At 72.9% G+C, this 51,669-nt stretch carries 40 protein-coding genes; 17 read left to right on the top strand and 23 right to left on the bottom strand.

Annotated elements, in window-relative coordinates:
* The first annotated feature begins 264 nt into the window (after positions 1 to 264).
* Together ACFV4G_RS20835 and ACFV4G_RS20830 are read left to right on the top strand one after the other, a co-directional pair.
* Entirely contained in the window at positions 265 to 1,674 is a 1,410-nt protein-coding gene (locus tag ACFV4G_RS20835; protein WP_380442415.1) for a DUF1254 domain-containing protein, read from the top strand.
* Positions 1,675 to 1,780: 106 nt separating this feature from the next.
* Entirely contained in the window at positions 1,781 to 3,115 is a 1,335-nt protein-coding gene (locus ACFV4G_RS20830; RefSeq protein WP_380442413.1) for a DUF1254 domain-containing protein, read from the top strand.
* A gap of 94 nt (positions 3,116 to 3,209) precedes the next feature.
* Here ACFV4G_RS20830 and ACFV4G_RS20825 read toward each other — a convergent pair whose 3' ends face one another.
* Complete coding sequence (locus ACFV4G_RS20825) at positions 3,210 to 5,120, bottom strand: hypothetical protein (RefSeq protein WP_380442411.1); 1,911 nt, start codon at positions 5,118 to 5,120, stop codon at positions 3,210 to 3,212.
* A 212-nt stretch (positions 5,121 to 5,332) separates the two neighbouring features.
* Here ACFV4G_RS20825 and radA point away from each other — a divergent pair, with 212 nt between their 5' ends.
* Positions 5,333 to 6,892, top strand: coding sequence for a DNA repair protein RadA (gene radA / locus ACFV4G_RS20820; RefSeq protein ID WP_380442409.1), 1,560 nt, complete (start codon positions 5,333 to 5,335; stop codon positions 6,890 to 6,892).
* A gap of 150 nt (positions 6,893 to 7,042) precedes the next feature.
* Complete coding sequence (disA, locus tag ACFV4G_RS20815; RefSeq protein WP_380442406.1) at positions 7,043 to 8,152, top strand: DNA integrity scanning diadenylate cyclase DisA; 1,110 nt, start codon at positions 7,043 to 7,045, stop codon at positions 8,150 to 8,152.
* 179 nt (positions 8,153 to 8,331) lie between these two features.
* On the opposite strand, the gene ACFV4G_RS20810 is transcribed toward disA, so the two are convergent.
* A complete protein-coding gene (locus tag ACFV4G_RS20810) occupies positions 8,332 to 9,222 on the bottom strand; it encodes a hypothetical protein (RefSeq protein WP_380442404.1) in 891 nt (296 codons plus the stop codon).
* A gap of 212 nt (positions 9,223 to 9,434) precedes the next feature.
* Here ACFV4G_RS20810 and ACFV4G_RS20805 point away from each other — a divergent pair, with 212 nt between their 5' ends.
* Positions 9,435 to 10,379 (top strand): A/G-specific adenine glycosylase, encoded by a 945-nt coding sequence (locus ACFV4G_RS20805; RefSeq protein WP_380442402.1) that lies wholly within the window; start codon positions 9,435 to 9,437, stop codon positions 10,377 to 10,379.
* Positions 10,380 to 10,478: 99 nt separating this feature from the next.
* Here the strand turns inward: ACFV4G_RS20805 and ACFV4G_RS20800 are convergent, their stop codons facing one another.
* Complete coding sequence (locus ACFV4G_RS20800) at positions 10,479 to 12,074, bottom strand: MDR family MFS transporter (RefSeq protein ID WP_380442400.1); 1,596 nt, start codon at positions 12,072 to 12,074, stop codon at positions 10,479 to 10,481.
* A gap of 220 nt (positions 12,075 to 12,294) precedes the next feature.
* On the opposite strand from ACFV4G_RS20800, the gene ACFV4G_RS20795 reads away from it, so the two are divergent.
* The gene (locus ACFV4G_RS20795) at positions 12,295 to 12,930 is read left to right on the top strand and encodes a TetR/AcrR family transcriptional regulator (RefSeq protein WP_380442398.1); all 636 of its coding nucleotides are present in this window, start codon (positions 12,295 to 12,297) and stop codon (positions 12,928 to 12,930) included.
* A 124-nt stretch (positions 12,931 to 13,054) separates the two neighbouring features.
* Here the strand turns inward: ACFV4G_RS20795 and ACFV4G_RS20790 are convergent, their stop codons facing one another.
* The gene (locus ACFV4G_RS20790; protein WP_380442396.1) at positions 13,055 to 13,999 is read right to left on the bottom strand and encodes a M23 family metallopeptidase; all 945 of its coding nucleotides are present in this window, start codon (positions 13,997 to 13,999) and stop codon (positions 13,055 to 13,057) included.
* 365 nt (positions 14,000 to 14,364) lie between these two features.
* Here ACFV4G_RS20790 and ACFV4G_RS20785 point away from each other — a divergent pair, with 365 nt between their 5' ends.
* Positions 14,365 to 15,534 (top strand): threonine aldolase family protein, encoded by a 1,170-nt coding sequence (locus ACFV4G_RS20785; RefSeq protein ID WP_380442394.1) that lies wholly within the window; start codon positions 14,365 to 14,367, stop codon positions 15,532 to 15,534.
* 72 nt (positions 15,535 to 15,606) lie between these two features.
* On the opposite strand, the gene ACFV4G_RS20780 is transcribed toward ACFV4G_RS20785, so the two are convergent.
* The 16 genes from ACFV4G_RS20780 to ACFV4G_RS20705 all read right to left on the bottom strand — a co-directional run bounded on the left by ACFV4G_RS20780 (position 15,607) and on the right by ACFV4G_RS20705 (position 35,466).
* A complete protein-coding gene (locus ACFV4G_RS20780) occupies positions 15,607 to 17,958 on the bottom strand; it encodes an immune inhibitor A domain-containing protein (RefSeq protein WP_380442392.1) in 2,352 nt (783 codons plus the stop codon).
* Between the two features lie 273 nt (positions 17,959 to 18,231).
* On the bottom strand, positions 18,232 to 20,751 hold the full coding sequence (locus ACFV4G_RS20775) for an ATP-dependent Clp protease ATP-binding subunit (RefSeq protein WP_350574326.1): 2,520 nt from the start codon (positions 20,749 to 20,751) through the stop codon (positions 18,232 to 18,234).
* A gap of 665 nt (positions 20,752 to 21,416) precedes the next feature.
* A complete protein-coding gene (locus ACFV4G_RS20770) occupies positions 21,417 to 21,767 on the bottom strand; it encodes an Lsr2 family protein (RefSeq protein WP_380442390.1) in 351 nt (116 codons plus the stop codon).
* A gap of 91 nt (positions 21,768 to 21,858) precedes the next feature.
* Positions 21,859 to 22,395 (bottom strand): amino-acid N-acetyltransferase, encoded by a 537-nt coding sequence (locus tag ACFV4G_RS20765; RefSeq protein ID WP_329929958.1) that lies wholly within the window; start codon positions 22,393 to 22,395, stop codon positions 21,859 to 21,861.
* Between the two features lie 9 nt (positions 22,396 to 22,404).
* Complete coding sequence (locus tag ACFV4G_RS20760) at positions 22,405 to 22,842, bottom strand: BlaI/MecI/CopY family transcriptional regulator (RefSeq protein ID WP_380442387.1); 438 nt, start codon at positions 22,840 to 22,842, stop codon at positions 22,405 to 22,407.
* 286 nt (positions 22,843 to 23,128) lie between these two features.
* Complete coding sequence (gene lysX / locus ACFV4G_RS20755; protein ID WP_380442385.1) at positions 23,129 to 24,685, bottom strand: bifunctional lysylphosphatidylglycerol synthetase/lysine--tRNA ligase LysX; 1,557 nt, start codon at positions 24,683 to 24,685, stop codon at positions 23,129 to 23,131.
* A gap of 53 nt (positions 24,686 to 24,738) precedes the next feature.
* Positions 24,739 to 26,424, bottom strand: coding sequence for a hypothetical protein (locus ACFV4G_RS20750; protein ID WP_380442383.1), 1,686 nt, complete (start codon positions 26,422 to 26,424; stop codon positions 24,739 to 24,741).
* Between the two features lie 233 nt (positions 26,425 to 26,657).
* Entirely contained in the window at positions 26,658 to 27,404 is a 747-nt protein-coding gene (locus ACFV4G_RS20745) for a hypothetical protein (RefSeq protein ID WP_380442381.1), read from the bottom strand.
* A gap of 82 nt (positions 27,405 to 27,486) precedes the next feature.
* Positions 27,487 to 28,272 (bottom strand): type III pantothenate kinase, encoded by a 786-nt coding sequence (locus ACFV4G_RS20740; protein WP_380442379.1) that lies wholly within the window; start codon positions 28,270 to 28,272, stop codon positions 27,487 to 27,489.
* A gap of 48 nt (positions 28,273 to 28,320) precedes the next feature.
* Entirely contained in the window at positions 28,321 to 29,289 is a 969-nt protein-coding gene (gene nadC, locus ACFV4G_RS20735; protein WP_359965108.1) for a carboxylating nicotinate-nucleotide diphosphorylase, read from the bottom strand.
* Positions 29,290 to 29,294: 5 nt separating this feature from the next.
* Positions 29,295 to 30,992, bottom strand: a complete 1,698-nt coding sequence (locus ACFV4G_RS20730; RefSeq protein ID WP_380442376.1) for an L-aspartate oxidase — start codon at positions 30,990 to 30,992, stop codon at positions 29,295 to 29,297.
* A 15-nt stretch (positions 30,993 to 31,007) separates the two neighbouring features.
* Positions 31,008 to 31,457 carry an aspartate 1-decarboxylase gene (panD, locus tag ACFV4G_RS20725; protein ID WP_380442374.1) on the bottom strand — a complete coding sequence of 150 codons (450 nt, stop codon included), beginning with the start codon at positions 31,455 to 31,457 and terminating at the stop codon, positions 31,008 to 31,010.
* A gap of 80 nt (positions 31,458 to 31,537) precedes the next feature.
* Positions 31,538 to 32,443, bottom strand: a complete 906-nt coding sequence (gene panC, locus ACFV4G_RS20720) for a pantoate--beta-alanine ligase (RefSeq protein WP_380442372.1) — start codon at positions 32,441 to 32,443, stop codon at positions 31,538 to 31,540.
* On the bottom strand, positions 32,430 to 33,398 hold the full coding sequence (locus ACFV4G_RS20715) for a Rossmann-like and DUF2520 domain-containing protein (protein WP_380442370.1): 969 nt from the start codon (positions 33,396 to 33,398) through the stop codon (positions 32,430 to 32,432). Before ACFV4G_RS20715 ends, panC begins: the two co-directional genes overlap by 14 nt.
* Before the next feature lie 152 nt (positions 33,399 to 33,550).
* The gene (locus ACFV4G_RS20710; RefSeq protein WP_380442368.1) at positions 33,551 to 34,240 is read right to left on the bottom strand and encodes a response regulator; all 690 of its coding nucleotides are present in this window, start codon (positions 34,238 to 34,240) and stop codon (positions 33,551 to 33,553) included.
* A gap of 32 nt (positions 34,241 to 34,272) precedes the next feature.
* Positions 34,273 to 35,466, bottom strand: a complete 1,194-nt coding sequence (locus tag ACFV4G_RS20705; protein ID WP_380442453.1) for a sensor histidine kinase — start codon at positions 35,464 to 35,466, stop codon at positions 34,273 to 34,275.
* A 165-nt stretch (positions 35,467 to 35,631) separates the two neighbouring features.
* Between ACFV4G_RS20705 and ACFV4G_RS20700 the strand changes: the two genes are divergently transcribed.
* The gene (locus tag ACFV4G_RS20700) at positions 35,632 to 36,615 is read left to right on the top strand and encodes an SAM-dependent methyltransferase (RefSeq protein ID WP_380442366.1); all 984 of its coding nucleotides are present in this window, start codon (positions 35,632 to 35,634) and stop codon (positions 36,613 to 36,615) included.
* Between the two features lie 46 nt (positions 36,616 to 36,661).
* Positions 36,662 to 37,831: an NADH-quinone oxidoreductase subunit D gene (locus ACFV4G_RS20695; protein WP_380442364.1), complete on the top strand. Its 1,170-nt coding sequence runs from the start codon at positions 36,662 to 36,664 to the stop codon at positions 37,829 to 37,831.
* 83 nt (positions 37,832 to 37,914) lie between these two features.
* Here ACFV4G_RS20695 and ACFV4G_RS20690 read toward each other — a convergent pair whose 3' ends face one another.
* Entirely contained in the window at positions 37,915 to 38,799 is an 885-nt protein-coding gene (locus ACFV4G_RS20690) for a hypothetical protein (RefSeq protein WP_380442362.1), read from the bottom strand.
* Positions 38,800 to 38,938: 139 nt separating this feature from the next.
* Between ACFV4G_RS20690 and ACFV4G_RS20685 the strand changes: the two genes are divergently transcribed.
* From ACFV4G_RS20685 to ACFV4G_RS20660, 6 genes are all read left to right on the top strand, one after another.
* Positions 38,939 to 39,793 carry a glycerophosphodiester phosphodiesterase gene (locus ACFV4G_RS20685; protein ID WP_380442360.1) on the top strand — a complete coding sequence of 285 codons (855 nt, stop codon included), beginning with the start codon at positions 38,939 to 38,941 and terminating at the stop codon, positions 39,791 to 39,793.
* Positions 39,794 to 39,937: 144 nt separating this feature from the next.
* Positions 39,938 to 40,900: a Ppx/GppA family phosphatase gene (locus tag ACFV4G_RS20680; protein ID WP_380442358.1), complete on the top strand. Its 963-nt coding sequence runs from the start codon at positions 39,938 to 39,940 to the stop codon at positions 40,898 to 40,900.
* Between the two features lie 527 nt (positions 40,901 to 41,427).
* The gene (locus tag ACFV4G_RS20675) at positions 41,428 to 42,231 is read left to right on the top strand and encodes a sugar phosphate isomerase/epimerase (RefSeq protein ID WP_329930204.1); all 804 of its coding nucleotides are present in this window, start codon (positions 41,428 to 41,430) and stop codon (positions 42,229 to 42,231) included.
* 46 nt (positions 42,232 to 42,277) lie between these two features.
* Positions 42,278 to 43,048: a class I SAM-dependent methyltransferase gene (locus tag ACFV4G_RS20670; RefSeq protein ID WP_380442356.1), complete on the top strand. Its 771-nt coding sequence runs from the start codon at positions 42,278 to 42,280 to the stop codon at positions 43,046 to 43,048.
* 166 nt (positions 43,049 to 43,214) lie between these two features.
* The gene (gene ilvD / locus ACFV4G_RS20665; protein WP_380442354.1) at positions 43,215 to 45,059 is read left to right on the top strand and encodes a dihydroxy-acid dehydratase; all 1,845 of its coding nucleotides are present in this window, start codon (positions 43,215 to 43,217) and stop codon (positions 45,057 to 45,059) included.
* Between the two features lie 102 nt (positions 45,060 to 45,161).
* Entirely contained in the window at positions 45,162 to 45,734 is a 573-nt protein-coding gene (locus ACFV4G_RS20660; RefSeq protein WP_380442351.1) for an EamA/RhaT family transporter, read from the top strand.
* On the opposite strand, the gene ACFV4G_RS20655 is transcribed toward ACFV4G_RS20660, so the two are convergent.
* Both ACFV4G_RS20655 and ACFV4G_RS20650 read right to left on the bottom strand, forming a co-directional pair.
* Complete coding sequence (locus tag ACFV4G_RS20655) at positions 45,709 to 46,374, bottom strand: RICIN domain-containing protein (RefSeq protein WP_380442349.1); 666 nt, start codon at positions 46,372 to 46,374, stop codon at positions 45,709 to 45,711. The genes ACFV4G_RS20660 and ACFV4G_RS20655 overlap by 26 nt on opposite strands.
* A 167-nt stretch (positions 46,375 to 46,541) precedes the next feature.
* Entirely contained in the window at positions 46,542 to 48,485 is a 1,944-nt protein-coding gene (locus ACFV4G_RS20650) for an Ig domain-containing protein (RefSeq protein WP_380442347.1), read from the bottom strand.
* Between the two features lie 272 nt (positions 48,486 to 48,757).
* Here ACFV4G_RS20650 and ACFV4G_RS20645 point away from each other — a divergent pair, with 272 nt between their 5' ends.
* Both ACFV4G_RS20645 and ACFV4G_RS20640 read left to right on the top strand, forming a co-directional pair.
* The gene (locus ACFV4G_RS20645; RefSeq protein WP_380442345.1) at positions 48,758 to 51,079 is read left to right on the top strand and encodes a hypothetical protein; all 2,322 of its coding nucleotides are present in this window, start codon (positions 48,758 to 48,760) and stop codon (positions 51,077 to 51,079) included.
* Positions 51,080 to 51,154: 75 nt separating this feature from the next.
* Entirely contained in the window at positions 51,155 to 51,568 is a 414-nt protein-coding gene (locus tag ACFV4G_RS20640) for a hypothetical protein (RefSeq protein ID WP_380442343.1), read from the top strand.
* The last annotated feature ends 101 nt before the right edge of the window (positions 51,569 to 51,669 follow it).

Raw genomic sequence — 51,669 nt, 5'->3', positions numbered from 1 at the left:
GGGGGCCGGGCCCGCCGCGCGGGGCCGCCTTGCGGTGGTGGGGGGGGGGGGGGGGGCCCGCCCCCCCCCCCCCGCGGGGGGGGGGGGCGGGGGGGGGGCCCCCGCCCCCCCCCCCACTCCTGCTTCCCTCCCGCTTTCCCTCTCCCGGGGCGTCCCCTTCCCTTCGCTTCCCTCCGCCCGCCGCTCCAGGTGCTGACCGGCGCCTCCCCGCCTAGCATCCCCTATGTAGTGATTTGTCCTGATCCTGCTGGGGAGAGCGACACCATGGTCAGCCCGGCCCTCGTCGATCCGACCACCGTCCGTGCGACGGCTGCCGAGGCGTGGCTGCGCGGGTACCCGATCCTGCGGAACTACCGCACCTTGTACGCGCAGGCGCTGGACGACGCCGATCCGGCGTACGTCGGCGGCTTCGGCGTCTTCCGTCACCACCCGCCGCCGTCCGCCCTCGACCCGGCGACCCTCCGCACCGCGACCCCCCACACCGCGACTCTCCCCGCCTCGCCCCTCGGTGAGCGAGCCGTCGACCACGACCTCCCGTCCTCCTCCGCCTGGCTCGACCTGCGCGCCGAGCCCTGGGTCCTCTCCGTCCCCGCCGACGACCGCTACTACGTGCTGCCGGTCCACGAACTCGACGCCGTGTACGCCGGGTTCGTCGGCGCCCGCGCCACCGGCCAGGAGGCCGGCGACCACCTGGTGGCCGGCCCCGACTGGCAGGGCGAGCCGCCGCCCGGCGTCCGGAGCGTGATCCGCACCGCCACCCGTCTGGCCGGCATCGTCGCCCGCACGCACCTCGCCGGGCCGGAGCCGGCCGACGTCGCCGCGATGGAGGCCGTCCGGCAGCAGTACCGGCTGCGGCCGCTGCACGAGTACGAGGGCACCCCGGCGCCGCACCCCGCCCCGGACCCGGTCTGGCCGGTCTGGCGGGACGAGGTGACGGACACCGTCGAGTTCTTCGCCTTCCTCGACTTCCTGCTCGGCTTCTTCCCGCTCCCGTCGCCCCGCCACCCGGCCGCCGTCCCGCTCCCGCCCGCCGAGGCGGACCTGCGCGGCCGCCTCACCGACCTCGGGATCGATGGCCGCGGCGAGTTCGAGCCCGCCGCCCTCCCGCTGGACGTGCGCGCCGAGATGGCGCGCGGCATCGCCGACGCCCGGGCCCGGCTGGAGCGCGAGGCCGACGCCCGCCCCGACGCGTGCGGCCTCGCCGGCACCCGCGAGCAGACCGGCGCCGACTACCTGCGCCAGGCCCTCGGCGCCCGGCTCGGCCCGTACGACCTCCCCGCCGAGGAGGTCTGGTGCGGCGCCTGGACGGCCGACAGCGAGGGCCACCGGCCGCCCAGCGCGAGCGACCGCGACTACACGATCCGGTTCGGCCCCGGCGCGCTGCCGCCGGCCCGCTTCTCCTGGTCCGCCGCCCTGTACGAGCTCCCGGACCGCCGACCGGTCGACAACACCCTCGACCGCTATGCGATCGGCGACCGGACCCCGGGCCTGGTCCACGACCGGGACGGCGGTCTGACGCTCCACGTCCGGCACAAGCGCCCCGCCGACGCCGAGCACTCCGCCAACTGGCTCCCGGCGCCGGACGGCCCGTTCACCGTCGTCCTGCGGCTCCACGGCCCCGAGGCGCCCGCACTCGACGGCCGCTGGCGGCTCCCGCCGCTCACCCCGCGCTGACCGCCGCTCGCCCCCTGACCCCGACCGGTCACGACCACCCCCGACCGACTGCTCCCCAGGCCCGACCGCCCCCGACCACCCCCGACCGACCACGACAGGACACCCGATGACCCAGCCCGAGCTGGAGGCCCTGGCCGCCGACGCGTACGTCTACGGCTACCCGCTCGTCGCCGGCCTCACGATGGTCGAGCGCTTCACCAAGGGCGGGATGGGCACCCTGCCGGCGGCGACGTTCAACCGCTTCAGCCACGCCACCCGGCTGGCCGCCCCGGGGGACGACTTCGTCTCGGTCAACAACGACACCGTCTACTCGATCGCCCAGCTCGACCTCTCCGAGGGCCCCCAGGTGCTGCACGTCCCGGACACCGCCGGGGCTTACTACGTGCTGCAGTTCGTCGGCGCCTGGACCGACAACTTCGCCTACCTCGGCAGCCGCGCCACCGGCACCGGCGCGCAGACCTGGCTGGTCGTCCCGCCCGGCTGGCACGGCACCCCGCCCGACCCGGAGAAGGTGATCGAGGCGCCGACCACGGTCGCGACCGTCGTCGGCCGCTTCGCCTGCGCCGGCCCGGACGACCTCCCCCGGGTCAAGGCCCTGCAGAACGCGCTCACCCTCACCCCGCTGGAGCCCGGCGGCCTGGCCGCCGGCCTGCCCGAGCCCGACCAGGACGTCCCCGAGCGGCTCGCGTTCTTCGAACGGATGCGGATTTGGATGCGGGCCTTCCCGCCCGCCGGGCCCGACGTCGAGTACGAGCGGCGGCTGGCCCCGCTGGGCCTGCTGGACGAGGGCGTCTCCCCGTACCGGGCGGCGGCCTCGGACTGGACCCACACCCTGCTCAAGGGCCTGGCTGCCGGGCGCGAACGGGTCGAGGCGGCCACCCGCCCGCCCGAGGACCACCCGCTGGGGGAGTGGCGCTCGGCGCTGCACCTGTTCGACTACAACATCGACCACCTCGGCCCCGGCACCATCGACGACCCCGAGTGGCGCATCCCCGACCGCCGCGCCGGCTACCTCAGCCGGGCCGCCGCCGCCCGCGCCGGCCTGTGGGGCAACCACGCCTACGAGGCCTCGTACGCCATGACGTACGACGACTCCGACGGCCGCCCGCTCAGCGGCGCGAACCGCTACACGCTCCGCTTCGACCAGCCGCCGCCGGCCGAGGCGTTCTGGTCCGTCACGATGTACTCGCTGCCGGACTACTACCTCGTGGACAACCCGATCGAGCGCTACTCGATCGGCGACCGCACCCCCGGCCTGGTGCACGGCGCGGACGGCTCGCTCACCCTGACCCTCCAGCACGAGGAGCCCGAGGACCCGACGGAACTGGCGAACTGGCTGCCCACCCCGGCGGGCGAGTTCCGCCCGATCATCCGCTTCTACCGGCCGAAGCAGTCCGTCCTGGACGGCACGTACCAGGTGCCCCTGATCCACCGGCGCTGAACCGCTCTCGGCTCGGGCCGGGAGACGCCCCACCCGCCGTCGCGTGCACCTGACGCCGCAGCCCGCCCTCCGGTGTGAGCCGAAAGGCGCTCCCTCACCGCGGCGAAGGCTGCGGCGGGGCCGATGCGCCGCTCCGCGGGTGCGGCGTCGACGTCGCGCTCGGGGACGCCGTGGCCGTCGGGCTCGGTGAGTGCGAGTGCGAGGGCGGGGGCGGGGGCTGGGGTGTCGGCGTGCTCGTGGGCGGGGCCGTGGGGGTGGCGGTCGGTGCGGGCGTCGCGCTGGGCGAGGCCGTGGCGGTCGGGGTGGTGCCCGGGGCGGGCGTGGCCGTGGCCGTGGCCGTCGGTGCCGCGGTCGGCGTCGGCGAGGCGGACGGCGGGGCGGAGCCGCCGTGGTCCTGCGGGCCGCCCTCCAGGGTGACCACGGCCTCGGACGGCGGCAGCGCGATCCGGGCCGTCCAGTGCGTCGTGGGGGCGAGGCCGTCGTCCACCGTGACGATCACCGTGATGCGCTGGCCCGGTTCGAGCGTCCCGGAGTCGCGGCTCAGCCGGAGCCAGGCCGCGTCCACGACCGCGTGCCAACGGATCTCGCTGCCACCGGAGTTGGTGAGCGTGAGGACCGTCCGGTTGCCGTACTCGCCCGCCTCGACGGTGAGCAGCCCGACCGGTGCGGGCCGGTCGGCGCCGCCGCCCGCGGCCCAGCCGGATCCGGCGGCCGGTCCGACCGCCGTCGCGGGGGTGGCGATCAGGGCGGGGCTGCCGAGCGGCGTCGCGCCCCGGCCCGGGACGGGGACGGCGGGACCTTGGAGCACGGGCCCGCGGAAGCCGGGGAAGAACGTTTCTGCACCCGTCGCCCCGGCCCCCGCGAGCTCCACCCCGGGCACCCCCGTCCCACCGACGGAACCCGCGCCCGAGGTGGTGACCCCCACCCCGCCCGCCCCTGCCGGCCGCTGCTCCGCCTGCCGCCCGGCCTCGTCCACCCGTACCGACGACACGGCCGCCGTCGCCCCGGGCCCGCCACCACCCCGGTGGCCGGCCCACAGCGCGACCACCGGCGCCGCCAGCACGGCCGCGAGCACCCCGGTGGTCACCACCCGACGCCGGACGGCCAGTCCGCGCCCCGCGTCCGGCGCGCGGTGCCGCGGGAACCCGCTCTGGTCGAACCGCAGACCCGGTTCGACGGCCGCCTCCGCACTCGCACTGCGCCCGGCCCCGGACGCCTGCGGCAGGTACGCCACCATGCCGTCCGGCGCGGCGGGCGCCGTCAGCAACGGCAGCCCGGCCAGCCCAGCCGGACCCGCTGGACCCGCCGGACCCGCCGGCCCCGCACCGTCCGCCGCCTCGCCCGCCACCCGCTCCGCCGTCCCCCGGCAGGTCGGACAGTCGACGACGTGCTGCACGAGCTCCCGCCGCAGCGCCGGCCCGAGCACCCAGTCCCGCCAGCTCTCCGCCCCGGCCCCGCCGAGCCGGTCGAGCTCCGGGCAGCTGCCCACACCGAGCACCAGCAGCGCCGACCTGGTGCGGGCGACCTCCGCCTCCGCCGCGCCGAGCAGCGCCCGGGTCGCGTCGAACGGCAGCCCGAGCACCGCGGCCACCTCCAGCGGGGTCAGCCGGTGGCGGACCGACAGCTCCAGGGCCTCCCGCTGCTCGGGGCCGGTCCCGGCCGCCTCCGGCCAGGCGAGCGAGGCCAGCTCGCGCCGGCGCCGGGCCGCCTCGGCCTCCGTCAGCCCGGTGCCGGCCGTCCCCCCGGCGCCGTCCGCGAGTCGCCGCAGGCAGCAGTACCGGGCGAGCGAGAACAGCCAGGCCCGGACGAGCCCGGGTTCGGCCAGCCGTCCGCCGTGCCGCTGCGCCAGGTCGCGGACCTCGCGCAGGGTGTCGGCGGCGGTGTCGTGCTCGCACAGCACCGAGAGGCAGTAGGTGAACAGGCCGTCCACCTGCCGGTCGTACGCCGCGAGCACGGCCGTCGCCGGTCTTTCCGCGCGCGGCGGCCCATCAGTACGCGTTGTCACCCGTCCGACGGTAGGGACGACGGGCGGCCCGTCCGGCCGATTCCTGGCGTATGTACTTCTTTCGGGTAACAACATCGCCCACGTGTGTGGACGCCCGGCCCTGAACGGAAGCCGATCCGGACCCGGACCGGACCCGGACCGGACCCGCCCCCCGTACGGCCCCCGCACGGCCGTACCCGCCACTGTCGTACCCAGACGCTACGGTGGGCCCCATGGCTGCCCGTACCAAGACCACCGCCAAGCCGCGCCCGGCGTACCGCTGCACCGAGTGCGGCAACCAGCTGCCCAAGTGGGTCGGCCGCTGCCCGGAGTGCAACGCCTGGGGCACGGTGGAGGAGTACGGCGCGGTGCCGATCCGGACGACGGCGGCCGGCCCGGTCAGCGCGCCCGCCCGCCCGATCGCCCAGGTGGACGGCCAGGTCGCGACGGCCCGGTCGACGGGCGTTCCGGAGCTGGACCGGGTCCTCGGCGGCGGTCTCGTCCCCGGCGCCGTGGTGCTGCTGGCCGGCGAGCCCGGTGTCGGCAAGTCCACCCTGCTGCTGGACGTCGCCGCGAAGGCGGCCACCGCCCAGCACCGCACGCTGTACGTCACCGGCGAGGAGTCGGCCGGCCAGGTCCGGCTGCGTGCCGACCGGATCGACGCGCTCTCCGAACACCTCTACCTCGCCGCCGAGCAGGACCTCGGCGCGGTGCTCGGGCACATCGAGGCGGTCGGCCCCGGCCTGCTGATCCTCGACTCGGTGCAGACCATCGCCTCCGCCGAGCTGGACGGCGCCCCCGGCGGCCCGGCGCAGGTCCGCGAGGTGGCGGGCGCGCTGATCCGGGCGTCCAAGGAGCGCGGCATGGCCACGCTGCTGGTCGGTCACGTCACCAAGGACGGCCAGATCGCCGGCCCGCGCCTGCTGGAGCACCTGGTCGACGTCGTGCTGAGCTTCGAGGGGGACCGGCACGCCCGGCTGCGGCTCATCCGCGGGGTCAAGAACCGCTACGGCGCCACCGACGAGGTCGGCTGCTTCGAGCTGCACGACGAGGGCATCGTCGGCCTGGCCGATCCGTCCGGCCTCTTCCTGACCAGGCGTGACAAGCCCGTCCCCGGCACCTGCCTCACCGTCACGCTGGAGGGCAAGCGCCCGCTGGTGGCCGAGGTGCAGGCGCTGATGGTGGATTCGCAGATCCCGTCGCCGCGCCGGACGACCTCCGGCCTGGAGTCGCCGCGGATCGCGATGATCCTGGCGGTCGTCGAGCGGCACGGCGGCGTGAAGCTCGGCAAGCAGGACATCTACACCGCGACGGTCGGCGGCGTGAAGCTCAGCGAGCCCTCCGCGGACCTCGCGGTCGCGCTCGCGGTGGCCAGCTCCTCCACCGACACCCCGCTGCCGAGCAACCTGGTGGCGATCGGCGAGGTCGGCCTGGCGGGCGAGGTGCGGCGGGTGACGGGTGTGCAGCGCCGGCTCGCCGAGGCGCACCGGCTGGGCTTCACGCACGCCCTCGTCCCGCCGGACCCGGGCAAGGTGCCGCCGGGCATGAAGGTGGTCGAGGTGGCCGACATCGGCGAGGCGCTGCGCGCCATCCCGGGCCGCCGCCGGGCCGCCGCCAAGCCGCGTGGTGAGGCGCGCGGTGAGGCGCGTGGTGAGGCGCGCGGTGAGGCGCGTGGTGAGGCGCGTGGTGAGGCACCGTCGGCGCCGCCGGCCCCGCGCCAGGCCCGGGTCGCCGCCTACCCGGAGGAGCTGATGGACGGCTGGGAGCCGCTCGACTCCGACGAACTGCGCTGACCCAAGCCCTGTCCCCGCCACACGCAGTTAGACTTTCCCCTGTCTCATTGACGAGAAGGCGAGTACCGAGCGGTACTGAGCGACAGAGCAACAGACCGCAGGCCGGGCGCACGGCGCGAGGCGCGCGGCACGGGCGACCGGAGGAGTCACGTGGCAGCCAGCGACCGGGGGGCGGACAAGTCCTCCCGTGAGGAGGCCTTGCTGCGGGCCTCCCTCAGCGCGATCGCGCCCGGCACGGGGCTGCGCGACGGCCTGGAGCGGGTCCTGCGGGCCAACACCGGCGGTCTGATCGTGCTCGGCTTCGACAAGCACGTCGAGTCGATCTGCACCGGCGGCTTCGTCCTGGACGTCGAGTTCACCGCGACCCGGCTGCGCGAGCTGTGCAAGCTGGACGGCGCGGTGGTGCTGGACAAGGACATCACCAAGATCGTCCGGGCCGGCGTCCACCTGATGCCGGACTCCACGATCCCCACCGACGAGACCGGCACCCGTCACCGCACCGCCGAGCGGGTCAACCGGCAGACCGGCTACCCGGTGGTCGCGGTCTCGCACTCGATGCGGCTGATCGCGATGTACGTCAACGGCACCCGGCGGGTGCTGGAGGACTCGACCACCGTCCTCTCCCGCGCCAACCAGGCGCTCGCCACCCTGGAGCGCTACAAGCTCCGCCTGGACGAGGTGGCCGGCACGCTGTCCGCGCTGGAGATCGAGGACCTGGTGACGGTCCGGGACGTCACCGCCGTCGCCCAGCGCCTGGAGATGGTCCGGCTGATCGCCACCGAGATCGCCGGCTACGTGCTGGAGCTCGGCATCGACGGCCGCCTCCTGTCGCTCCAGCTGGACGAGCTGATCGCGGGTGTGGAGCCGGAGCGCGAGCTGGTCGCCCGGGACTACTTCCCGGAGCGGGCCGCCAAGAAGGGCCGGACGGTCACCGAGGTGCTGGCCGACCTGGAGGCGCTCACCCACGCCGAACTGCTCGACCTGCAGACGGTCGCCAAGGCGCTCGGCTACTCCGGCTCGCCGGAGTCGCTGGACGCCGCCGTCTCGCCGCGCGGCTACCGGCTGCTGGCGAAGATCCCGCGCCTGCCCAACACGGTGATAGAGCGCCTGGTCGAGCACTTCGGCGGGCTGCAGAAGCTGCTCGCGGCGAGCATCGACGACCTGCAGACGGTCGAGGGCGTCGGCGAGACCCGCGCCCGCTCGGTCCGCGAGGGCCTGTCCCGCCTTGCCGAATCGTCCATCCTGGAGCGCTACGTCTGACCCTCGGCCGGATCGCCGGATCGCCGGATCGCCGGATCGCCGGATCGCCGGATCGCCGGATCGCCGGAGCGGCCGTCAGGCATCGATCGGCCGAACAACGATCGTCCCGCACAACACCGAAGCCCCCGACCGCGGTTCGCGGATCGGGGGCTTCGGCGTACGGGCGGGGTGACGGCCGGTCAGCCGTCCAGGCGGATCGAGATGCGCGCCGAGACCTTGTCCCCGGTGAGGCCGGTGACGTCGGCGTTCACCACGTAGGTGTCGTTCGCCGGGGGCGTCGGGTCGGGGGTGGCGCACTGCGGCTTGCTGCGGCTGCGGTCCCAGGTGAACGTCTCGATCTGGCTGCCGTTGGCCGGGAGCTGCACCCAGAGGCTGCCCCGGTCGGTCGGGCAGTCGCCGGAGGACCAGACCCGGTCGCCCTTGTTGGCGGCGGTCACGGTGACCACCGAGGTCGTCCGGCCCAGGTCCACGCGGCAGTTGGCGCCGGAGGAGTTCTTCACCGTCAGGGCGAACCGCGGCTTGTCCTTGGACTGGTACGAGTTCTGGGGGCTGGCCAGCTCCAGGGCCACCTGCGAGGTGGCGCAGATCGGCAGCGCCATCACGTCGGGCGTGTTCACCGCGGGGGCGCCGCCACCGGAGCCGCCCGCACCGCCGCCGGTGCCACCGGCCGCACCACCCGCCGCACCACCCGCCGCCGCGCCGCCGGCACCGCCGGTGGCAGGGGCCGGGCCGGCCGCGCCGCCGGTGCCCGTGCCGCCGGTGCTGAGGCTGACCTCGCCGCCGCCCCCGCCCGAGCCGGGGACGGTACCGCCCGTGCCGCCGCCGGAGCCGCCGGTGCTGCCGCCGCCGGGGCGCGCCGCGGGGCCGCTCGGCGAGGCGCCGGGCGTGATGGCCTGAGCGGGTGTCTGGGACTGGGTCGGCGCGGCTTGCGCGGCCTTGCTCTGTGATCCGTCGTCACCGCCGCCGCCCTGATCGGACATCAGCCAGGCGATGAGGGCGATGACCGCGGCCACGGCGGCGAGCACGACGACACGCCGTCGCCAGTAGATCGAGGCCGGCAACGGTCCCACGGGTTGACGCAGAGAGGGCACACCCGAACTCTACGAGACAGTGTGTGGCGATTGACTCACCAACACCGCACAGTCGCCCCTTCCTTCACATGATCCGCCATTTGAGCCGTTCGAGGGAGGTCTTCCGGCGTGTCCGCCCGGAAATTCCACAGGATACGGAATTACATACTCCACTTCGGCCGGGTCCATGGGCGTGGGAGGATCGAAGGGCCATGACTTCCAACACCGCCACCGCCACCACCGCGTCTCCTTCCCCCGCAGGACCCGCCCTTCGGCTGCCCCTCCCGCTGCCGGCGCTGCACGCGACCGTCCTCGACTGGTACGAGGCCAGCAAGCGCGACCTCCCCTGGCGCACGCCCGACGCGTCGCCCTGGGCGGTCATGGTGAGCGAGTTCATGCTCCAGCAGACCCCGGTGAAGCGGGTCCTGCCCGCCTGGGAGGCGTGGCTGGAGCGCTGGCCCACCCCCGCCGACCTCGCGGCCGACGCCCCCGGCGAGGCGGTCCGGATGTGGGGCCGGCTCGGCTACCCGCGGCGCGCGCTGCGGCTGCACGCGGCGGCGGTGGCGATCACCGAGGAGCACGGCGGCGAGGTGCCGGACGACCACGCCACGCTGCTGTCGCTGCCCGGGGTGGGGGAGTACACGGCCGCGGCCGTCGCGTCCTTCGCCTTCCGCCAGCGCCACGTCGTGCTGGACACCAACGTCCGCCGGGTGTTCGCCCGCGCGGTGACGGGCGTCGAGTACCCGGCCCAGGCCACCACGGCGGCCGAGCGCCGGACGGCGACCGCGCTGCTGCCCGACGACGCCGGGACGGCCGCCACCTGGGCGGTCGGCGTGATGGAGCTGGGCGCGCTCGTCTGCACCGCCCGCGGCCCCGAGTGCGGCGACTGCCCGCTGTTCACCCACTGCGCCTGGCAGCGGGCCGGCCGCCCGCCGTACGAGGGCCCGGCCCGGCGCGGCCAGTCCTACGAGGGGACGGACCGGCAGGTGCGCGGCAAGCTGCTCGCCGTCCTGCGCGAGGCGCACGGCTCGGTCGAGCAGGCCCGGCTGGACGCGGTCTGGCCGGACGCCGTGCAGCGGGCCCGGGCCCTGGACGGCCTCGTGGCGGACGGCCTGGTCGAGCCCGTCGAGCAGGGCGTCTACCGCCTCCCGCAGTAACTCTGCCCCGATGGCAGTAGACCTGCCCCGACACACGACGACGCCCCCGGAGAACACTCCGGGGGCGTCGCGTCGATCAGCCGCGCACGGCAGGGGCCGTCAGACGGCCGCGGCCTCCAGCGAGGCCTCGGCCGCCTTCTCGTCCTTGCCGGTGCCGCGCAGCGGCACCTCGCGCATGAAGACCGAGGCGGCGATCGCGATCACGGCCACCGCCGCACCCCACAGGAAGACGGTGTGCATGCCGTTGGCCACCGCGTGGTGGTAGGCGTCCTGGACCGGGGCGGGCAGCTGCTTCAGCGCCGCCGGGCTCATCTGGCTCGGGTCGGCCTTCGACGCGCCGGCCGAGGCGTGCTCGCCCAGCCGCTCCTTCATCGTGTCGGCGACCCGGTTGTTGAACAGGGCGCCGAACAGCGCGACACCGAAGGAACCGCCGATGGTGCGGAACAGGGTGGCGGTGGAGCTGGCCACGCCCATGTCCTTGAGCTCGACGCTGTTCTGCGCGACCAGCATGGTGATCTGCATCAGGAAGCCCATGCCGGCGCCCAGCACGACCATCCAGCAGGCGGACGTGAAGCTGCTGGTCTCGGTGCCCATGGTGGAGAGCAGGACCATGCCGCCGGTCATCACGATGGTGCCGATGACCGGGAAGATCCGGTACTTGCCGGTCTTGGTGACGACCTGGCCGACCACGAGCGAGACGACCAGCATGCCGAACATCATCGGCATCAGCAGCAGGCCGGAGTTGGTCGCCGAGGCGCCCTGCACGATCTGCTGGTAGAGCGGCAGGAAGACGGTCGCGCCGAACATCACGAAGCCGACGATGAAGCCGATGATCGAGACCAGGGTGAAGTTCAGGTTCTTGAACAGGCTGAGCGGGAGCATCGGCTCCTCGACCCGCTGCTCCACGTAGCAGAAGGCGATCAGCGAGGCGGCGGCCAGCGCGGCCAGGCCGAGGATCTGCTTCGAGCCCCACGCGTACTGCTGGCCGCCCCAGGTGGTGATCAGCACGAGCGAGGTGATGCCGGTGGTGAGCAGGATCGCGCCCAGGTAGTCGATCCGGGCGTTGTTGCGGACCTTGGGCAGCTTCAGGGTGACGACGACCACGGCGAGCGCGATCACGCCGAGCGGCAGGTTGATGTAGAAGGTCCAGTGCCAGCTCAGGTGGTCGGTGATGAAACCGCCGACGAGCGGGCCGCCGATGGTGGCGAGCGCCATCACCGCGGCGAACATGCCCTGGTACTTGCCGCGGTCGCGCGGCGGCACGAGCGCGCCCATGATCGACATGACGCCGACCATCAGACCGCCGGCGCCCAGGCCCTGCAGGGCGCGGAAGCCGATCAGCTCGTTCATGTTCTGCGACAGGCCGGACAGTGCCGAGCCCACCAGGAAGATGACGATCGAGGTGAGGAAGGTGCCCTTGCGGCCGTAGAGGTCGCCGAGCTTGCCCCAGATCGGGGTCGAGGCGGCCGTGGCCAGGGTGTACGAGGTGACCACCCAGGACAGGTGCTCGGCGCCGCCGAGGTCACCGACGATCGTGGGCATCGCGGTGCCGACGATCAGGTTGTCGAGCATGGCCAGGAGCATCGTGACGACCAGGCCGACCATCACGAGGCGGATCTCGCGGGGTGACCGCGGCTGTTCCTCCTCGGCCTGCTTGTCCTCCGGCACCGGGTCGGCGGTCTTGGACTGTGACATGGGGTGGTGTCTCCCGGGACTGGGTGTGGACGATCGTCGGGCCTGGAGCGGCTACTTACTTGTCGCCCGGCTAGTTTATGGACCGTCGGCACGGTAAGTTGTCCACTAGCCGGTCGTCAAGCCAGTTTCCATCCCGGCCGCCTGGGCAGGGAGAATGTGTCCCGGGGGGCGGGCACCGCCGGCGTCCGCAGCAGTCACCGACGCAGTCATGAGGCAGGCCATGGGTACGACGCACAGCCCGCGCAGCGACACCCGGGCCCGCATCATCGCGGTCTCTCTGGAGCTCTTCGCCGAGCAGGGCTACGAGCAGACCTCGCTGCGCGAGATCGCCGACCGCCTGGGCGTCACCAAGGCCGCGCTCTACTACCACTTCAAGACCAAGGACGACATCGTCCACGGGATCGTCGAGTCCATGGCCGCGCCGATCGACGAGACCATCGAGTGGGGCCGGCAGCAGCCCTGGACGCCGGAGCTGCGCGACGAGCTGATCCGCCGCTTCGCGGCCGGGATGTCCGAGCGCGCGCCGCTGCTGCGCTTCTTCCACGAGAACCAGCCCGCCCTGCGCGAGTCGCCGGCCGGCCTGGAGTTCAAGGAGCGCATGATCGCGATGGTCCGCCTCGTGCACGGGCCGGACGCGAGCTTCCAGGACCGGCTGCGCGCCGCGATGTCGCTCTTCACCATCAACTCGGCGATGTTCCTGCTCAAGCAGGACGAGACCGGCACCGACCACGTCGACCACCTGTGGCACGAGTCGCCGCAGGCCACCGTGGAGGAGGCGATGGCCGCCGCCCGCGAGGTCGCGCTGGAGATCGGCGCCCTGATCGACCGCCCGGTTCCCGCCCCGGCCCAGGCCTGATCACACCCGGGCCCGATCACACCCGGGCCCGATCACACCCGGGCCCGATCACACCCGGGCCCGATCACGACGGAGGGGCGGCCCGGAGCGCGAGCCGCCCCGTCCCCCTCGGGACCTCCGGACCTCAGAAGTCCGTGACGCCGTGCGAGGCCAGGTACGCGACCGGGTTGATCACCGCGCCGTACCGGTTGCTGGTGCGGATCTCGAAGTGTAGGTGCGGCCCGGTCGAGTTGCCGGTGCTCCCGGAGCGCCCGATCTCCTCGGCCGCCGAGACCTGCTGGCCGGGCGACACCTCCACCGAGGACAGGTGCGCGTACTGCGCGAAGCGCCCGTCCGTCAGCCGCAGCACGACCTCCTTGCCGTACGAGCCGTCCCAGCCGGCCGACACCACGGTCGCGTTCCCGACCGCCAGCAGCGGCGTGCCCGGGTCGATCGCGAAGTCCACCCCGGTGTGGTAGCCCGCCGCGTACTCGGAGTTGGGCACCCCGTACGGATTGCTGGTCGGCGCGCCCGGGACGGGAGCGGACCAGTCGGGCGCCGCGGCGGGTGCGGGCACGGCCTCCCCGCCTTCGGGGGCCGACGCCGCCGGCGCCCCCGGGGCCGGCTCGGCGGCCGGCTCGGCGGCCGGCTCGACCGGCAGCAGGTTGGGGGCCATCGCCACGTCCGCCTGCGCCGATTCGCTGTCGTCCGGGAGCCGGTACGGGCTCGGTCCGGCCACCTGCACCATGCCGGGGACGGGCACCGTGGCCTGCGGCGCGGTGAAGGCCGAGCTGCCGGGGGTGGTCGGGAGGACCGTCTGCGCGGAGGCGCTGCCGGGCGCGGCGACGAGCAGCGCGGCGGCCAGCAGCACCGCGGTGCCCCCGGCGGCGACGACGGCCCGCTCGCGGTCGGCCCACACCCGGGCGCCGGGCAGCGGGTGCCGGGCCTCGGCGAGCGCGAGCACCGGCGCGGCGTGGGCGCCGACGGTGCGGACGGCGTGGCCGAGTCGGGGCTGCCAGGCCGCCGCCTGGGCCGCCGTGCGGGCGGCGAGCCGGCGCAGGGCCGGCCCCACGGGCGGGACAGAGGACATGGCGGGCCCAATCACGGTCGTAGAAGGGCAGCACGAAGGGCCCGGTCGGGCGCGGCGTGTGCTGAGCGGGGGACCACTCAGCTTTAACCGTCACCGAGCGGACTCCCAAACGCGGTGACGTACTACGGCGTGTAGTCGGTGTCGCGCCGGAGATTCAAGCCGACGGAGCAACGATCATGAAATCCGATGGTCGGCCCACGGTCCGCGTCGTCCGCCGCGCCCGTCGACGCCGTCTACTACCGCCGGTCGTACCGCCTCCGAGTCCTGTGACCAGCACCACGCGGCCGTGAGGTTTGCCGCCGGCCGCGCCCGCCGCTCGCGTCCGCACCGCTGACCGGGAGCCTCCGCTGGGGGACGATCGACGCATGTATGCCAACAGCAGCGACGACCTCGACGGCCCCCGCCGCCCGAGCCTCCAGGACCGCCGCTTCGCCGCCCAGCGCGGCTGCGAGCGGCTGCTCTCCGGCCACCGGCCGAAGAGCCTGCGCGAACACCTCGCCGCCCTGGCCGGGGAGGCGGACGGCGTCCACGACCTCGACGGGCGTCCGGACCAGTACGGCGACGGCGTGGTCCGCGCGCTGGAGCGCCGGGTCGCGGACCTGCTCGGCACCGAGGACGCGGCCTTCTTCCCGACCGGCACGATGGCCCAGCAGGTCGCGCTGCGGATCCACGCCGAGGCGGCCGGGCTGCCCACCGTGGCCACCCACCCGCTCGGCCACACCGACCAGCACGAGCGCCACGCGCTCGGCGTGCTGACCGGCCTGCGGAGCGTCTGGCCGACCCTCGCCCCGCGCCTGCCCACCGTCGAGGAGGTGCGCAGCTTCGACGAGCCGTACGCCGCGATGATCCTGGAACTGCCGCTGCGCGAGGCCGGCTTCGTGCTGCCCGACTGGGCGGAGCTGGTGGCCGTCGCCGAGGTCGTGCGGGCGGAGCAGGGCGCGGCGCTGCACCTGGACGGCGCGCGGCTCTGGGAGTCGGTGTTCCACCTCGGCCGCTCGCTGCCGGAGGTCGCCGCGCTGGCCGACTCGGTGTACGTCTCCTTCTACAAGACCCTCGGCGGGATCAGCGGCGCCGCACTGGCCGGTCCGGAGCGCTTCGTGCGGACGGCGAAGGCCTGGCGGCACCGGTACGGCGGCCAGCTGTTCCAGCAGTGGCCGCCCGCGCTGGCCGCGCTCGCCGGGCTGGAGCGCGAACTCCCGCGCCTGGAGGGGTACGTGGCCCACGCCCGGACGGTCGCCGGCGCGCTGGCCGAGGCCGTCGCCGCGGTGCCCGGCGCCCGGGTGCACCCGGCGCCGCCGCACACCCACCAGTTCCAGCTCTGGCTGCCGTACCCGGCCGCGGAGTTGGAGGAGGCGGGCCTGGGGCTGGCCGAGGACGCCAAGGTGGGCCTGTTCGGCAGCTGGCGCGAGCCCGGCCCGCCGGGACTGGCGATGACCGAGGTCACGGTGGCCGCCGAGGCGCTGGACTGGACGGCCGCCGGGATCGCGGAGGCGGTCGCGGCCTTCCTCGACCGCCTGCCCGAGCGCAAGGCCTGAAAAGCGTCCGACCCGCCCCCGCGCAGTGCGGGGACGGGTCGGACCGACGGATCAACTACGTCCGCTCACCGATCAGTTGTCGACCGGACGGACCCGGATCCAGGTCTCCAGGTAGTTCGAGGACTCGTTCTCGACCTCGATGCTGGTGCCCGTCTTCGGGACGTCCACACCGCTGTACTGGTCGTCCTTGGACCACCAGGACTTCAGGTCGTTGAACTCGTCGACGCCCTTGGACTTCGGGACGACCGTCTCGACGCCGGCCTTGTGCAGGGTCAGCGCCGGGACGCGGCGCGAACCGAAGGTCGAGTCGAAGCCCTGCATGCGCGGACGCATCAGGGTGCCGTCCGCCCACTTCAGCGGGGCCGGGTGCGAGTCGACCGGCAGCACGAGGCCGTGGCCCGGGTGGGCGCTGACGTTGTTGTCGGTCTGGGACTGGTCCCAGTACCAGATCAGCAGGCCGGGCTGGTACGCGTAGTGCTCGACCCAGCTCGGCTTGTCGGCGAAGCCGAAGTTGTACGGGCCGGTCTTCAGCGTCTGGTCGAACGAGACGTACTGCTTGTTCTCGGCGATGTAGTACTGCCCGTATTCCTTGGTGAACGAGCCGCCGAAGCGGGTGAAGCCGGCGGCGGTCCAGCCGTTGTCGCCCTTCTCCACGTCGTCGCTGAACACCGTGGCGCCGTCGGCGACCACCGAGATGTCGTCCACCGCGAAGCCCCGGTAGTGCAGGCCGCCGTCGGTGGTGTTGTGGTAGCGGAACTGGATCTTCTTCCCGGCGTAGGCGTCCAGGTTGAAGGACAGGTCGCCCCAGGTGGCGGCGAGGCCGCTGACGGCCGGACGGCCGTTCTCCTTGGGGAGCGCGGCGCCGTTCCAGGTGCCGTCCACGACGGTCCAGGTCTTGCCGCCGTCGACGGAGACCTCGCCGAAGGCGTAGTCGAAGTCCTGCTCCAGCTCGTACCAGGCCTTGGCGTTGATGCCGGCCTTGGTCTTGCCGGTCAGGTCGATGTCACGGGTGAGCGTGACGTTCAGGTTGTCGGCGCTGCCGCTCCACCACTCGGACTGGCCGCCGAACGGCTTGTTGATCTCCGTGGTGATCGACTTCTTCGGCAGGTCGACGATGAGCGCCTGCGGCAGGTTGGTGTTGTACTCCACCGGGCCGATGTGGTGCGTCGACTCGGTGCCCGCCTTGGCGCGGTCGGCCTTCAGCCAGCCGAGCTGGTACTTGCTCCAGGCGTCGAGGTCGTTCGGCATGTCGCCGATGCTGTCCTTGCCCTCGCCGAGCCAGGAGCCGGAGGACATCAGGGACCAGAAGCCGACCGAGTTGTCGATGCCCTTGCCCGCGGTGTCGTAGAGGTCCGGCAGACCGAGGTCGTGGCCGTACTCGTGGGCGAAGACGCCGAGGCCGCCGTTCTCCGGCTGCATCGTGTAGTCGCCGATCCAGAAGCCGGTGTCGCCGACCTGGACGCCGCCGAGCTTGTTGCCGTCGGGGCCGGCCTGGCCCGTCAGGTTGCCGTAGACGTAGGAGCGGTGGGCCCACAGGGCCTTGCTGCCCTGCTTGCCGCCGCCGGCCGACTTGTCCTCACCGGCGTGCACGATCTGGAAGTGGTCGATGTACCCGTCGGGCTGGTTGAAGTTCCCGTCGTGGTGCGAGCCGTAGCGGTCCCACTGGTCGTAGGAGGCCAGGGTCGCCTTGATCTGCTCCTGGGTCTGACCCTTCGCCACCTGGTCCTTGTACCAGATGTCGACGGCGTCCCGGATCAGGTCCTGGGCGCTGGCGCAGACGTTGGAGCCGCAGTAGTCGGAGCCGTAGCGGGCCTCGTTCCACGGCACCCGGACCCAGTCCGAGACCACGCCGTCGACCGAGTAGCGGCCCGAGGACTGCTTCTCGTAGAAGGTCTTCAGCGAGGCCTTGTCCTTGGCGAAGTACAGGTCCTGGTAGTGCTGCTGGTTGTAGTCGGCCTGCCAGGCGGTCGAGTTGTTGGTGGCGCGGTCCGGCGCGGCTATCTCGTTGTGCTTGGGACCGGCCTCGCCACCGTACTTGACCTTGCCGTCGGCGGTCTTGGTGGTGTTGTCGACCTGGTCGCCGAAGTCGACGAGGATCGTGAAGATCTTGTCCGTGCGCTCACGGGCGAGCTCGACGTACTTGTCCTTGCCGAGCTTCACGCTGGTGCTGCCGTTGTGCTGCTCGACCTGCGCGGTGCCGTCGAGCAACTGCTCGGTGGCGGCCTTGCGCTCGGCGTCGACCTTCTCGGTCAGCGGGCCCGGAATGTTGTGCTCGGTGTTGACGGACTGGACGGCGTCGGCCGGGTCCTTCGGCGTGGCAGCCGAACCGGCCGCGACGGCGCTGCTCGGGAACAGACCCGCGCCGAGCGTGACGATGACCGCCGCAGCCGTGGTGGCCGCAGCGGTTCTCCTGGTGGTCTTCAACGTTGTGACGTCCTCCCCGGCCGAGCCGACTCTTGGCCAAGGCTCGGTAAACCAATATGAAAGACAGGTGGACGTACTTTGACCGAAGTGGGGACGGAAAAGATAGACCTTGACCCTGACATGGCGACAGCGCTATGCTCGCCGACTTTCCGTCAGCTGATGGGTCGTGGGAAAACCCCAGGTCAGAGCGGTGCGAGGGGCATGCGAAACGGGCTGAGCCCCCGGCGCGAACGCCGGGGGCTCAGCCCGCTTGCTGTTGTCTGTTAAATGTTGCTACTTCGTCAGGTCCGGACCCGAGGAAGCAACGGCGGCCGGGGTGTCCGCGACGGCGGACTTCTCCTCGCCCCGGAAGGTGAACTTGGCTTCCTTGCCCTCGCCCTCGACGTCGACGACGACGATGTGGCCGGCCCGCAGCTCGCCGAAGAGGATCTTCTCGGAGAGGTGGTCCTCGATCTCGCGCTGGATCGTGCGGCGCAGCGGACGGGCACCCAGGATCGGGTCGTAGCCGCGCTTGGCCAGCAGCTTCTTGGCCTCGACGCTGAGCTCCAGGCCCATGTCCTTGTCCTTGAGCCGCTCGTCCACCTTGGCGATCATGAGGTCGACGATCTGGATGATGTCGTCCTCGGACAGCTGGTGGAACACCACGATGTCGTCGACGCGGTTCAGGAACTCGGGGCGGAAGTGCTGCTTGAGCTCCTCGCCGACCTTCGCCTTCATCCGCTCGTACCCGGTCTGGGTGTCACCCGTGGCCGCGAAGCCGAGGTTGAAGCCCTTGGAGATGTCCCGGGTGCCGAGGTTGGTCGTCATGATGATGACGGTGTTCTTGAAGTCGACCACGCGGCCCTGGGAGTCGGTCAGGCGACCGTCCTCCAGGATCTGCAGCAGCGAGTTGAAGATGTCCGGGTGGGCCTTCTCGACCTCGTCGAAGAGGACGACCGAGAACGGCTTGCGGCGGACCTTCTCGGTCAGCTGGCCGCCCTCCTCGTAGCCCACGTACCCGGGCGGGGAGCCGAAGAGCCGGGAGACGGTGTGCTTCTCCGAGAACTCGGACATGTCGAGCGCGATCAGCGCGTCCTCGTCGCCGAAGAGGAACTCCGCCAGCGTCTTGGACAGCTCGGTCTTACCGACGCCGGACGGGCCGGCGAAGATGAACGAGCCGCCGGGGCGCTTCGGGTCCTTGAGGCCCGCACGGGTGCGCCGGATGGCCTGGGAGAGCGCCTTGATGGCGTCCTTCTGGCCGATGACGCGCTTGTGCAGCTCGTCCTCCATGCGCAGGAGGCGCGAGGTCTCCTCCTCGGTCAGCTTGAAGACCGGGATGCCGGTGGCGGTGGCCAGGACCTCGGCGATGAGCTCCTCGTTGACCTCCGCGACGACGTCCATGTCGCCGGCCTTCCACTCCTTCTCGCGCTTGGCCTTGGCCTGCAGGAGCTGCTTCTCGTCGTCGCGCAGGGACGCGGCCTTCTCGAAGTCCTGCGCGTCGATCGCGCTCTCCTTCTCGCGGCGCACGTCGGCGATCTTCTCGTCGAACTCGCGCAGGTCCGGCGGCGCGGTCATCCGGCGGATGCGCATCCTGGAGCCGGCCTCGTCGATCAGGTCGATCGCCTTGTCCGGCAGGAAGCGGTCCGAGATGTACCGGTCGGCCAGGGTGGCGGCGGCGACCAGGGCGGCGTCCGTGATGGAGACCCGGTGGTGGGCCTCGTAGCGGTCGCGCAGGCCCTTGAGGATCTCGATGGTGTGCGGCAGCGACGGCTCGGCGACCTGGATCGGCTGGAAGCGGCGCTCCAGCGCGGCGTCCTTCTCCAGGTGCTTGCGGTACTCGTCCAGGGTGGTGGCACCGATGGTCTGCAGCTCGCCGCGGGCCAGCATCGGCTTGAGGATGCTGGCGGCGTCGATGGCGCCCTCGGCGGCGCCCGCGCCGACCAGGGTGTGCAGCTCGTCGATGAACAGGATGATGTCGCCGCGGGTGCGGATCTCCTTGAGGACCTTCTTCAGGCGCTCCTCGAAGTCACCGCGGTAGCGCGAGCCGGCCACCAGGGCGCCCAGGTCCAGCGTGTAGAGCTGCTTGTCCTTGAGCGTCTCCGGGACCTCGCCCTTGACGATCGCCTGGGCCAGGCCCTCGACCACGGCGGTCTTGCCGACGCCGGGCTCACCGATCAGGACCGGGTTGTTCTTGGTGCGGCGGGACAGCACCTGCATGACCCGCTCGATCTCCTTCTCGCGCCCGATGACCGGGTCGAGCTTGGCCTCGCGGGCGGCCTGGGTGAGGTTGCGGCCGAACTGGTCCAGGACCAGCGAGGTCGACGGGGTGCCCTCGGCGGGCCCGCCGGCCGTGGCCGACTCCTTGCCGCCGCCGGTCTGGTAGCCGGACAGCAGCTGGATGACCTGCTGGCGCACCCGGTTCAGGTCGGCACCCAGCTTGACCAGGACCTGGGCGGCGACGCCCTCGCCCTCGCGGATCAGGCCGAGCAGGATGTGCTCGGTGCCGATGTAGTTGTGGCCGAGCTGCAGGGCCTCCCGGAGCGACAGCTCCAGGACCTTCTTCGCCCGGGGGGTGAAGGGGATGTGGCCGGACGGGGCCTGCTGGCCCTGGCCGATGATCTCCTCGACCTGCTGGCGTACGGCCTCAAGAGAAATCCCGAGGCTCTCCAGGGCCTTAGCGGCGACGCCCTCGCCCTCGTGGATCAGACCCAGGAGGATGTGCTCGGTGCCGATGTAGTTGTGGTTGAGCATCCGGGCTTCTTCCTGAGCCAGGACGACAACCCGCCGCGCGCGGTCGGTGAACCTCTCGAACATCGTTTATCGCTCCTCAGAGCGGTCGGGCAGTTCGGGGACTGTCCCCGCCCTGTCCTTCCGCATGCTAGTCCCGCTCAGCGGCGCGGCCCACGGATTCACTCCCCGGTAGTGGGAGCGAGATGCTGCGCGACCAGCCGACACCAATCCCAACCTGATGCTGGGAATCGGTGTTCCCGCAGGCGGGCCGGATGCACCGGATACCGCTACGCCATCGGCGAACAAGGACCGCCGGGGTGCAGCCGGATCCGTCTCCGGCCGGTCACGCATACTGCCCCTGGACGGGTCGAAGAACCCGTCCACCTGCATTCATACCCGGTATCGGGGCGGTTCTCGCGCAGTTTCCGCGGTGGCGGTGTTCGCCTGGCGAGAAGTCGGGCCGGGACGGGGCCGCGGTGACGGTGGCTCAGCGGGGGCCACCGTGGCCGGTACGCCATCCCGGTGGTGTCCGCGTTACCGCTTCGCCCCTACAGCGTTGCACAGCTCGTGATTGTTCCGCCGCCCGAGCCCGGCCCGCGGCCGTCCCGCCCGGCCCCCGGCGGCGGTGCGGCCGGTCCGGCGCGTGCCGCGGGGCGCGGAGGAGGCTCCTCCGCGCCCCGCGCGTGTGCCGTCGACGCCGTCCGCGGCCGCCGGGGCCCCGCACCCGCTCCGGTGGTCCGGGGCCGGGGTCAGGCCACGTTCGCCTTGTCGTAGGCGTCGCGGACCACGCTCGGAACGCGGCCGCGGTCGTTGACCTCCAGGCCCTGCTCCTTGGCCCACGCGCGGATCTTGGCGGTGTCCGGAGCGCTGCCGGACGGGCGGGCGGCGGTGCCGCGGCCCGGCCGACGCGGACCGGCGAGCCGGCCGCTCTGCTTGCGGCCCTTCTCGACGTACGGCGCCAGCAGACCGCGCAGCTTGTCCGCGTTCGCGCTCTTCAGATCGATCTCGTAGGCAACGCCGTCGAGCGCGAACGTCACCGTCTCGTCCGCCGAACCGCCGTCGAGATCGTCTTCAAGAATGACCTGCACCCTCTGTGCCACGGGCTTCCCTTTCCGCTAAACGACCCATTGCCTAAGGAAAGGAAAGCGCCTTTCACCGGAAAACACAAACCCCTGACCGGCGCGGAGCCGCTCAGAGGTGCAGCAGCATGCGCGAGTTGCCCAGTGTGTTGGGCTTCACCCGCTCCAGGTCGAGGAACTCCGCGACACCTTCATCGTACGAGCGGAGAAGTTCTTCATAGACATCCGTAGCGATCGCCGCCGGGTCTGTCGTACCATCATCGGTTTCCTGGAGCTCGCCGATCTCGACGAAACCGTGTTTCGCGAAGAAGGGCACCTCGAACGTCAAGCAGAAAATCCGACGGACGCCGAGCCAGCGGGCCGTCTGCAGCAGCTTCTCCAGCAGCAGGTGTCCGACCCCGAACCCCCGGCAGGCCGGATCCACCGCGAGCGTGCGGACCTCGGCGAGATCCTCCCACATCACGTGCAGCGCGCCGCAGGCCACCACGGTGGCATCGTCGTCGCGTTCCGCGACCCAGAACTCCTGCACGGATTCGAACAGGGTGACGGTGGGCTTGTCGAGCAGAATGCCGTCCCGCGAGTAGGCGTCGATGAGCCTGCGTACTGCCCGCACGTCCGTGGTCCGTGCGCGGCGGATGGTGACCTCCATGGCGGGACGTTATCGCGCCGCCCCGGGTGGGGTCCCCCCGGTATCCGCCCCGTCGTCCGGGGATTCCGGCCCGGCCGGATCGGGCGGGAACAGTGCGGCCACCCGCAAGGCGTCCCGCAGCGCCTCCCGTTGCTCGGGCGACATGAGGCCGAAGAAGTGCACCAGGGCCGCCGCGGGATTGTCACTCGTGGCCCACGCGTCGTTCATGAGTGCCGCGGTGTACGCCTCGCGGGACGAGACCGGTTCATATCGATAGGCCCGGCCGGCGCGCTCGCGGCGCAGCCAGCCCTTTCTGTGCAGCTTGTCCAGGACCGTCATCACCGTGGTGTAGGCGATTTCGCGTTCGGACTGCAGATCCTGGAGAACCTCGCGAACCGTCACCGGTCGGTTCCACCGCCACACCCTGGTCATGATGGCGTTCTCAAGTTCGCCGAGTTGCCGGACCATAGTGCGGCCAGGATAGGGAGTGAATGGGGCAAATCTTGTGAAGTGCGCCAAACCGGCGCGGCCCGCCCCCCCCACACGCGGGTCGGCGGGGGGGGGGGGGGGGGGGGGGGGGCGGCGCGCCCCCCGCCCCCCGGGCCCGCCCCCCCCCCCCCCGCCCGCGGATCAGTCGAGGTCTTCCTTGGCCTTCTGGGCCCCACCCTGGCTGCGGACGATGGCCCGCACCAGGAAGCCGAAGCCGATCGCCATGACCAGCGGCGGGACGATCGCGCTGACGTAGTCCATCAGGTCACTCCTCCTCGGTCTTCTCCGCCGCGGCGGCGGAGGCCTTCGGCTCCGGCTTCACCAGCGGGAAGAGCACGGTCTCCCGGATGTTCTTGCCGGTCAGCAGCATGATCAGGCGGTCCACGCCGAGGCCGAGGCCGCCGGTGGGCGGCATCGCGTACTCCAGGGCCCGCAGGAAGTCCTCGTCGACCTGCATGGCCTCGACGTCGCCGCCGGCCGCGAGCAGGGACTGCGCGGTCAGGCGGGCGCGCTGCTCGACCGGGTCGACGAGCTCGGAGTAGGCGGTGCCGATCTCGGTGCCGAAGATGACCAGGTCCCACTTCTCGGCCACGCCCGCGATCGAGCGGTGCTGGCGGGTGAGCGGGGAGACCTCGGTCGGGTAGTCCTTGATGAAGGTCGGCCGGACGGCGTTCTCCTCCAGCAGGCGCTCGACCATCTCCAGCACGATCTGGCCGTGGCCCCAGCTCTTCTCGAACGGGATGCCGTGGTCGAAGGCCAGCTTGCGCAGCTCCTCGACGCCGGTCTCCGGGGTGACCTCGACGCCGAGGTGGGCGGAGATGCCCGGGTAGACGCTGACCTCCTCCCACGGCTCGGCCAGGTCGATCTCGTGCTCGACGCCGTGCGGGTCCAGGCCCTTGATCACGGTGGTGCCGAGCGCGTCCCGGGCCGCGTTGACGATCGTCTCGCGGATCAGCTCGGCCTGGGTGTCGTAGTCGCCGTAGGCCTCGTACGACTCCAGCGAGGTGAACTCCGGGTTGTGGGTGGAGTCCGCGCCCTCGTTGCGGAAGTTGCGGTTGATCTCGAAGACCTTCTCGGCGCCGCCGACCACGAGCCGCTTGAGGTACAGCTCGGGCGCGATGCGCATGTAGAGGTCGATGTCGTACGCGTTGATGTGGGTCTTGAACGGGCGCGCGTTGGCGCCGCCGTGGACCGGCTGCAGCATCGGGGTCTCGACCTCGATGTAGCCGCGGTCCTCGTAGGTGCGGCGGATCGAGCGGACGACCTTGCTGCGCAGGTGCAGGATCTCGCGCGCCTCGGGGTTCACGATCAGGTCGACGTAGCGCTGGCGGACCCGGGCCTCCGGGTCGGTCAGGCCCTTGTGCTTGTCCGGCAGCGGGCGCAGGCACTTGGCGGTGAGCTCCCAGCGGTCGACCATGACGGACAGCTCGCCGCGCTTGGAGGTGATCACCTCGCCCTCGACGCCGACCTGGTCGCCGAGGTCGATGTCCGCCTTCCAGGCCGCCAGCCGCTCCGGGCCGAGCTTGTCCAGGGAGAACATCACCTGGAGGTCGCCGCTGCCGTCGCGCAGGGTGGCGAAGCAGAGCTTGCCGCCGGTGCGGGAGAGGATCACCCGGCCGGTGACGCCGGCGCGCTCGCCGGTCGCGGTGTCGGGCTCCAGGTCCGGGTGCTTGGCGCGCAGGTCCGCGATGGTGGTGGTGCGGGGGAAGCCGACCGGGTATGGGTCGACACCGGCGGCCCGGAGCCGGTCGAGCTTCTCGCGCCGGACGCGCATCTGCTCGGGAAGGTCGTCGGTCGCGGGAATAAGACTCTGATCGCTCACCCCACAAGGGTAGCCAGCCACACACCGTGCTCCGCCACGGGGGTGCGGACGGCTCAGCCGTTCCGGCGGGCCCGGAGGCGGCGCGAGCCGATCAGGGCGGCGGCGCCGAGGGCGACGGCGGCCGCGCTCGCGCCGGCCAGCGGCAGGGTGGCGGAGCTCCCGGTGTCGGCCAGCTCGGCCCCGCCCGCGGTGCCGGTGGCGGACGGCGCGGCGGTGGCGCCCGTGGCGGGCGCGGGAGCGGCCGTCGGCGTGGTGTCGGACACCGGCGTACCGGTGCCGCCGTTGGCGGGTGCCCCGGGCCGCAGGGTGACCTTCACGAGGTCGTTGGCCGGGTTGCGGTCCCAGTCCATGACGGCGGTCGGGTGGCCGTCCTGGTAGTCGCTCGACATGTTCTGCAGCGAAACGGTGGCCACCAGTTCCCCGGTGCCGGCGGGGAGCTTCAGGCCCAGCTTGTGCGAGACGCTCGCGCCGTTCGGCATGAACGCGGCGCCCACCCCGTCGCAGGCGTACTTGTTCAGCGGCTTGTCGGACTTCTTGCCGTAGACGTAGTCGTCCGCGTGGCAGGTCTTGGGCAGGTCGGTGACCGTGACGCCGTCGGGGAGCTGCACGGTGACGTGGGGCGCGCCGTCCCCGCCGCTGCGGTCGTAGATCGAGGCCGGGCCGTTGTTGCCCATCCCGGCGGTGAGGACGCCCGCCGCGCCGGAGGTGTCGGGGGCCCAGCCGCCGGTCGCCTGGAAGTCGGCGGAGTTGTCCGCCAGGACCTCCTGCTCGGTGCTGTAGCCGTTCGTGTCGTTGCCGGCCGGGATCCCGTCGCCCGCGCTCTTGGTCAGGGTGGCGGGCGCGCCCGTCCCGGGCTTGAAGGCGAGCCGCTTGCGCAGGTCGTTCAGCCAGCCGGTGCCGTACGCGTCGGCAACGGCGAAGACGTCGTAGCCGGCGACGGTGTAGTAGGCGTCCGGGCCCACGGTGATGTCGAGGCCGTTCAGCTTGACCGCCTGGCCGGGGGCGATCTCGCCGTCGATGGTGCAGATGCCGTGCACGGCGGGCATCGGCGGGTCGTTGTTCCACGGCTGGCCCTTGTCCACCGCGTACTCGCAGTTGGACGGCCAGGTGTCCGCCGTCAGGCCGGCCGACAGGTCGACGTGGACGATCGCCCGCTTGGCGGGCAGCTCCCCGTGGTTGGCGAACTCCAGGTCGGTGGGCAGCTTGCTGCCGACCTTGGCGCCCTTCGTCTGGGAGCGCTGGTGGGTGCGGAACGTGGCCGTGCCGACGTCCACCCGGAAGTCCGCCGTGCCGGTCTCGGCACCGGGCGCGCTGAGGGTCGCGTGGACCGTCCCGCTGGAGCCCGGCTTCGCACCGGCGACGGCGCTCAGCCACAGGTTGGTGGTGATGTTGATGTTGTCCTGGTCCAGCCGGCCGATGCTGCAGGTGATGACCTTGCCGGCGGTGGTGCAGCCCGGGGCTTCGAGCGTGGCCAGACCGTCGAGGCCGGAGACGTCGAGGGCGAGCTTGACGTCCGAGACGGCGCCGGTGCCGGTGCGGCCGATGTGCAGGAAGACGTTCTCGCCGGACCGCGGCGGCGCGACCGGCCGGCTCGGGATCTGCAGCGAGCCGGACGCCGGGAATACCTTGAGCTGGTGGTCGGCGGCGTGGGCCGGCACGGCCGCGGTGCCGACGGACAGGGCCGCGACGAGCGTGGCCGCACCCGCGCCGAGTGCCCGGCGCGTGCGAGTCGGGTTCACGTGATTCCCCCGGATCGAGTGAGTGTGACTCCGCGACTTTTGGGTACGGCCCCCCGGCCGTCAACCGGGCCGATCCCGCATCAATGCGCGCAGGACCGGACCGAATGCCCCGCCGTACGGCGTGAAGGTTATGAAGATGTGACCGTCATTCAGTGGGGGAATTGCCGGAAAGTCGACACATGGATAAGGGAGGCCGCTCGGTGCGGCCTCCCTTTCGCTCCGTCCGGTCCGGCTCAGCCGGTGCCGGTGGCGAGTTCGACGTCCTCCGGGCCGGGCGCCGGCGTCGCGGGCGGGGCCGGACGGGCGGGCGGCTTGGGGCGGCGGCCGAAGAGTTCCGCCGGCGTGGGCATCCGGTGCGGGCTGGGCGGGTCCTGCGGGGCTGCGGGCCGCTCGGCGGGGGAGTCGGTGCTGCTCATCGTGATCCGTCCTCCAACAGGGGTGGGGAGACTGCTCGGTGGTGCGGCGGGGTTCGGTACGGCCACCAGGTGGCGCGGCTGGCCGACGGCGCGGGCGAGCCGCTCGCGGACGGCGGCCTCGGCGAGCGCGTGGCAGCGCCCGGCCAGCCGGGAGCGGCGGGAGCGCTCCAGGTGGCCGCAGGGCTGGCGGGTGAGCCCGCGCAGCGCGGTGAGGTCCTCGGGGCCGGGCAAGTAGCCGTCGGTCACGGCCTCCTCCAGGCGTTCCAGGTAGCCGCTGGCGCTGCCGGGCAGCGCGGCCCGGTAGCGCCCGAGGTCGGCGAGCAGGAAGGCGCGCAGCCGGCCGCCCTCCTGGACGGCCTCGTCGATCGCCTCGGTCAGACGCAGCGCGTCCTGGACGTCCTCGGCCCACAGCTCGGCGCCCGGGTCGGCGCAGGCCGTCCGTTCGAGGGCCGGGAAGTGGACGGGGACGGCGGGGTGCAGGGCTTGGGCGAGGGCGCGGCGCAGCACGCGGACTTCGTCGGCGCTGAAGGCCATGCCGCCGCGCGATCCGTGTGGCGTAGGCATGGGCTGACACTACGTGAGGAATATCCGATTTGTCGGTAACGTCGCGCCGATGCCCCACGTTCGGCCCGACGGAACGGCCCGGTCAGCTCGGGCGGTTGCGCTCCCAGACGAGCCGCAGGCCGATGAGGGTGAGCCAGGGCTCGTGGACGTCGATGCTGCCGGCCTCGCCGAGGACGAGCGGGGCGAGGCCGCCGGTGGCGATCACCTGGACGTCGTCCGGGTCCTTGGCGAGCTCCTTGGCCATCCGGTCGACCAGGCCGTCGACCTGGCCCGCGAAGCCGTAGAGGATGCCGGACTGCATGCCCTCGACGGTGTTCTTGCCGATCACGTTGCGCGGCCGGGCCAGCTCGATCTTGCGCAGCTGGGCGCCGCGGACACCGAGTGCCTCCACCGAGATCTCGATGCCCGGGGCGATCGCACCGCCGACGTAGTCGCCGCGGGCGTTGACCGCGTCGAAGGTGGTGGCGGTGCCGAAGTCGACCACGATGCACGGCCCGCCGTACAGGTGGTTGGCGGCCAGCGCGTTGACGATCCGGTCGGCGCCGACCTCCTTCGGATTGTCCATCAGGACGTGCACGCCGGTCTTCACGCCGGGCTCCACGATCACCGCGGGGACGTCGCCGTAGTAACGGCGCGTCACCTCGCGGAGCTCGTGGAGCACGGCGGGAACGGACGAGCAGATCGCCAGGCCCTCCACCGCGGCCTCGCGGACCGCGGTGCGGCTGCCCATCAACCCCTGCAGCAGCACCGCCAGTTCGTCGGCCGTGCGGCGCGGATCGGTGGAGATCCGCCAGTGTTCCACCACGTCCTCGCCGTCGAACAGGCCGAGTGTGGTCTGGGTGTTGCCGACGTCGATGGTGAGGAGCATGGGGCGCTTTCTGCGAGTCGGGACGGGCCTGGCGTCTTCTCCTGACGGTCAGGCGCGCAGGTCCAGGCCGATGTCCAGGATCGGCGAGGAGTGCGTGAGCGCGCCCACGGCCAGGTAGTCGACACCAGTCTGGGCGACCTCGCGCGCGGTGGCCAGGGTGAGACCGCCGGAGGCCTCCAGCCGGGCCCGGCCGGCCACCAGCGCGACGGCCTCCTTGAGCTGCCCGACGGTGAAGTTGTCCAGCAGGATCAGGTCCGCCCCGGCCTCCAGCACCGGCGGGATCTGCTCCAGGGTGTCCACCTCGACCTCGACCGGCAGCTCGGGGTAGGCGGCCCGGACGGCCCGGAAGGCCTCGGCCACGCCGCCGGCCGCGACGACGTGGTTGTCCTTCACCAGCGCGGCGTCGGACAGCGCCATCCGGTGGTTGGCGCCGCCGCCGCAGCGGACCGCGAACTTCTCCATCGCGCGCAGGCCCGGGGTGGTCTTGCGGGTGTCCCGCACGACGGCGCCGGTGCCCTCCAGGGCGTCGGCCCAGGCGCGGGTCGCGGTGGCGATGCCGGACAGGTGGCAGAGCAGGTTGAGCGCGCTGCGCTCGGCCGTCAGCAGGTCCCGGGTGCGGGAGCGGATCGACAGCAGCACCTGGCCGGCCTCGACCCGGTCGCCGTCCTCGACGTGCCGCTCGACCTCGAACTCCTCCTCGCAGACCAGCGAGACGACGGCCTCGGCGATCCGCAGGCCCGCGACCACGCCGGCCGAGCGGGCGGTGAAGTCGGCGGTGGCGACGGCGTCGGCGGGCACGGTGGCGACGGACGTGACGTCCTCGCCGCCGGCCAGGTCCTCGGCCAGCGCCAGGGTGGCGACGTCCTCGACCTCGATCGGGTCCAGCCCGGCCTGCTCCAGCAGCTCGGCCAGCTGCGGGTCGAGCCCGGTCTCGTAGCCCTCGCCGTCCCCGCAGGCGCAGCCGTCGCCGCAGCCGCCCTGGTCGGCCAGGGGGAGTTCCTCGTGCGAGTGGGACATGGTTCTCAACGCTCCTCGGGGGTGCTGGCGGGGTCGCCGGAGGCGGTCAGGTGGGTGATCAGGTGACGCCGCCAGTGGGCGTCGTCCCGCTCGGGGAAGTCCTCGCGCCAGTGGCAGCCGCGGGTCTCCTCCCGCTGCGCGGCGGCGGCGACCAGGGCGGTGGCGACCAGCAGCAGGTTGGCCGCCTCCCAGGTCTCCACCCGCGGGTCGGCGGGCTTCTCCTCGGCGACGTGCGCGTAGGCCTGCTCGGCGAGCAGGGCCAGGCCGGCCGCGGCGTCGGCCATCGACGCGGCCGAGCGCAGCACGCCCGCTCCGCGCGACATCAGCCGCTGGATCTCGGCCCGCGCCTCGGACGGCGGCAGCGGCACCGGCTGTGCGGCGCGCGCGGCGGCGACGTCCACCGAGCGCTCGGGCAGGTCGTCGGCGCGGTGCCGGCCGGCCAGGTCGGCGGCGATCCGCTCGGCGAAGACCAGGCCCTCCAGCAGCGAGTTGGACGCCAGCCGGTTGGCGCCGTGCACCCCGGTGCAGGCGACCTCGCCGCAGGCGTACAGGCCGGGGACGGTGGTGCGGCCGTGCCGGTCGGTGCGGATGCCGCCGGAGGCGTAGTGCGCGGCCGGGGCGACCGGGATCGGCTCGGTGACCGGGTCGATGCCGTGCGCGCGGCACGAGGCGAGGATGGTCGGGAAGCGCTGCTCCCACATCGCGGCGCCGAAGTGCCGCCCGTCCAGGTACATGTGCTCGGCGCCCTGCTCCTGCATGCGCCGGGTGATCGCCTTGGCGACGATGTCGCGCGGGGCCAGTTCGGCCAGCTCGTGCTGCCCGACCATGAACCGGACGCCGTCGGCGTCGACCAGGTGGGCGCCCTCGCCGCGGACCGCCTCGGAGACCAGCGGCTGCTGGCCCTCGGCCTCGGGGCCGAGCCAGAGCACGGTCGGGTGGAACTGGACGAACTCCAGGTCGGTGACGGCGGCGCCGGCCCGCAGCGCGAGCGCCACGCCGTCGCCGGTGGAGACCGCCGGGTTGGTGGTCGCCGAGAAGACCTGGCCCATGCCGCCGGTGGCCAGCACCACGGCGCGGGCCCGGATGGCGCCGACGCCGTCGCGCTGGCCCTCGCCCATGACGTGCAGGGTCAGGCCGGCGGCGTGCCCGTTCGCGTCGGTGAGCAGGTCGAGGACGAGCGCGTGCTCGATCAGCTCGATGCCCTCCGCGGCCAGGGCCGCTGGTGTCGCTGTGCTGCGGACGGCGGAGACCAGCGCGCGCGATATCTCGGCGCCGGTGGCGTCCCCGCCGGCGTGCGCGATCCGGCGGCGGTGGTGGCCGCCCTCGCGGGTGAGCAGGATCTCGCCGTCCTCGCCGCGGTCGAAGGCGGCGCCGGTGGCGATCAGCCGGCGGACGGCGTCCGGGCCCTCGGTGACGAGGGTGCGCACGGCCTCCTCGTCGCAGAGCCCGGCGCCGGCCACCAGGGTGTCGTCGAGGTGCTGCCCGGGGGTGTCCCCCTCGCCCAGGGCGGCGGCGATGCCGCCCTGGGCCCAGCGGGTGGAGCCGTCGTCCAGCATCGCCTTGGTGACCACCGTGGCCCGCAGGCCGGCTTCGCGGACGTTGAGGGCGACGGTGAGACCGGCCACCCCCGAGCCGACCACGACCACATCGGTGGTGGACGTCCAGCCGGGGGCGGGGGCGGTGAGGCGGTGCTTAACGGGCATGGCTCAGTTGCTCCTTCAGCGCGTGGCCGTCGTGGCCGCGCCGTCGGCGCCACGGTACGCCGTGTCGCCGCGCAGCAGGCCGCTGCCCTCCGGGGCGTCCGCGGGGTCGCCGCCGAGGCCGGTGATCCGGTTGTGCTCGTCCACGAAGACGATCTTCGGCTCGTAGCCCTTGGCCTCGGCCGTGTCCATCTGCCCGTAGGCGATGAGTATGACGAGGTCGCCGGGGTGGACCAGGCGGGCGGCGGCGCCGTTGATGCCGATCACGCCGGTGCCGCGCGGGCCGGCGATGGTGTACGTCTCCAGCCGGGCGCCGTTGTTGATGTCGACGATGTGGACCAGCTCGCCGGGGAGCAGGTCGGCGGCGTCGAGCAGGTCCTCGTCCACCGTGACCGAGCCGACGTAGTGCAGGTCGGCCTGGGTCACGGTGGCCCGGTGGATCTTGGACTTGAGCATGGTGCGGAGCATTGCGGGTCACGCCTCCTGTGAGTGCATGCCTGGGGTGGGAAGAGCTCTATCGAACGATTCTGCGCTTGCCGGTCATCTGCCTAGCGGCAGATGACGTGGACGTTGTCGATCAGGCGGGTCGAGCCCACCTTCGCGGCGACGGCCAGCACCGCCTCGCCCTGGAAGTCGTCCGCCGCCTCGGTGAAGGCGTGCGGGTCGATCAGGGCGAGGTAGTCGAGGGTGACGCCTTCGGCGGCGTCGAGGACGGCCGCGGCGGCCTCGCGCACGGCCTTCGGGCCCTGGGCGGCGACGTCGCGGCCCGCGAACAGGGCCTTCGAGAGGACGAGGGCGCGCTCGCGCTCCTCCTCCGAGAGGTAGCGGTTGCGCGAGGACAGCGCCAGGCCGTCCTCCTCGCGGACGGTCGGCACGCCGACGATCTCGACGTCGAAGTCCAGGTCGGCGACCATGCGCCGGATGACCGCCAGCTGCTGGGCGTCCTTCTCGCCGAAGAAGGCGAAGTCCGGGTCGGTGATGTGCAGCAGCTTGGCGACCACGGTGAGCACGCCGTCGAAGTGGCCGGGGCGGGTGGCGCCCTCGAAGCGCTCGCCCATCGGGCCGGCCGCCAGGCGCACCTGCGGCTCGCCGTTCGGGTAGACCTCGTCGACGGAGGGCGCGAAGACGACGTCGGCGCCGTTCTCCTCGGCCAGCTTCACGTCGTCGTCGAGGGTGCGCGGGTAGCGCTCCAGGTCCTCGTCGGCGCCGAACTGCAGCGGGTTGACGAAGACCGTCACCGCGACCCGGCCCTCCGGGCCGACCTGCTTGCGGGCGGCCCGGACCAGCGCGGCGTGCCCCTGGTGCAGGGCGCCCATGGTCATCACGACGGCGTTGTCGACCGGCCGCTCGTCCGGCCAGAACGCGGCCTCGAAGTCGTCCACGGTGCGGGTGACGACGGCCCGGTGGACCTTCGGCGTCCGCTGGGGCTTGTTCGGCTGCTTACCGCGTGCCATCAGGAATCTCCTCGTTCAGTACGTCCAGCAGCGCCGCCGCCGACGGTTCGTCGATCGTCCCGTTGGCGAGCGCCCGCTGCGCCGTGGCGCGGGCCATCGCCCGGTAGGCCGCCGGGATGTCCGGGGACACCGTACTGAGCTGCGCCAGGTGGCGCCGAACGGTGCCCGCGTCGCCCCGGGCGACGGGGCCGGTGAGGGCCGCGTCGCCGGAGCGCAGGCTGTTGTCCAGGGCCGCGCCCAGCAGCGGGCCGAGCAGCCGGCCGGGCTCGGCGACGCCCGCCGTGCGCAGCAGGTCCATCGCCTGCGCGACCAGCGTGACCAGGTGGTTCGCGCCGTGCGCGAGGGCCGTGTGGTAGAGCGGGCGGACCTCCTCGGGCACCCACTCGGGCTCGCCGCCCATCTCCACGACCAGCGCCTCGGCGACCGGCCGCAGCTCCGCGGGCGCCGTCACGCCGAACGGGCAGCCGGCCAGCCGGTCCAGGTCGACGGAGGTGCCGGTGAAGGTCATCGCCGGGTGCAGGGCGAGCGGCAGCGCCCCGGCCCGGGTGGCGGGCTCCAGGATGCCGACGCCGTGCGCGCCGGAGGTGTGCACGACCAGCTGGCCGGGGCGGACCGCGCCGGTCGAGGCGAGGCCCGCGACCAGGTCGGCCAGGGCGTCGTCGGGGACGGTCAGCAGGACGAGGTCGGCGGCGGCGAGCACCTGGGGCGGGGTGACGATCCGCACGCCCGGCAGCAGCGATTCGGCGCGGCGGCGAGAGGTGGCGGAGACGCCGGAGGCGGCGACCACGGTGTGCCCGGCGAGCTGCAGGGCGGCGCCGAGGGCCGGGCCGACCCGGCCGGTGCCGACCACGCCGACGGTCAGCCGGGCCGGGCGGTTGCCGGGGTCGCGCGGGTCGCCGAAACCGTCGTCGAGCGGGGCGAACTCGGAAAAGTCGCCGCCTTCGTAGGTGCTCACGCGCCCACCTCGCTCCGCTCGGCAGGGGCGTTCGCCCATGCGCGCCGGTCGATGGTGAGTTCGCTGCGCTCACACACGGGGCCCACCTTGTCCCTGATCTCCGTTCCGGTCCACCTCGGGTACCGGACGTACCGCCCCAGTGTACGGGCGCGTCAGTCCCCGGCCCCGGCCCGGATGAGCCCGGCCTCGTACGCGAGGACCACGGCCTGGACCCGGTCGCGCAGGCCGAGCTTGGCCAGGATCCGGCCGACGTGGGTCTTCACGGTGGCCTCGGAGAGCACCAGCCGGGCGGCGATCTCGCCGTTCGACAGGCCCTGGGCGACCAGCAGGAACACCTCCCGCTCGCGGTCGGTGAGCGGGCCGAGGGCGTCCGAGCCGGGCGCGCTCTGCGGGGTGGGGAGCACCTCGGCGAAGCGGTCGATCATGCGGCGGGTGGTGGTCGGCGCGACCACCGCGTCGCCGCCGTGCACGGCGCGGATCGCGGCCACCAGCTCGGTCGGCGGCACGTCCTTGAGCAGGAAGCCGCTGGCGCCGGCCTTGAGCGCGGCGAAGGCGTACTCGTCGAGGTCGAAGGTGGTGAGGATGAGCACGTGCGGGGCGTCCGGCAGCGGGCTGCCGTCCTCGGCGAGGCAGATCCGGCGGGTGGCCTGCACCCCGTCCAGGCGGGGCATCCGGACGTCCATGAGGATCACGTCGACCGGCGTGTGCTTCAGCCTCTCCAGGGCCTGGGCGCCGTCGCCGGCCTCGGCGGCGATCTCGATGTCGCCCTGGGACTGCAGGATCATCCGGAAGCCGGTGCGCAGCAGTTCCTGGTCGTCGACGAGCATCACGCGGATGGTCAAAGGGAGCTCCTAGGGGGTGAGCGGCGGGCGGGCTAGTGGGCCGTCTTCAGGGGCAGGACGGCCCGGATCCGGAAGCCGCCGCCGGGGCGCGGGCCCACGTCGAGGCTGCCGCTGACCATGCCGACCCGCTCGCGCATGCCGATCAGGCCGTGGCCGAGGCCGTCCGTGCCGCCGGAGGCGAGCTGCTCGTCGGTGGTGCCGCGGCCGTCGTCCTCGACCAGGACGGCGAGCTCGCGCTCCCCGAAGTCGACCGCGACCCGGGCGTGCACGTCGGGGCCGCCGTGCTTGCGCACGTTGGTCAGCGCCTCCTGGACGATCCGGTAGACCGTGAGCTCGACGCCGCGCGGCAGTTCGCGCGGGTGGCCCGAGGTCGCGTAGTCGACCCGCAGGCCGGCGGTGCGGACCTGCTCCAGCAGTTCGGGCAGCTCCTCGACGCCCGGCTGGGGCACGTACTCCTCGGCGGTGTCGGCGGTGCGCAGCACACCGAGCAGGCGGCGCATCTCGACCAGTGCCTGGCGGCCGGTGGAGGCGATCGTGCCGAGCGCCTCCTTGGCCTGCTGGGGCGAGTTGTCGAGGACGTAGGCGGCGCCGTCGGCCTGGACGATCATGACGGAGACGTTGTGCGCGACGACGTCGTGCAGCTCGCGGGCGATCCGCGCCCGCTCGGCGGCGACGGCGACCTTGGACTGGGCGTCGCGCTCGCGCTCCAGCCGGGCGGCGCGGTCCTCCAGCTCGGTCAGGTAGGCGCGGCGGACCCGGGTCAGCCGGCCCCAGGCCCAGCAGAGGATGAACGGGGTGCTCATCAGCAGCATGATGAGCAGCGCCTCGCCGATGCTGTACGGCGTGCGGACGGCGGTGACGCCGTCCTCCGCGAAGTGCGTCTTGGCGGGGTTCATCCGCCAGTAGGCGAGCGGCCCGGCGGCCAGCCCGGCGGCCAGGGCCAGCCGGGAGGTCCAGGTGCGGCCGAAGGCGGCGCCGGTGTAGGCGAACACCAGGTAGGCGATGGAGGAGGCGGCCGGGTCGATGTCGAGACCGACCTGGCCGAGGGCGATCGCGGTGGCCGCGGCCACCGCGACGTCGGGCAGGCGGCGGCGGAAGACCATGAGCGCGGGCAGCGCCACCGCGGTGGCGATCTGCGCGTCGAACCGCCAGCCCCCGGAGACGTTGTCGTTCGGCAGGAGGCCGAGGAGGAGCACGATCGCCGCCCAGGCGGCGTCGACCACCATGGGGTGACGGCGGAGCCAGGCGTTGAGTCGATGCACGTCTCAAGCGTAGGCAGTCGCACGACCCGTCCAGGTCCGCCGGTAGGGCGATCCGCCCTACTCCGTAGGTCGGAGAAGCCCCGGCTCCGGTTGGGGAGGGGCCGGGGCCGGCCGGTAGCGTCGCGCCCCATGACGTGGATGCGGTGGGCGCCCGCCATGGAACGGGCCCTGTACGACCAGGAGGCGGGCTTCTACCGCAGGCCGGAGGGCCCGGCGGGGCACTTCCGCACCTCGGTGCACGCCTCGCCGGAGTTCGCCCGTGCGGTGGCCCGGCTGCTGCTGGAGGTTGACGCGGCTCTCGGCCGTCCGGAGGAGCTGGCCTTCGTCGACGTCGGGGCCGGGCGGGGGGAACTGCTGACCGGGGTGCTCGGGGCCGTCCCGGACGACGTGCGCGCGCGGCTGCGCCCGTACGGCGTGGAGATCGCGGACCGGCCGGCCGGACTTCCGTCCACAGCCCTGTGGACGAGCGAGGTGCCGCGGGGTGTCAGCGGGCTGCTGTTCGCCAACGAGTGGCTGGACAACGTGCCGCTGGACGCCGGCGAGGTGGACGAGGACGGGGTGCTCCGGTACGTCGAGGTGGAGACGGAGACCGGCCGGGAGCGGCTCGGCGAGCCCGTCTCGGAGGCCGACGCCGCCTGGGCCGCCCGCTGGTGGCCGGTCGAACACCCCGGGGACCTGGTGGAGTTCGGCGGCCCCCGGGACGCCGCCTGGGCGCACGCCGTGGCCGGGCTGGAGCGCGGCCTGGCCGTCGCCGTCGACTACGGGCACACCGCCGCCCGCCGTCCGCTCTTCGGCACCCGCACCGGTTTCCGGGACGGCCGCGAGGTGGCCCCCGTGCCGGACGGCTCGTGCGACGTCACCGTGCACGTCGCGCTCGACTCGATCGCCGTCCCCGCTGTCCACAGCCTGTGGACGACGCAGCGCGAGGCCCTGCGCGCCCTCGGCGTCAGCGGCGGGCGCCCGCCGCTCGCCCTCGCCTCCAGCGACCCGGTGGCCTACCTCCGGGCCCTCGGCGGCGCCGGGGAGGCGGCCGAACTCACCGACCCGGCCGGGCTGGGTGCCTTCGGCTGGGTCTTGCAGAGCGTCCGCATCCCACCCCTGGAGATTTGGTAGGGGCTCGGAGCCTGGAACCCCTGGTGGGATGGCAGACTCTGAACCCATGAGGGAGACCACGGTCGGCATCGGGGCGGGAGCCGAGAACATCACGGGCGAGGCGGGCACCACCGACATGGTGCTCAACATCGGCCCGCAGCACCCCGCGACGCACGGCGTACTGCGGCTGCGGCTGGTGCTCGACGGCGAGCGCATCGTCACCGCGGAGCCGGTCATCGGCTACATGCACCGGGGCGCGGAGAAGCTGTTCGAGGCCCGCGACTACCGGCAGATCATCATGCTGGCGAACCGGCACGACTGGCTCTCCGCCTTCTCCAACGAGCTCGGCGTCGTGCTCGGCGTCGAGCGGATGCTCGGCATGGAGGTGCCCGAGCGGGCGGTGTGGATCCGCACCCTGCTCGCCGAGCTCAACCGGGTGCTCAACCACCTGATGTTCCTCGGCTCCTACCCGCTGGAGCTCGGCGGGATCACCGCGATCTTCCACTCCTTCCACGGCCGCGAGGACCTCCAGCACGTGCTGGAGGAGGCTTCCGGCGGCCGGATGCACTACATGTTCAACCGGGTCGGCGGCCTCAAGGAGGACCTCCCGGCCGGCTGGCTCGGCCGCGTCCGCACCGCCGTCGCCACCGTCCGCTCGCAGATGCCGGTCTTCGAGGACCTCGTCCTCGGCAACGAGATCTTCCGCGCCCGCACCGCCGGCGTCGGCGTCCTCACCCGGGCGCAGGCCGAGGCGTACGGCGTCAGCGGCCCGATCGCGCGGGCCAGCGGCCTCGACTTCGACCTGCGCCGCGACGAGCCGTACCTCGCGTACGGCTCCGAGGAGCTGCGGCAGGTGCTCACCGTCGTCACCCGCGAGGAGGGCGACTGCCTGGCCCGCTTCGAGTGCCTGCTGGAGCAGACGCTCAACGCGCTGGACCTGGCCGACGCGTGCCTCGACAAGCTCGCCACCCTGCCGGCCGGCCCGGTCAACCTGCGGCTGCCCAAGGTGCTCAAGGCCCCCGAGGGCAGCACCTACGCCTGGACCGAGAACCCGCTCGGGATCAACGGCTACTACCTGGTCTCGCGCGGCGACAAGACGCCGTGGCGGCTCAAGCTGCGCTCGGCGTCCTTCAACAACATCCAGGCGCTGACCGAACTGCTGCCCGGGACCCTGGTCGCCGACATGGTCGCGATCCTCGGGTCGATGTTCTTCGTCGTCGGCGACATCGACAAGTAGACACCGACAAGTAGACACCGACGAGTACGGCGACGAGCAGGGAACGAGCGGGCCCGGGGACGGACGGTCCCCGGGCCCGGCCCTCAGTCCTTCTTCTTCGCCTTGCCGACCGGATCCGCCGGGTGCGGCGCCACCTTGCGGTCGCCCTTCGTGGCGATCCGCTCCTCGCACAGGCCGGCCAGCACGTCGTAGCCCGCCCGGCCCATCAGCTCGGTGAGCTCGGGGCGGTAGCTGACGTACACCGGGTCCGGCCCGCCGTGCGCCTCCGGGCTGCCGGTGCACCACCAGTGCAGGTCGTGGCCGCCCGGGCCCCAGCCGCGGCGGTCGTACTCGCCGATCGTCACCTGGAGGTAGCGGGTGTCGTCCGGCCGGTCGATCCAGTCGTAGGTGCGGCGGATCGGCAGCTGCCAGCACACGTCCGGCTTGGTCTCCAGCGGCTCGCGGCCCTCCTTGAGCGCCAGCGCGTGCAGCGCGCAGCCGGCCCCGCCCGCGAAGCCGGGGCTGTTCACGAAGATGCACGCGCCGCCCACCCGGCGGGTCTGGCGGTCGCCGTCCTCGTCGAGCATGGTGATGCCGCCGTCGGCCTTGATCCGGCCCTTGCCGTCGGTGCCGTGCGCGAAGTTCTCCCAGATGTCGGGCGTCAGCCGGGCGGCGTGGCCGGCGACGCGCTTCTCGTCGTCCTCGTCCGAGTAGTGCGCGCCCAGCGTGCAGCAGCCGTCCGACTCGCCGCGGCCCTCGCGGATGCCGTGGCAGCCGCGGCCGAACACGCACGACCAGCGGGAGGTCAGCCAGGTGAGGTCGCAGCGGAACACCTGCTCCTCGTCGGCGGGGTCGGCGAACTCGACCCAGGCGCGGGGGAAGTCGAGCGGGACCTCGGCGCGCAGGGCCGGCATGGCCAGGTCGACCGGGGCCGGAGCGGCCGGGACCTTCGCCTTGGACTTCTTCTTGGAGGTTTCTGCTGGTGCCACCCGGCAAGGGTAGAGCCTCCGCGGGAACCACCGGCCGTGTCGGGCAGTCCGTTCGGTTTGATGATTCCGAGCCGTTGCGTGTTGGATGCCCCGTGCGTCCGTGCCCGCGGCGCCCGACGCCCGACTGGAGCCCCGAGCCGTGACCGCCTCGCCCCGCGCCGTCCGGACCGCCATCCTCGCCTCGCTCGCTGTCCTGGCCTCCGGCTGCGCCTCCGGACCCGCGCTGCGGGCCCGGGCGGAGAGCGCGCCGCCGCCGTGCACCGGACCCGTGGTGATCGGCCACCGCGGCGCGCCGCAGAACGCCCCCGAGAACACCATGGCCTCCTTCGACACGGCGCTGCGCCAGGGTGCCGACTGGGTGGAGACCGACGTCCAGACCACCCGCGACGGCGTCCCGGTGCTGATGCACGACCCGAGCGTGGACCGCACCACCAACGGCAAGGGCGCGATCGGCGACCTGACCGCCGCTCAGATAGCCGCCCTGCGGGTGACCATCGGACCGGGCCCGGCCGAGCCCGTCCCCACCCTGGAACAGCTGCTCGAACGGATGGCCCGCACCAACGCCACCCTGCTCATGGAGATCAAGTGGCAGCGCCGGACCGAGGACGTCGTCCGGATCGCCAGGCTCGCGGCGGCCAGCGGCGCCCGGGTCATCATGTACTCGTTCTCGGCCGACCACCTGCGGGTGGCCCACGCGGCCGCGCCCGGACTGCCGATCGTCCTCATCCAGGGCGCCTCCATCGCCGAGAACCCCGGCAACCTGCCGCTGAGCGGCATCGCCCTGGACACCACCCTGGCCAGCGCCTCCCGGATCGCCGCCGAGCGCCGGGCCGGGCACGAGGTCTACGTGTGGACCGTCGACGACGAGGAGTCCTGGCAGCTGATGACCGGCCGTGACGCCGACGGCCTGATCACCGACACCCCCGGCCCGGCCCGCCGCTGGCTGGACGCCAACTGCCCCACCGGCCGCCCGGCGGGACCGCACAGGAACTGAGGGATCCGGCCACCCGGGCCCGGCCCGCCCGCCGGCGTCCGCCGACCCCTGGCACCTGCGACCAGCACCAGTGCCGCGGCGACGCCGAGGCAGTACCGCCGCGACCGATCACCGGCGCGGCCGGATCGCGTAGCGTGGAGAGTTATGCGACTCGGTGTGCTCGACGTAGGTTCCAACACGGTCCACTTCCTCGTGGTGGACGCCCATCCGGGCGCCGCCCCCGTGCCCGCTTACTCGCACAAGGCCGAACTGCGTCTCGCCGAGCTGCTCGACGAGCGCGGGGCGATAAGCGAGGCCGGTGTCGAGCGGCTGGTCGGCCACATCGCCTCCTCGCTGCGCGTCGCCGAGGACAAGGGCGTCGTCGACATCCTGCCCTTCGCCACCTCCGCCGTCCGCGAGGCCGCCAACGGGGAGGACGTGCTGCGCCGCGTCGCCACCGAGACCGGTGTCGAACTGCGGGTCCTGTCCGGCCAGGACGAGGCCCGGCTCACCTTCCTCGCCGTGCGCCGCTGGTTCGGCTGGTCCTCCGGCCGGCTGCTCAACCTGGACATCGGCGGCGGCTCGCTGGAGATCGCCTGCGGCCTGGACGAACAGCCCGACGTCGCCTGCTCGCTGCCGCTCGGCGCCGGCCGGCTGACCGCCCGCTGGCTGCCCGGCGACGTCGCCGACCCGGACGGGCTGCGCGAGCTCAGACGCCACGTCCGCGCCGAGATGGCCACCGTCGTCGGCGAGATCTCCCGGCTCGGCGCCCCGCAGCACGCCGTCGCCACCTCCAAGACCTTCAAGCAGCTCGCCCGGATGACCGGCGCCGCACCCGCCGACGCCGGCCCGTACGCCGACCGCCGGCTCACCCGCACCGGCCTGTCCGCCTGGCTGCCCCGGCTGTCCACCATGACCGTCGCCGAGCGGGCGCAGATCCCCGGCGTCTCCGAGGGCCGGGCCAAGCAGCTGCTGGCCGGCGCGCTGGTCGCCGACGCCGCGATGGACCTCTTCGGTCTCGAGGAGCTCGACGTCTGTCCGTGGGCCCTGCGTGAGGGCATCATCCTGCGCCGCCTGGACGCCATGGACAGCCCCGCCGACCGCCGCCGGCCCGCGCTGACCACCTGAGCCGCAGGCCGCACCGTCACCCCGCAGGACACCGGGGGCGCCTGAGAGCCGCGTCTCGTTCGCCCGGCGTTCGGTGCCGTTCGCGAGCCGGTCCGCTTACGCTGTCTCCCGTGGTGCAACCAGCGGGCGACGACGGGACGCGGGAGGGCCGCGCCCCCGGCGACGGGCAGCCGCGGCCGGACGGCCCGCGCCGCAAGCTGGGCAAGACCGTCAAGGGCGCCACCGCCGCCAAGGCCGCCAAGGCCGTGAAGGCGGCCCAGCGCACCGCGCAGGGCGCCAAGAAGGCCACGGCCAAGAAGGCCACGGCCAAGAAGGCGACGGCCAAGAAGGCCGTGGCGGGGGCCGGGAAGGCCGCCCCGAAGGCCACCGCGGCCCCGGCGCGCAAGGAGACCCGCACCGCCCGCGCCACCGGCGCCGCCAAGGCCGCCGTCCAGTCCGTGAAGTCGGTCAAGGCCGCCAAGCGCGAGGCCACCCGGGCGCCCCTCCTGCGCACCACCGACCGGCTCGTGCTGCCCCCGCACCCGGCCCTGCACATCCCGGACACCAAGGTCGCCCTCTCCACCGCCTCGGTGTACCCCGCGAGCACCGCCGTCGCCTTCGAACTCGCCGCCAAGCTCGGCTACGACGGCGTCGAGGTCATGGTCTGGAACGACCCGGTCAGCCAGGACATCGAGGCGCTGCGCCGACTCTCCGACCACCACCGGCTGCCGATCCTCGCCGTGCACGCGCCCTGCCTGCTGATCACCCAGCGGGTCTGGACCACCGACCCGTGGACCAAGCTGGTCCGCGCCCGGGCGGCGGCCGAGAAGCTCGGCGCGAGCGCCGTCGTCGTCCACCCGCCGTTCCGCTGGCAGCGCCAGTACGCCCGGGAGTTCGTCGAGGGCATCAACCGCATGGCGGGCGAGACCGACGTCCGGTTCGCGGTCGAGAACATGTACCCGTGGCGCTACCGCGACCGCGAGATGCTCGCCTACGCCCCCGGCTGGGACGTCACCGAGGAGGCGTACCGGCACTACACCATCGACCTCTCGCACGTCTCCACCTCCCGGATCGACGCGTTCGAGATGGTCGAGCGGATGGGCGACCGGCTCGCCCACATCCACCTCGCCGACGGCAGCGGCTCCGGCAAGGACGAGCACCTCATCCCCGGCCGCGGCAACCAGCCCTGCGCCGAGCTGCTGGAACACCTCGCCCGCACCGGCTTCGACGGCCACGTCGTGCTGGAGGTCAACACGCGGCGCTCCGCGTCCCCCGCCGAACGCGAGGCCGACCTCGCCGAGGCGCTCGCCTTCACCCGCTTGCACCTGGCCACCCCCTCGCGCGTACGCTGAACCCACGTGCCCCACCGGGCACCAACTGCCGCACGTAGGGGGAGACATGACGGAGGCAAAGAACTTCCGGGAGCTCGCTCAGAGTTTCGGCGGGGTCGCCGCCGAGTACGACCGCGGCCGCCCGACCTACCCCGACGGACTCTTCGACGCCCTGGAACGGCTCTCCGGCCGCGCCCTCAAGGGCGCCCGCGTCCTGGACGTCGGCGCCGGCACCGGCATCGCCACCCGGCTGCTCGCCGCCCGCGGCGCCGACGTCGTCGGGGTCGAGCCCAACGGCGGCATGGCCGCCCAGTACCTCGCCTCCTCGCCCGGCCTGCCGCTGGTCCGGGCCTCCGGGGACGACCTGCCCTTCCACGACCGCTCCGCCGACCTGATCACCTACGCCCAGGCCTTCCACTGGACCCGCCCCGAGCTGGCCGTCCCCGAGGCGATCCGGGTGCTGCGCCCCGGCGGCGCGCTCGCCACCTGGTGGAACGTCCACGACGAGACCGTCCCGTGGGTCCGGGCCCGGGCCGAGCGGATGGCCGCCGCGCTGCCCGAGCGCTACCACGGCTACGGCGGGATCAGCGAGCACACCAGCCACTTCGCCCCGGCCGGCCTCGCGGTCGAGCGCACGGTGCTGCGCTGGGAGCGGCGGGTCACCGTCGACCACGTGATCACCGACCTCACCTCCCGCTCGTACCTGGCCTCGCTCGACCCGGCCGAGCGCGCTCCGGTCCTCGCCGCCGAGCGCGAGGCCACGCTCGCCGAGTTCCCCGGGGGCTGGGTGACCGAGCCGTTCACCCTGGAGCTGGTGGTCGCGGTCACGCCGTCCTGACCCCCCGTGCGGCCGTACGGTCCGCGCGCCCGTGCGCCCGCCGCCTGACCGCATCGCGGACGGACCGTCCGCGGCCCGGACGGCGGGCGTAGGCTCGGTAGCCACAGCGGTTCCCGCACCCTCCTGCCCGCGGGGCCGCGCGCGAGCCCCGAAGGAGTGGAGCACAGTGCCCGAGCTGAGGTCCCGTACGGTCACCCACGGTCGCAACATGGCAGGCGCCCGGGCGCTTCTCCGGGCCGCCGGCGTAGCCCGCGAGGACTTCGGCAAGCCGATCATCGCGGTCGCCAACTCCTTCACCGAGTTCGTCCCCGGCCACACCCACCTCCAGCCGGTGGGCCGGATCGTCTCCGAGGCGATCAAGCAGGCCGGCGGCATCCCGCGCGAGTTCAACACCATCGCCGTCGACGACGGCATCGCGATGGGCCATGGCGGCATGCTCTACTCGCTGCCCTCGCGCGACCTGATCGCCGACTCGGTCGAGTACATGGTCAACGCGCACTGCGCCGACGCCCTGATCTGCATCTCCAACTGCGACAAGATCACCCCGGGCATGCTGATGGCCGCGCTGCGGCTCGACATCCCGACCGTCTTCGTCTCCGGCGGCCCGATGGAGGCCGGCAAGGCCACCCTCGTCGACGGCACCGTGCGCAAGCTCGACCTCGTCGACGCGATCTCCCAGGCCGTCAACGAGAACGTCTCCGACGAGGACATCGCGATCATCGAGGAGAACGCCTGCCCGACCTGCGGCTCGTGCTCCGGCATGTTCACCGCCAACTCGATGAACTGCCTCACCGAGGCGATCGGCCTCTCGCTGCCCGGCAACGGCTCCGTCCTCGCCACCCACACCGCCCGCCGCGCCCTCTACGAGAACGCCGGCCGGACGGTCGTCGAGATCGCGAACCGCCACTACGGCCGGGACGACGCCTCCGTCCTGCCCCGCGCGATCGCCACCCGCGCCGCGTTCGAGAACGCCATGGCGCTCGACATCGCCATGGGCGGCTCGACCAACACCATCCTCCACCTGCTCGCCGCCGCCCAGGAGGCCGAGCTGGACTTCGGCCAGCGGGACATCGACGCGATCTCCCGCAAGGTGCCCTGCCTGTCCAAGGTCGCGCCCAACGGCTCGTACTACATGGAGGACGTCCACCGGGCCGGCGGCATCCCCGCCATCCTCGGCGAGCTGTACCGGGCCGGGCTGCTCAACGAGGACGTCCACACCGTGCACGCCGACTCGCTCGCCGAGTGGCTCAAGACCTGGGACGTGCGCGGCGGTTCGCCCTCTGCCGAGGCCGTCGAGCTGTGGCACGCCGCCCCCGGCTGCGTCCGCTCCGCCGAGGCCTTCTCGCAGTCCGAGCGCTGGGAGTCGCTGGACACCGACGCCGCCAAGGGCTGCATCCGCAGCGTCGAGCACGCCTACTCCGTCGAGGGCGGCCTCGCCGTGCTGTACGGCAACCTCGCCGAGGACGGCTGCATCGTGAAGACCGCCGGCGTCGACGAGTCGATCTGGACCTTCAGCGGCCCGGCCGTCGTCGTCGAGTCCCAGGAGGACGCCGTCGAGGCGATCCTCGCCAAGCGCGTCAAGGAGGGCGACGTCGTCGTCATCCGCTACGAGGGCCCCAAGGGCGGCCCCGGCATGCAGGAGATGCTCTACCCGACCTCCTTCCTCAAGGGCCGCGGCCTCGGCAAGGCCTGCGCGCTCGTCACCGACGGCCGCTTCTCCGGCGGCACCTCGGGCCTGTCCATCGGCCACGCCTCCCCGGAGGCCGCCTCCGGCGGCACCATCGCCCTCGTCGAGGACGGCGACACTATCGCCATCGACATCCCCGGCCGGACGATCTCCCTGGAGGTCCCGGACGAGGTGCTCGCCGAGCGCCGCCGGGCGCTGGAGGCCGGGGGCGGCTACCGCCCGAAGAGCCGCGAGCGCCAGGTCAGCCAGGCCCTGCGGGCCTACGCCGCGATGGCCACCTCCGCCGACAAGGGCGCCGTGCGCGACGTCACCAAGCTCGGCTGAGCCACTCGCACCACACGCGCGAGGAGGAGCCGCCCCGGACCACGGGACGGCTCCTCCTCGCGCGTCCGGGGCCGGGGGGACAACCGGGGGATAATCGGCGGCGTGAGCGAGCAGCCCCCCACCCCCGCCCCGAACCCCGCCGGCGCCCCGGACCCCGCCGCCCCGCAGCCGGAGCCGATCCGCTGGTTCGGCACCAGCTGGGTGCACCGCGACCACGGCTACTGGCCGCGCCGCGTCGCCGTGTCCGCCGGCTCGCTGGTCATCGCCGCGGCGGCCGCGTTCGTGCTGCGACTCGCCGTCGAGGGCGTCGCGCTCTCCGCCCAGGGCGGGTTCCTCAACACCTTGCTGGTGCTGGCCGTCGCGCTCTGCTCGCTGCTGGCCGCGCTGCGCACCTGGAAGGTGCTCGCCGAGGGCAAGGACCGGCTCACCGGCTGGATGACCGAGGACCGCTCGCTCGGCGCGGTCTGGATGATCGGCGGGGTCGGCTCCCTGCTGGCCTACTTCGTCCGCAGCCTCACCGAGGCCCCGGGCGAGGGCGTCCGGCGGGCGCGGTACGAGCGGGCCGTCGAGCAGTACGAGAAGCGGGGGGGGGGGGGGGGCGCCGGCGCGGGGGGGGGCGCCCCGGGGCCGGAGGGAATCGGCGAGCGCCTCAGTACCAGCGCTGCCAGGCGTTGAAGTTGTTGGTGTCCGCGTACCACAGCCCGACCGGGCTGCCGTTGCCCTGCCAGCGCGACGAGTAGCCGTCGAGGGCGACGACGCTGCTGGTCTTGGGCGAGGTGAGCGAGATGTCGGCACCGTTGACGTAGGAGTGGAAGGTCTGCCCCGGGGCGCCACCGTCCTTGCAGTCGTAGACGTTGAACTGCGCGCCCACCGTGTTGCCCCACGACTCGGGGTAGTCCAGGCAGCGGCCGGAGGCGTTGTTGACGAGTTCGAGCCCGTAGAAGGCCCCCGCGTCGTACACGCGCCACCGCCACTGCTCGGTGGGCCCGTTGTTGCAGGCCCAGAAGCCGGCGGGCGAGTTGTTCGCACCGCCGCCGCTGGCGAAGTTGTCGAGGCAGTAGCCGTCCCCGTAGGCACGGACGTGGAAGTAGAACGGCCCCGAGTCGGCGAGGGCCGCACCCGCGAGGGCGGGCTTCCCGCCGCGGGCCGCGGCCAGCACCTGGCCGAGGGCCTGCTGGGCGGTGACGGTCGCGGTCGCCGCGGGGCCTGCGGCCGGGTTCGCGGCCGGCCCCGCGTCGGCACGGGCCGCCGTGGCCGGGGCGGCGAGCGCGAGGGCGGTGAGAACAGCGGCTACCGACGCACCAAATTTTGTCATGCGCACAACGCTAGGGAGTCCGAGCCCGCCCCGGAAGGGACGCACCACAAGTGGCACATCCCCTTCCCGATCGCCCTCCGGCCCCGGCCGGGACCGGGACCGGGACCAGGGCCAGGGCCGGGACCGGGACCGGAGCCGGGACCGAAGGGCTGCGCCGAACGGCGGAATCAGGTCAGCTTCACCGACGCGTCGTCCACCAGGAAGGCGGTCTTCCCGCTCGTCGAGTGCGCGACCAGCTTGATGCCCACCGTCGAGCCGAACTCGGCCGCCACGTACGGCGTCAGGTCGAAGGACTGCAGCCGGTAGCCGTTCGTCGCGTCCAGGTTGCTCCAGGTCTTGACGGTCGCCATGTAGGTGCCGCTCCACTGGTCGTACAGCTCCAGCGAGAGCGTGTCCACCGCCGAGCCGCCGGGCGCGGAGGCGCCCTGGGCACTGCCCGTGACGTTCAGCCAGAAGGACAGGTGCTCCTGGGTGTAGCCCGGGGTCGTCTCGACCCACTGGACGATGGAGTCGTCGCTCGCGGTGTTCTGCCCGAGCCACGCGTACGTCGCGCCGCCGTGCGCCTGGTGGGCGGTGGACGGCGTGATGATGTTGTAGCCGGACGGGTTCCACACGCCGTGGTCGGCGGTGCCGTTCTCGAAGCCCGGGTCGTTGAGCTGCTCGATCGGGGTGCAGCCGGTCTGCGGGCCGTGGAAGAAGCCGGCCCGGAAGCTCTGGCTCTGCGTGTTGCCCTGGTCGTCGCGGCCGGTCACGGTGATCGTGCGCCAGCCGGTCGCGTGCGTCGTCCCGGTGATGCGGCCGGTCGCCGCGTCGATCCGCAGCCCGGCGGGCAGGCCCTTGGCGCTGTACGTGATCGGGCGCCCGGCGCGGTCGGAGGCGAGGACGGCGAGGTCGACGGGCTTGCCGCTCTCGACCGTCTGCTCGCACGGCCGGGTCACGAGGAGCTGCGCGTTAGCGAAGACCGGGTCGTCGCCCGTGCACAGGTGGTCGTAGTTCGACCACGTGGTCTGCACCGGGAAACTCCCGGTCGAGAGCTGGAGGTTGAACATCCCGCCGTTGCGGCCGACCGGGATCCAGGAGCACTTGTCGCCGTTCTCCTGGCCGGTCGCGTCCGTCCAGGCGCCGGAGGCGTTCTGGTCGGTGATCGTCTCGGCGTACTCGTGACCGCCGATGATCCCGTAGCCGTCGAGGCGGCCGCGCGCGCCCGGGTTGATCCAGTTGGTGCCGCACGCGGGCACGTCGGTCAGGTACGGCATGAGCGTGTAGGCGAGGGTGCCAGCCGAGCTGCGCATGAAGGTGTGCCAGGCGCAGTAGCCGAGCTCCTTCCACTTGTCGGAGTCCAGGCCCTGGCCGGTGTTGATGATGTACTGCACGTCCCGGTTCTGGTTCGGGTCCGTGTTGCCGAAGTGCTTGGCGGCGGCGACGACTTCGGCCGCGATCTCCGGCTCGGTGGCGGCCTTCGGCGCGGGCGCCGCGTTGTCCACCCACACGCCCGCGAGCGTCTGGCCGGCCACCGGCATGCCGACGTGGTTGGCGTCGGACGGGCAGTAGGACGAACCGGGCGCGATGCCCTCGCAGTACTGGGTCATCACGCGGGACCACGTGTCGGTCGTGCTGCCCAGGCCCTTGAAGAAGTCCTGCTGGTAGGGCGCGGCGGCGTCCGGGTCACCCGAGAGGGTGAGGTTTCCGGTCGTCGCGTCGGTGCCGGGGGTGCCCCACTGGCTGCCCCAGTAGATCAGGTACACCTTCGGCTGGCCCGTGGTGACGCCGATCGAGTCCTGGCCGCCCCGGTAGGTCATCTGCAGGTCGTAGTTGTTGCGCGGGGCGGCGGCCGCAGTGGTCTTCGCCGCCTGCCGCTGGGCGAAGGTGGTGGCGTTGGGCATCACGTGCGGCCGGGTGGCGCCGACCTGCACCCAGGTGCCGTCGATCTGCCGCCAGCCCTCGGCGGCCGGGTGCGGATCGGCGGGCGCGGCGCTGCCCGCCGGCCCGGGCTGCCGCTCGCCCTGGGCGAGGGCCGTACCGGCGGTGCCGGTGCCGGCGAGCCCGAGGACGAGCGCCCCGAGCAGGAGTTTCCGGAGCGATCCGGCGAGACGTGAACGTGCGGTAGGCACAGGGAGGTCCTGACTCTCGGTCGGAGGAAGGGAACGAGGAAGGGGAACGAGGTAGGGGAACGGGGAGAGGGAACGGGAAAGCGACGGCCGCCCTTGCGCGCCCGTTGACGGGCCCTCAGCACGCCATGTGAAATGACACATGTCACCGATCACATGGGTCAAGCCCTTCGGCCTGAGGTTCGCGCCCGCACTTGTCCCACCCGTCCCGCCGCGATTTGAACGTTCAACACTCCACTGACCCAGCGCCCCCGACGTACGCTCAGGAGCCGCTCATGCCTCCCGTACCCAACACCGTCCTGTCCAGCTTCTCCGCCCTCGCCGCCCTCGCCGTCATCGCGGGGGCGGCCCCCGCCTCCGCCGCCGGAGACGATCCGGTGGACGGCGGAACCTACGTCATCTCGTCATCCGTGGACGGCAGTTGCCTGGGCCCGCGGTTCGCCCGGCCGGCCCTCGGCACGCCCACCGTCACCGCCGCCTGCCAGGGCCTGCTCAGCCAGCGGTGGCAACTGCGCCGCGGCGCCGACGGCTACCTCCTCGCCGACGCCGCGACCGGGCGCTGCCTCGCCGCCGACCTCACCGCCGCCGACTGCGGCAGCGCAGCGCGCTTCACCGTCTCCCCCGTGCCCGGCGGCCACACCCTCGCCACGGGCGGCCGCTGCCTCACGCCCCACCACGACGGCCCGGTCCGCGTCCAGCCCTGCACCCCGAGGCCCGCCCAGCGCTGGACGCTCACCCGCACCGAGCCGCTCCTTCTCGCCAACCCCGGCTTCGAACTGGGCGCCGACGGCTGGACGTTCACCGCCCACACCGGCCTCGCCACCAACAACCCGCACACCGGCACCCGTCTCGCCTACCTCGACGCGGGCACCGGTTACCGGGTGAGCCAGGAGGTCACCGCCGTCACCGACGGGACGTACGACCTGTCCGCGTGGATCGCGAGCGGCGCGGCGGGAGGCACCTTCTCGGCCACCGTCAACGGCACCGTCGTGTGCCAACTCGCCCTCCCCGGCCAGCCCGTCTACGCCAAGTACACCCTCCCCCGCGTCCACCTCTCGCCCGGCAACCGGCTGACGCTCGCCATCGGCTCCTCCCCCACCGGCTGGGTCAACGTCGACGAGGCCGCCGTGGCCCCCTCCGCCCCGAACGACCCGCTGATCGACTCCTCCGACCCCGAGGTCGTCGCCCTGTTCGACTGGGCCAAGACCAAGGCCAACAGCTGGGTCCAGCAGGCCGGCGCCCCCGGTGTCCTCAACCTCGACGAGAACCACCCCGACGGCACGGGCACCGCGGCCTACGACACCACCTACTGGGCCGGCTACCCGTTCCGGTCCGACTTCTACAGCCGCGACTTCGCCCACCAGCTCGTCGGCGCCCACCTGTTGGGGCTCGACGCCCAGAACAAGACCATGCTGCGCGCCTTCGCCGCCTCCGCGACCGACGCCAACGGACTGGACCCGGTGTGGTCCGTCAACTTCGACGCCAAGACCCCGGGCAGCATCGACTACCGCAGCCCGAGCAGCTTCGTCCGGGAACTCCCCGCCCCCTTCGAGCTCGTGGAGAAGACCGGCGAGGCCTACCGCTGGACCGGCGACCGCAACTACACCGACGACCCCGTCCTCACCCGCTACGTCCGCACCACCCTCGGCCCGTACATCGCCCGCCACCCCGGACCCGTCGACAACGGCGGCGTCCCGATCCCACAGGCCGCCAGCCGCAACATCTTCAAGGGCACCGCGAGCTACGCCGAGAACGCCACCACCACGTACGCCGAGGCGGGCGACGCCCTCGGCGCCCAGTACCAGGCCTACCTCGCCGCCGCGACCCTCGCCTCCTCGCGCAGCGACCGCGCCACCTACCGCCAGGCAGCCGAAACCCTCCGCCAATACGCGAACTCCGTCTGGACGGTGGACCCGCAACACCCCGGCGCCGTCGTCCACGGCTACGACACCAACGGCCACCCCCTCACCGACTGGGGCTACGAGGCGAGCATCCTGATGCCCGCCAAACACCTCCTGGACGCGGGCCCGCGCCGGGACGCCTTCCTCGCCGACCTCGACGCCCAGGACTCCGGCCCGCAACGCTCCGACAACCTGGAGGCCTACACCTACCTCCCGGACGCCTTCTTCGCCGCCGGCGACGGGGACAGGGCGTGGAAGTGGATGCGCACCATCTACGAGGCCACCCCCCAAGTCCACACCAGCGGCCGCATGTTGAACGGCGACTACCCCGAAGTCCCGTTCACCCTGCTGTCCCAGACCGTCCAGGGCCTCCTGGGCCTCACCCCCGACGCCTCCGACGCCGTCGAAACCACCTCCCACCTGCCGAGCTCGATGACCTGGCTCCAGGTTGCGGACATCCCCGTCGGCAGAACGCGGATCACCGTCCGCCAGGACGGCCACAGCGCCACGACCCTCACCAACACCGGCCCGACCCCGCTCACCTGGACCCCCCGCTTCCCCGGCACCCACCCCACCATCACCGTCAACGGCACACCGCACCCGGCCCAGACCACCACAGTGGACGGCACCACCTACAGCACGGCCACACTCCACGTCTCCCCCGGCGAGACCACGACAGTCACCACCTCCGGCTAGGTTCGGGCGTGCAGCCGGCCGCGTGCGGGCACATCTCGGTAGCCCGGAGGGTTTCGGCATGAGAGCCTCACGATCATGGCCACGGAAACCGAGGTGGGCGAGCTGTTGCACCAGCGCGGCTGGCGGACGGCGTTCACGGTCTCGGACATGGTGAACGCGTGGGCCGCCCTGGTGGGTGTCATCGAGCGCGGCTATGACGACGACATCCACGAGTACACCAACGACCTCTACTGCCGGAACTGGCTCCACGAGGCGTGGCTCCTGCTGGACGAGCACCTCGTCCAGCTCTGGACGCCGCGGATCAAAACCCTGGACGACCGGTACAAGGCCGCGACCGTCGACGACGACGGCCAAGCACTCGACCGGTTCCACGAACTGCCAGGCCCCGACCTGTGGTGGTGGCGGCGACACCCCCGCATCCTCACCGGGGACCTCGGGCGGTCACTCCGCTCGGCCGGCGCCATCGGCACCGCCCCGGACACGGCCTGACCCTCAGCGTGGTGGGAGTGGGACGTCGGACCCGCCGACTAGCCACACAAAACCGAAACCCAAACACCCCAGAGGGGTTGAAAAAAAAACCAGCCCCACAA

The sequence above is a fragment of the Kitasatospora sp. NPDC059747 genome (genome assembly GCF_042732955.1).
Classification (GTDB): domain Bacteria; phylum Actinomycetota; class Actinomycetes; order Streptomycetales; family Streptomycetaceae; genus Kitasatospora.
The sequence above is the reverse complement of the archived record's forward strand: the minus strand, read 5'-3'. Positions and strand labels throughout refer to the sequence as shown.

Excerpts from the sequence above, each read along its gene's own strand:
- ACFV4G_RS20785 (WP_380442394.1), top strand. The coding sequence starts at position 14,365 with ATGTATGCCAACAGCAGCGACGACCTCGACGGCCCCCGCCGCCCGAGC.
- ACFV4G_RS20645 (WP_380442345.1), top strand. The coding sequence starts at position 48,758 with ATGCCTCCCGTACCCAACACCGTCCTGTCCAGCTTCTCCGCCCTCGCC.
- ACFV4G_RS20695 (WP_380442364.1), top strand. The coding sequence starts at position 36,662 with ATGAGGGAGACCACGGTCGGCATCGGGGCGGGAGCCGAGAACATCACG.
- ACFV4G_RS20680 (WP_380442358.1), top strand. The coding sequence starts at position 39,938 with ATGCGACTCGGTGTGCTCGACGTAGGTTCCAACACGGTCCACTTCCTC.
- ACFV4G_RS20655 (WP_380442349.1), bottom strand. The coding sequence starts at position 46,374 with ATGACAAAATTTGGTGCGTCGGTAGCCGCTGTTCTCACCGCCCTCGCG.
- ACFV4G_RS20805 (WP_380442402.1), top strand. The coding sequence starts at position 9,435 with ATGACTTCCAACACCGCCACCGCCACCACCGCGTCTCCTTCCCCCGCA.
- panC (WP_380442372.1), bottom strand. The coding sequence starts at position 32,443 with ATGGCACGCGGTAAGCAGCCGAACAAGCCCCAGCGGACGCCGAAGGTC.
- ACFV4G_RS20730 (WP_380442376.1), bottom strand. The coding sequence starts at position 30,992 with ATGCCCGTTAAGCACCGCCTCACCGCCCCCGCCCCCGGCTGGACGTCC.
- ACFV4G_RS20790 (WP_380442396.1), bottom strand. The coding sequence starts at position 13,999 with ATGTCCTCTGTCCCGCCCGTGGGGCCGGCCCTGCGCCGGCTCGCCGCC.
- ACFV4G_RS20670 (WP_380442356.1), top strand. The coding sequence starts at position 42,278 with ATGACGGAGGCAAAGAACTTCCGGGAGCTCGCTCAGAGTTTCGGCGGG.
- ACFV4G_RS20740 (WP_380442379.1), bottom strand. The coding sequence starts at position 28,272 with ATGCTCCTCACCATCGACGTCGGCAACACCCAGACCACACTCGGCCTG.
- ACFV4G_RS20700 (WP_380442366.1), top strand. The coding sequence starts at position 35,632 with ATGACGTGGATGCGGTGGGCGCCCGCCATGGAACGGGCCCTGTACGAC.
- ACFV4G_RS20830 (WP_380442413.1), top strand. The coding sequence starts at position 1,781 with ATGACCCAGCCCGAGCTGGAGGCCCTGGCCGCCGACGCGTACGTCTAC.
- radA (WP_380442409.1), top strand. The coding sequence starts at position 5,333 with ATGGCTGCCCGTACCAAGACCACCGCCAAGCCGCGCCCGGCGTACCGC.
- ACFV4G_RS20745 (WP_380442381.1), bottom strand. The coding sequence starts at position 27,404 with ATGCCTACGCCACACGGATCGCGCGGCGGCATGGCCTTCAGCGCCGAC.
- ACFV4G_RS20640 (WP_380442343.1), top strand. The coding sequence starts at position 51,155 with ATGGCCACGGAAACCGAGGTGGGCGAGCTGTTGCACCAGCGCGGCTGG.
- ACFV4G_RS20765 (WP_329929958.1), bottom strand. The coding sequence starts at position 22,395 with ATGGAGGTCACCATCCGCCGCGCACGGACCACGGACGTGCGGGCAGTA.
- panD (WP_380442374.1), bottom strand. The coding sequence starts at position 31,457 with ATGCTCCGCACCATGCTCAAGTCCAAGATCCACCGGGCCACCGTGACC.
- ACFV4G_RS20705 (WP_380442453.1), bottom strand. The coding sequence starts at position 35,466 with ATGGTGGTCGACGCCGCCTGGGCGGCGATCGTGCTCCTCCTCGGCCTC.
- ACFV4G_RS20835 (WP_380442415.1), top strand. The coding sequence starts at position 265 with ATGGTCAGCCCGGCCCTCGTCGATCCGACCACCGTCCGTGCGACGGCT.
- ACFV4G_RS20800 (WP_380442400.1), bottom strand. The coding sequence starts at position 12,074 with ATGTCACAGTCCAAGACCGCCGACCCGGTGCCGGAGGACAAGCAGGCC.
- nadC (WP_359965108.1), bottom strand. The coding sequence starts at position 29,289 with ATGTCCCACTCGCACGAGGAACTCCCCCTGGCCGACCAGGGCGGCTGC.
- ACFV4G_RS20760 (WP_380442387.1), bottom strand. The coding sequence starts at position 22,842 with ATGGTCCGGCAACTCGGCGAACTTGAGAACGCCATCATGACCAGGGTG.
- ACFV4G_RS20775 (WP_350574326.1), bottom strand. The coding sequence starts at position 20,751 with ATGTTCGAGAGGTTCACCGACCGCGCGCGGCGGGTTGTCGTCCTGGCT.
- ACFV4G_RS20795 (WP_380442398.1), top strand. The coding sequence starts at position 12,295 with ATGGGTACGACGCACAGCCCGCGCAGCGACACCCGGGCCCGCATCATC.